Annotated in this window: 45 protein-coding genes (1 of these 45 running past the window's edge); 23 read left to right on the top strand and 22 right to left on the bottom strand. The window is 59.9% G+C overall.

Annotated elements, in window-relative coordinates; translation table 11 throughout:
- The 4 genes from HBN54_RS23710 to rpsF form a co-directional block, all read right to left on the bottom strand.
- Positions 1-854, bottom strand: partial view of a GSCFA domain-containing protein gene (locus HBN54_RS23710; RefSeq protein WP_168675109.1) — the 5' end (the start) only. 2,008 nt of this gene lie to the left of the window's left edge; the window shows 854 of its 2,862 coding nt (coding positions 1-854); the start codon lies at positions 852-854; its stop codon lies beyond the left edge, outside the window.
- Between the two features lie 101 nt (positions 855-955).
- The gene (gene rplI / locus HBN54_RS20555) at positions 956-1,399 is read right to left on the bottom strand and encodes a 50S ribosomal protein L9 (protein ID WP_168675108.1); all 444 of its coding nucleotides are present in this window, start codon (positions 1,397-1,399) and stop codon (positions 956-958) included.
- Positions 1,400-1,491: 92 nt separating this feature from the next.
- Complete coding sequence (gene rpsR / locus HBN54_RS20550; RefSeq protein WP_035561439.1) at positions 1,492-1,725, bottom strand: 30S ribosomal protein S18; 234 nt, start codon at positions 1,723-1,725, stop codon at positions 1,492-1,494.
- Positions 1,726-1,779: 54 nt separating this feature from the next.
- Positions 1,780-2,157: a 30S ribosomal protein S6 gene (rpsF, locus tag HBN54_RS20545; protein WP_168675107.1), complete on the bottom strand. Its 378-nt coding sequence runs from the start codon at positions 2,155-2,157 to the stop codon at positions 1,780-1,782.
- A gap of 525 nt (positions 2,158-2,682) precedes the next feature.
- On the opposite strand from rpsF, the gene HBN54_RS20540 reads away from it, so the two are divergent.
- The 19 genes from HBN54_RS20540 (at position 2,683) to HBN54_RS20450 (ending at position 28,447) form a co-directional block, all read left to right on the top strand.
- Positions 2,683-4,014 (top strand): cytochrome c3 family protein, encoded by a 1,332-nt coding sequence (locus tag HBN54_RS20540; protein WP_168675106.1) that lies wholly within the window; start codon positions 2,683-2,685, stop codon positions 4,012-4,014.
- 146 nt (positions 4,015-4,160) lie between these two features.
- Entirely contained in the window at positions 4,161-7,175 is a 3,015-nt protein-coding gene (locus HBN54_RS20535) for a TAT-variant-translocated molybdopterin oxidoreductase (protein ID WP_168675105.1), read from the top strand.
- Between the two features lie 24 nt (positions 7,176-7,199).
- Positions 7,200-8,654 (top strand): NrfD/PsrC family molybdoenzyme membrane anchor subunit, encoded by a 1,455-nt coding sequence (nrfD, locus tag HBN54_RS20530; RefSeq protein WP_235955633.1) that lies wholly within the window; start codon positions 7,200-7,202, stop codon positions 8,652-8,654.
- Complete coding sequence (locus tag HBN54_RS20525; protein WP_168675104.1) at positions 8,647-9,174, top strand: DUF3341 domain-containing protein; 528 nt, start codon at positions 8,647-8,649, stop codon at positions 9,172-9,174. Before nrfD ends, HBN54_RS20525 begins: the two co-directional genes overlap by 8 nt.
- Positions 9,174-9,923: a c-type cytochrome gene (locus HBN54_RS20520; protein WP_168675103.1), complete on the top strand. Its 750-nt coding sequence runs from the start codon at positions 9,174-9,176 to the stop codon at positions 9,921-9,923. The genes HBN54_RS20525 and HBN54_RS20520 overlap by 1 nt, the downstream gene beginning before the upstream one ends.
- A 6-nt stretch (positions 9,924-9,929) precedes the next feature.
- Positions 9,930-11,240: a quinol:cytochrome C oxidoreductase gene (locus HBN54_RS20515; protein ID WP_235955632.1), complete on the top strand. Its 1,311-nt coding sequence runs from the start codon at positions 9,930-9,932 to the stop codon at positions 11,238-11,240.
- Between the two features lie 84 nt (positions 11,241-11,324).
- Positions 11,325-12,398, top strand: coding sequence for a cytochrome c oxidase subunit II (locus HBN54_RS20510; RefSeq protein ID WP_168675102.1), 1,074 nt, complete (start codon positions 11,325-11,327; stop codon positions 12,396-12,398).
- A gap of 22 nt (positions 12,399-12,420) precedes the next feature.
- Entirely contained in the window at positions 12,421-14,316 is a 1,896-nt protein-coding gene (locus HBN54_RS20505; protein ID WP_235955631.1) for a cytochrome c oxidase subunit I, read from the top strand.
- Positions 14,317-14,479: 163 nt separating this feature from the next.
- Positions 14,480-15,622: a COX15/CtaA family protein gene (locus HBN54_RS20500; protein ID WP_168675101.1), complete on the top strand. Its 1,143-nt coding sequence runs from the start codon at positions 14,480-14,482 to the stop codon at positions 15,620-15,622.
- A 66-nt stretch (positions 15,623-15,688) separates the two neighbouring features.
- A complete protein-coding gene (cyoE, locus tag HBN54_RS20495; protein WP_168675100.1) occupies positions 15,689-16,540 on the top strand; it encodes a heme o synthase in 852 nt (283 codons plus the stop codon).
- Between the two features lie 94 nt (positions 16,541-16,634).
- A complete protein-coding gene (locus tag HBN54_RS20490) occupies positions 16,635-17,222 on the top strand; it encodes a cytochrome c oxidase subunit 3 (RefSeq protein WP_168675099.1) in 588 nt (195 codons plus the stop codon).
- A 21-nt stretch (positions 17,223-17,243) separates the two neighbouring features.
- Complete coding sequence (locus HBN54_RS20485; RefSeq protein ID WP_168675098.1) at positions 17,244-18,017, top strand: cytochrome c oxidase subunit 3; 774 nt, start codon at positions 17,244-17,246, stop codon at positions 18,015-18,017.
- A gap of 96 nt (positions 18,018-18,113) precedes the next feature.
- Positions 18,114-18,458 (top strand): cytochrome C oxidase subunit IV family protein, encoded by a 345-nt coding sequence (locus HBN54_RS20480; protein WP_168675097.1) that lies wholly within the window; start codon positions 18,114-18,116, stop codon positions 18,456-18,458.
- 24 nt (positions 18,459-18,482) lie between these two features.
- Positions 18,483-19,136, top strand: coding sequence for a thioredoxin domain-containing protein (locus tag HBN54_RS20475; RefSeq protein ID WP_168675096.1), 654 nt, complete (start codon positions 18,483-18,485; stop codon positions 19,134-19,136).
- Entirely contained in the window at positions 19,120-19,695 is a 576-nt protein-coding gene (locus HBN54_RS20470) for a DUF420 domain-containing protein (protein WP_168675095.1), read from the top strand. Before HBN54_RS20475 ends, HBN54_RS20470 begins: the two co-directional genes overlap by 17 nt.
- 39 nt (positions 19,696-19,734) lie before the next feature.
- Positions 19,735-19,989 (top strand): hypothetical protein, encoded by a 255-nt coding sequence (locus HBN54_RS20465; RefSeq protein ID WP_210428132.1) that lies wholly within the window; start codon positions 19,735-19,737, stop codon positions 19,987-19,989.
- A 113-nt stretch (positions 19,990-20,102) separates the two neighbouring features.
- Positions 20,103-20,387 carry a DUF983 domain-containing protein gene (locus tag HBN54_RS20460; RefSeq protein WP_317170258.1) on the top strand — a complete coding sequence of 95 codons (285 nt, stop codon included), beginning with the start codon at positions 20,103-20,105 and terminating at the stop codon, positions 20,385-20,387.
- 305 nt (positions 20,388-20,692) lie between these two features.
- Positions 20,693-24,511 (top strand): sensor histidine kinase, encoded by a 3,819-nt coding sequence (locus HBN54_RS20455; protein WP_235955630.1) that lies wholly within the window; start codon positions 20,693-20,695, stop codon positions 24,509-24,511.
- A 75-nt stretch (positions 24,512-24,586) separates the two neighbouring features.
- On the top strand, positions 24,587-28,447 hold the full coding sequence (locus HBN54_RS20450; RefSeq protein ID WP_168675094.1) for a hypothetical protein: 3,861 nt from the start codon (positions 24,587-24,589) through the stop codon (positions 28,445-28,447).
- On the opposite strand, the gene HBN54_RS20445 is transcribed toward HBN54_RS20450, so the two are convergent.
- Complete coding sequence (locus HBN54_RS20445) at positions 28,444-28,623, bottom strand: type II toxin-antitoxin system VapC family toxin (protein WP_168675093.1); 180 nt, start codon at positions 28,621-28,623, stop codon at positions 28,444-28,446. The two genes, HBN54_RS20450 and HBN54_RS20445, sit on opposite strands and share 4 nt — an antisense overlap.
- A gap of 227 nt (positions 28,624-28,850) precedes the next feature.
- Between HBN54_RS20445 and HBN54_RS20440 the strand changes: the two genes are divergently transcribed.
- Positions 28,851-29,069: a hypothetical protein gene (locus tag HBN54_RS20440; RefSeq protein WP_168675092.1), complete on the top strand. Its 219-nt coding sequence runs from the start codon at positions 28,851-28,853 to the stop codon at positions 29,067-29,069.
- Positions 29,070-29,120: 51 nt separating this feature from the next.
- Here HBN54_RS20440 and HBN54_RS20435 read toward each other — a convergent pair whose 3' ends face one another.
- Genes HBN54_RS20435 through HBN54_RS20425 form a run of 3 tightly spaced genes read right to left on the bottom strand, consistent with a single transcriptional unit; the run spans position 29,121 to position 33,374 of the window.
- Positions 29,121-29,744 carry a 3'-5' exonuclease gene (locus HBN54_RS20435; protein ID WP_168675091.1) on the bottom strand — a complete coding sequence of 208 codons (624 nt, stop codon included), beginning with the start codon at positions 29,742-29,744 and terminating at the stop codon, positions 29,121-29,123.
- Between the two features lie 43 nt (positions 29,745-29,787).
- Positions 29,788-31,275, bottom strand: a complete 1,488-nt coding sequence (locus HBN54_RS20430; protein ID WP_168675090.1) for a hypothetical protein — start codon at positions 31,273-31,275, stop codon at positions 29,788-29,790.
- Between the two features lie 59 nt (positions 31,276-31,334).
- Positions 31,335-33,374: a beta-N-acetylhexosaminidase gene (locus HBN54_RS20425; RefSeq protein ID WP_168675089.1), complete on the bottom strand. Its 2,040-nt coding sequence runs from the start codon at positions 33,372-33,374 to the stop codon at positions 31,335-31,337.
- 81 nt (positions 33,375-33,455) lie between these two features.
- Between HBN54_RS20425 and HBN54_RS20420 the strand changes: the two genes are divergently transcribed.
- Positions 33,456-35,258 (top strand): hypothetical protein, encoded by a 1,803-nt coding sequence (locus HBN54_RS20420; RefSeq protein WP_168675088.1) that lies wholly within the window; start codon positions 33,456-33,458, stop codon positions 35,256-35,258.
- A gap of 9 nt (positions 35,259-35,267) precedes the next feature.
- Here the strand turns inward: HBN54_RS20420 and HBN54_RS20415 are convergent, their stop codons facing one another.
- The 9 genes from HBN54_RS20415 to HBN54_RS20375 all read right to left on the bottom strand — a co-directional run bounded on the left by HBN54_RS20415 (position 35,268) and on the right by HBN54_RS20375 (position 43,972).
- Positions 35,268-36,617 (bottom strand): DUF58 domain-containing protein, encoded by a 1,350-nt coding sequence (locus HBN54_RS20415; protein WP_235955629.1) that lies wholly within the window; start codon positions 36,615-36,617, stop codon positions 35,268-35,270.
- Positions 36,618-36,762: 145 nt separating this feature from the next.
- On the bottom strand, positions 36,763-37,554 hold the full coding sequence (locus HBN54_RS20410) for an SDR family NAD(P)-dependent oxidoreductase (RefSeq protein ID WP_168675087.1): 792 nt from the start codon (positions 37,552-37,554) through the stop codon (positions 36,763-36,765).
- Between the two features lie 78 nt (positions 37,555-37,632).
- Positions 37,633-38,184 (bottom strand): NADAR family protein, encoded by a 552-nt coding sequence (locus tag HBN54_RS20405; protein WP_168675086.1) that lies wholly within the window; start codon positions 38,182-38,184, stop codon positions 37,633-37,635.
- A gap of 96 nt (positions 38,185-38,280) precedes the next feature.
- Positions 38,281-39,330 (bottom strand): AAA family ATPase, encoded by a 1,050-nt coding sequence (locus tag HBN54_RS20400; RefSeq protein ID WP_168675085.1) that lies wholly within the window; start codon positions 39,328-39,330, stop codon positions 38,281-38,283.
- On the bottom strand, positions 39,331-39,594 hold the full coding sequence (locus HBN54_RS20395) for a hypothetical protein (protein ID WP_168675084.1): 264 nt from the start codon (positions 39,592-39,594) through the stop codon (positions 39,331-39,333).
- Positions 39,595-39,606: 12 nt separating this feature from the next.
- Positions 39,607-41,145, bottom strand: a complete 1,539-nt coding sequence (locus HBN54_RS20390) for a DUF4350 domain-containing protein (RefSeq protein ID WP_168675083.1) — start codon at positions 41,143-41,145, stop codon at positions 39,607-39,609.
- 17 nt (positions 41,146-41,162) lie between these two features.
- Positions 41,163-41,942, bottom strand: coding sequence for a DUF4129 domain-containing protein (locus HBN54_RS24065; RefSeq protein WP_168675082.1), 780 nt, complete (start codon positions 41,940-41,942; stop codon positions 41,163-41,165).
- A gap of 73 nt (positions 41,943-42,015) precedes the next feature.
- Positions 42,016-42,981 (bottom strand): hypothetical protein, encoded by a 966-nt coding sequence (locus HBN54_RS20380; protein ID WP_168675081.1) that lies wholly within the window; start codon positions 42,979-42,981, stop codon positions 42,016-42,018.
- 25 nt (positions 42,982-43,006) lie between these two features.
- Positions 43,007-43,972 carry a stage II sporulation protein M gene (locus HBN54_RS20375; RefSeq protein WP_168675080.1) on the bottom strand — a complete coding sequence of 322 codons (966 nt, stop codon included), beginning with the start codon at positions 43,970-43,972 and terminating at the stop codon, positions 43,007-43,009.
- 177 nt (positions 43,973-44,149) lie between these two features.
- On the opposite strand from HBN54_RS20375, the gene HBN54_RS20370 reads away from it, so the two are divergent.
- Positions 44,150-44,869, top strand: a complete 720-nt coding sequence (locus HBN54_RS20370; RefSeq protein WP_168675079.1) for an RDD family protein — start codon at positions 44,150-44,152, stop codon at positions 44,867-44,869.
- Positions 44,870-45,063: 194 nt separating this feature from the next.
- On the opposite strand, the gene HBN54_RS20365 is transcribed toward HBN54_RS20370, so the two are convergent.
- The 5 genes from HBN54_RS20365 to HBN54_RS20345 all read right to left on the bottom strand — a co-directional run bounded on the left by HBN54_RS20365 (position 45,064) and on the right by HBN54_RS20345 (position 56,838).
- Complete coding sequence (locus HBN54_RS20365; protein ID WP_168675078.1) at positions 45,064-48,618, bottom strand: M36 family metallopeptidase; 3,555 nt, start codon at positions 48,616-48,618, stop codon at positions 45,064-45,066.
- Positions 48,619-48,845: 227 nt separating this feature from the next.
- Positions 48,846-50,822 carry a DUF4394 domain-containing protein gene (locus HBN54_RS20360; RefSeq protein ID WP_168675077.1) on the bottom strand — a complete coding sequence of 659 codons (1,977 nt, stop codon included), beginning with the start codon at positions 50,820-50,822 and terminating at the stop codon, positions 48,846-48,848.
- 280 nt (positions 50,823-51,102) lie between these two features.
- Positions 51,103-52,611, bottom strand: coding sequence for a RagB/SusD family nutrient uptake outer membrane protein (locus tag HBN54_RS20355; RefSeq protein WP_168675076.1), 1,509 nt, complete (start codon positions 52,609-52,611; stop codon positions 51,103-51,105).
- Between the two features lie 12 nt (positions 52,612-52,623).
- Positions 52,624-55,818, bottom strand: a complete 3,195-nt coding sequence (locus tag HBN54_RS20350; RefSeq protein WP_168675075.1) for a SusC/RagA family TonB-linked outer membrane protein — start codon at positions 55,816-55,818, stop codon at positions 52,624-52,626.
- A gap of 306 nt (positions 55,819-56,124) precedes the next feature.
- Positions 56,125-56,838, bottom strand: coding sequence for an SDR family oxidoreductase (locus tag HBN54_RS20345; protein ID WP_168675074.1), 714 nt, complete (start codon positions 56,836-56,838; stop codon positions 56,125-56,127).
- A gap of 131 nt (positions 56,839-56,969) precedes the next feature.
- Between HBN54_RS20345 and HBN54_RS20340 the strand changes: the two genes are divergently transcribed.
- Positions 56,970-57,518, top strand: a complete 549-nt coding sequence (locus tag HBN54_RS20340) for a GNAT family N-acetyltransferase (protein ID WP_168675073.1) — start codon at positions 56,970-56,972, stop codon at positions 57,516-57,518.
- The last annotated feature ends 153 nt before the right edge of the window (positions 57,519-57,671 follow it).

The raw sequence follows: 57,671 nt of genomic DNA, 5'->3' as shown, positions 1-57,671 counted from the left end.
TGCAGCGGCCGGTGGCCCAGCGACTGCCGAACAGCCGCCCACTCCTTGCGGAAACGCCCAAAATCAGCGTCGAAATACGTGCGGGTAAACTTCTCCCAGATGTAGTCCTCCGCCACTTCCGACGGATGCAGCATATCCGCCGCGTAAAAGCGGTAGTCACGCAAATCATCCACTAGCAGCTCGTAAGCCGGAAAGTAAGCCACGCCCGGCAGCAGGTCGCTCACAATGTGCGTAGCCAGCCGCAGTACCGACTTGCTCACCGAGTTCAGCGGCAGCGTATCTTTTAAATGCCGCACAGGGCTCACCGTCAGTACAAAGCGTAGCTCCGGGTTTATGCGGCGCAGGTAAGCGTGCGTTTCTGCCAAGGCGTTGATGATTTCATCCGGCGTCAGCAGCTCGCGCACAAACAGGTCGCTCGACTGCTTGTGGCAGTTGCTCACCAGCTCGCCGGTTTCGCGCAGGCGGTAGGCCCAGGCCGTGCCCAGCGTCAGCAGCACCACATCGGTATTGCGCAGAAACTCGCCCGTTTGCCGCACCAACTCCTGGATGTGCTGCAGCAGCTCCACCGGCGAATCGGCCCCAATGCTGCCGTGCAGGTCGTAGCTCTGCCAGCGGCCGCGGGCCTGCACTAGGTGCCGCTGCCAATCCACGTCTTCGCCAGCGGCGGCCCGTAGCAGCCGGGCCAGCGCCAGCGGCTGAAACACGGTGCCAAACGGGTTCACCCGCGCCTCTATCTTGTTGGAAACCAGCCGCTCCCCAATGCTGTCGGCGAAGCACGAGCCCATGGTGAGCACCCGCGCCGTGCGCGTCAGCTGGCCGGTGGCCGGGGCAATTGTCAATTCAGTTCTAAACATTAAAGCAAAAATAGCCCGTAACCGGGCTATGGCCCGAGAACCGGAATAAAAAAAGCCCCACCGGCAGGCAGGGCTTTTTCAAACTAGCAAAGAAACCGAGACTACTCGGCTACTACGCGGAAGTTAATCGTGTGCTTCACTTCCTTGTGCAGGTTAGCCGTAGCGGTATAGTCGCCAGCCGAAGCAGGCTCCTGGTCGAACGACAAACGCTTGCGGTCGATGTCCACACCTTTAGCTTTCAGCGCTTCGGCCAATTGCAAAGTGGTTACGCGACCAAAGATTTTGCCGCTTTCACCCACCTTAGCGAGGATGTCCAATACCATGTTACCAACCTGGTCGGCAATGGCTTGGGCGTCACCTTTGATTTTGTCGGCTTTGTGAGCGGCTTGACGCACGTTCTCGGCCGTGATTTTTTTGTTCGTCTTGTCGGCCAGCATGGCCAGACCCTGCGGCAACAGGAAGTTGCGACCGTAGCCCGATTTCACGGTCACGATGTCGTTCTTGTACCCGAGGCCCTTAACGTCGTCTTTGAGGATGATTTCCATTTGAAGAGAAATTATAAATTACAAATTCTGAATCATAAATGAGCGACTTACGTGCCCAGTCAATTCAAAATGTATAATTCAAAATTTATAATTTATTTCAACGCGTCGGCTACGTACGGCATCAGGGCCAAGTGGCGGGCCTTAGCGATGGCCTGAGTCACTTTGCGCTGGAATTTCAGGCTGGTGCCGGTGAGGCGACGGGGCAGCACGCGGCCCTGCTCGTTCACAAACTTCAGCAGGAAGTTCGGGTCTTTGTAGTCCACGTACTTGATGCCGTTCTTCTTGAAGCGGCAATATTTCTTACGAGTGTCCTGCGGCTTGTTCATAGCCGACCGGTCGTTGTTGCGGTTGAATGCGGGAGATGCCATGTCGTTGCTAAATTATTGGGCTACGGCTTCGGTTTCTTTGGCAGCCTTCTGCTGGTTCATTTCGCCGTTGCGGCGGCGGGCGTTGTACTCCACGGCGTGCTTATCGAGCACAGTCGTGAGGAAACGGATAACACGCTCGTCGCGGCGGAAAGCCAGTTCGAGCACGTCTACGATGTTGCCTTCGCCAGTGTACGACAGGCAGAAATAGTAGCCTGTGTTCTTCTTTTGAATCGGGTAAGCCAGCTTGCGCAGGCCCCAGGCTTCGTTTGACAAAAGGGCGGCGCTATTTTCCTTAAGCACCTGAGTGAACTTCTCGACCGTTTCTTGCACCTGGCTCTCGTTCAATACGGGAGTTACGATGAAGACCGTCTCGTAATTTCTTTGTTCCATTACGATGGGGGTGAATTGTGGGTGAAAAAAATTGATTGGGGCGCAAAGGTACTGACTTTCCGGCACATTGCCAAGGGTATAGCATTCATACCCGTTAATTCCTCTCCCATGCTCGGGGCTTACTCCTCAGGCAGCAACTTCGTTAGCCGCAGCATGGGCTGGTGTAACCTATATATATAAGGAGTAGGAGGGTGGTAAAATCTAGCTCTTGAATTCGTCCGCCACAGGAAAAATATCCGGCTGAATCCTCGGCGCGAGCTAACAAATCACACGGTCAGTAGTTGCGATTTAGTACTTTAGAAATCACCGCCTAACCTATGGCTGTCAGCTGCTTCTTGTCGCTGTTAAGCCCCCGTTATCCGATGCCATTTATCGTCTGCCTGGCCGCTAAAAGCCCGCAAAAGGGCCAATGTAAACGGCTGCCAATGCCCGGAAATTGTATTTCAGTTTTTGCCGCCTACGATTCCTGACCTACATTTGTGGCCTTGAAATGCCCTAGCGTTTCGTTTTACCGTCTATTTTCTTATGAATAGCATTCGACTTCGTTCCTTACCTCATCTGTTGCTGGCGCTAGTGCTCACGTTTGCCGGCATCCAGCAGGCTTCGGCCCAGGAAGCTGCCACCGTGAAAAAAGAGGGGGTAACCCCCGGTGCCACGGCTGCCGCTACGCCCGCAACCGTTGCTGCCCCGGCTGCCGGTGGCGGTGACGCCGCCGCTATCGCCGCCGGCGATGCCCTCTTCAAAGGCAATTGCGCCCAGTGCCATGCCATTAACGAGCAGGTAGTTGGTCCCGCCCTCGGGGGCATCACTAAGCGTCGCCCCATCTCCTGGCTTTTGCCCTGGATTAAGAACTCCAGCAAAGTAGTAGCCAGCGGCGATGAGTATGCCGTAGCGCTCTACAACAAATTCAATAAGCAGCAGATGCCCTCCTTTGCTCTGTCGGACAAGGAAATTACTTCCATCGTTGCTTACATCACTTCGGAAGAAGGTAAAACCGCCGCTGTAGCCGGTGTTACCGCCGGAAACGCTCCTGCTGCTGACGGGGCCGCTGCTGGCAGTGGTGCCGAAGCCGGCGCTGGCAAATACATGGACATCCTCCTCATTGTCCTTGTAGTTGTGCTGATTGTGCTGGTGGTAACGCTCGTTATCATTGGTAATCTGATGAAAGACGTGCTGCGTGGTCGCAAAGACCTCGACGGCCGCGACATCGAAATTCTGGAGCAGCGCTTCGACTGGGGTAAGTTTTACCGCTCGCCCGTGCTGCGTGGTATTGTAGGTGTCGTTTTCGCGCTGGTTTTACTTTACGAAGGCGTACAAAGCGTGATGGCCGTTGGCCTGAACCAAGGTTACCAGCCCACGCAGCCCATTGCTTTCTCGCACAAGCTGCACGCCGGTACCAACCAGATTAACTGCGCCTACTGCCACACGTCGGTGTACAAGAGCAAGTCGGCCAACATTCCTTCGGCCAACATCTGTATGAACTGCCACTCGCAGATTAAGACGGAGTCGCCCGAAATCAAGAAAATTTACCGCGCCATCGAGCGTAAACAGCCGATTCAGTGGGTTCGTATTCACAACCTGCCTGACCTGGCGTACTTCAACCACTCGCAGCACACGCAGGTGGCTGGCCTCCAGTGCCAGACCTGCCACGGCCCAATCCAGAACATGGAAGTGGTTTACCAATATTCGGCCCTCACCATGGGCTGGTGCATCAACTGCCACCGCGAGATGCCCCTCAACACGAAAGACAACAAGTACTACGACAACCTCGTGAAGCTGCACGACACCAAGAATGCCGGCGCTCCCTTCACCGTATCGTCGAACGGCGGCACCGAGTGCTCGAAGTGCCACTACTAATTGGCTAACGGGTAGAGTCGTGGAAACTTGATTTCCTTGGATTCTACCCGTTATCCTACCCCAATAAAAACGACTTCGCTTATAAATTCAAGTACCTCGCGGCTGTGGGCCAAGTCCCAAGCTGCCGAGTCCCTAAGTCCCCAAAAATGAAGTACTGGAAAGGAATTGAGGAACTGGAAAGCGCCCCGGAGTTCATGCAATCGGCCTTTGCCGAGTTCATGCCGGTAAAGGAGAGCCATGAGAGCAAGGATGATACCTCGGCTCCCCGCCGCGACTTCCTCAAGCTAATGGGTTTCGGCGTAGGTGCCGCCGTACTTGCTTCGTGCGAGACGCCGGTTATCAAAGCCATTCCGTATCTGAACAAGCCCGAGGAAATTGACCCGCTCATTTCCAACTTCTACGCTTCTACATACTTCACTGGCTCGGACTACAACGCCGTATTGGTAAAAGCCCGCGAAGGCCGGCCGATTAAGCTGGAGGGTAACCCCGAGTCGCCCATCACCAAAGGTGGTCTGTCGGCCCGCGCTCAAGCCGCCGTGCTGAGCCTGTACGACGGTGGCCGTCTGCAGCACTTCGCCATCAAAGGCCAGAAGGCTGAGATGAAGCAGGTAGACCAGGAAATCCGCACGAAGCTGGCGGGTACCACGGGCCGCATTGCCATCGTGTCGCACACGATTATCAGCCCCAGCACGAAGAAGGCAATTGCCGAATTCGCTGCCCGCTACCCCAACACTACCCACGTTATGTATGACGCGCAGTCGGCCACCGGCCTGCTGCAAGCCAACGGTGGTGTGGTGCCCGGCTACGATTTCAGCAAAGCCAACGTCATCGTGAGCCTCGGGGCCGATTTTCTTGGCACCTGGATTTCGCCGGTTGAGTATGCCAAGCAGTACGTGGTAAACCGCAAGGTGAGCACGAATAAGCGCACCATGTCGCGCCACTTCCAGTTCGAGACTGCCATGTCGCTCACCGGCTCCAACGCCGACGTGCGTGTGCCGGTGAAGCCTTCGCAGCAGGGCGCCATCGCGCTGGCGCTGTATAACGCTGTAGTAAGCGGCGGCAGTGTTTCAACCTCCACGCCCTATGGCAAGCAGCTGGCTACCGCCGCCGCTGAGCTGAAGGCAAGCGGCAGCGCTGGTTTAGTGGTTTCGGGTTCGAACGACCCGGCTGTGCAGTCGTTGGTTACCGCCATCAACCAAGCCCTCGGCAATGGAGGCACTACCATCGGTACGGCTTCGAGCAACGTGCGCCAAGGCGACGACGCCCGCATGGCCGCGCTGGTGAACGATATGAATAATGGCAGCGTAGGCGCCGTGATTTTCTACAATGCCAACCCGGTGTTCAACCACCCGATGGGCGATAAGGTGAAGGCAGGCATTGCCAAAGTGCCGCTGACCATTTCGTTCAACGACCGTCTGGACGAAACCGGCAGCCTCTGCCAATACTCTGCTCCCGACAACCACTGGCTGGAGTCGTGGAACGACTTTGAGCCCAAGACGGGTTTCCTCAGCTTGTCGCAGCCCGTTATTACGCCGCTGTTCACAACCCGCCAGGCGCAGGAGAGCCTGTTGCATTGGGCTGGCAACAACACGACTTATTACCGTTTCCTGCGCGCCAACTGGCGCGGCATTACTCCCACCGATGCGGCTTGGGATAAAGTAGTGCATGACGGCGTGGCCATGGGCACCGCTCTGCCCGCCGCTCCCGCCATGACAGCGATGAGCGCTGCCGCTGCTGCCTCGCAGCTAAGCGGTGCTGCCAAGCAGAACGGCGTTGAGCTGGCTCTCTACGAGAAAGTAGGCTTGAGCGCCACCGGCTGCGAAGCCAATAACCCCTTCCTGCAAGAGTTGCCCGACCCGATTTCGAAAGCAACCTGGGGTAACTATGTAGCTATACCCCGCGCCATGGCTATTACCAACAAGTGGGAGCAGGGCGACGTAGTAAAAGTGACGGCTAACGGCCACAGCATTGAGCTGCCCGTGTTGATTCAGCCCGGCCAAACCAACGGTACCGTGAGCATTGCTCTCGGCTACGGCCGTACAATGGCTGGCAAAGCCGGTGATAAAGTAGGCGAAAATGCTGCTCCGCTGGCATTGATGGCCAATGGTATTCAGTATATGAACGTGGTGACGCTGGAGAAGACCAGCGCAACCTCGCCCATCGCGCAGACCCAGACGCACCAAACGCTGATGGACCGCCGCCCGGTAGTGCAGGAGAATACGCTGGCCAACTACAAGAAGAACCCGAAAGAAGTAACTGAGTACGAAAAAGTTTCTACGCCCGATGGCATGGAAGCCCCCAGCAAAGTATCGCTGTGGCAGGACTATCAGTATAACAACCACCACTGGGGCATGGCCGTGGACCTCAACTCGTGCATTGGCTGCGGCTCGTGTGTGATTGGTTGCCAGACCGAAAACAATACCGCCGTAGTGGGCAAGCAGCAGGTTATCAACCGCCGCGAGATGCACTGGATGCGTATCGACCGCTACTATAGCTCGGATACGCACAAGAGCGACTTCGATACCAAAGGCAAAGTGGCTACTTACGCCGCCATGGAAGACCCTTCGGAGAACCCGCAGGTTATTTTCCAGCCGATGATGTGCCAGCAGTGCAACCACGCACCCTGCGAAACGGTGTGCCCGGTACTGGCTACCACACACAGCTCGGAAGGTCTCAACCAGATGACCTACAACCGTTGCATCGGTACGCGCTACTGCGCCAACAACTGCCCGTATAAAGTGCGTCGCTTCAACTGGTTCTCGTACTACTCGAATGAGAAGTTTGAAATCGTGAACGGCCATATGTTCACCGACCTTGGCCGCATGGTGCTGAACCCGGACGTGACGGTTCGTGCCCGTGGTGTGATGGAAAAATGCTCGTTCTGTGTGCAGCGCATTCAGCTCGGTAAGCTCGAAGCTAAAAAGCAGAAGCGCCGCCCGGTTGATGGCGAGATTGTAACCGCCTGCGCCCAGTCGTGCCCCACCGACGCCATCGTGTTCGGTGATATGAAAGACCCGAAGAGCCGCATCAGCCAGCTTCTCCGTCGTGAAGATGGTGAGCGCGCTTTCCACTCGCTCGACTCCATCAACGTGCAGCCGAACGTGACGTACCTGACGAAGATTCGGAACTCTGAGTCGGAGTTCTTCGGCCAAGAAGCTTAAGAAAACGCTTAATCTATATCAACTATGCAGCACGTATCAGCCGTACGCGAGCCGCTCGTAACTGGCGGTAAGACGTTACACGACGTAACGCAAGACATCTGCTATCAGGTCGAAGCCAAGCCCAACCTCCGTTGGATGGCCGCTCTGAGCGTGGCGCTGTTCTTCCTGGGAGTGTTCTTCTACTCCGTATACCGCACCGTATGGTACGGCATCGGCGAGTGGGGCCTGAACAAAACCGTGAACTGGGCCTGGGACATCACCAACTTCGTGTGGTGGGTAGGTATCGGCCACGCCGGTACGCTGATTTCGGCCGTACTGCTGTTGTTCCGTCAGAAATGGCGGAGCTCCATCAACCGCGCCGCCGAAGCCATGACCATCTTCGCCGTAATCTGCGCCGCCATGTTCCCGGTGTTGCACATGGGCCGTCCGTGGTTGGCATTCTACGTATTCCCATTGCAAAACACGCTGGGTTCGCTGTGGGCCAACTTCAACTCGCCCCTGCTCTGGGACGTATTCGCCATCTCGACCTACTTCACCGTGTCGCTGGTGTTCTGGTACATCGGTCTGATTCCCGACTTCGCTTCGATTCGTGACCGTGCCAAGGGCCCAATCGCCAAGTTCAGCTACTCCATGCTGAGCTTTGGCTGGAAAGGCTCGGCCAAAGCCTGGTCGCGTTACGAAACGGTTTCGCTGATTCTGGCCGGTGTTTCGACCCCGCTGGTACTTTCGGTACACACCATTGTATCGATGGACTTTGCTACCTCGGTAGTACCGGGCTGGCACACCACCATCTTCCCGCCCTACTTCGTTGCGGGTGCAATCTTCTCGGGTTTCGCCATGGTGCTTACCCTGATGCTGATTACCCGCGTGGTTTTCCGCCTCGAAGATTACATCACGCTGGAGCATATCGCCCTCATGAACAAAATCATGATGGTAACCGGCTCCATCGTGGGTGTGGCTTATATCACGGAGTTCTTCATTGCCTGGTACTCGCAGGTTGAATTTGAGCAATATGCTTTCATCAACCGCGCTACCGGTCCTTACTGGTGGGCTTACGCTTCGATGATGACCTGCAACGTGATTACGCCGCAGCTGGTGTGGTTCCGTCGCGTGCGCTACAGCATTCCGCTCACGTTCGCACTGTCGATTGTGGTTAACATCGGCATGTGGTTCGAGCGCTTTGTAATCATCGTGACCTCGCTGCACCGTGATTACCTGCCATCGAGCTGGGCAATGTTCTCGCCTACGATTATCGACATCGGCCTGTACGTTGGTACGCTCGGCCTGTTCTTCACGCTGTTCCTGCTCTTCGCCAAGTTCTTCCCCGTTATTAACATGGCCGAGGTGAAAACCATCCTGAAGTACACCGTTGATAACGGTCCGACTTACAATCCCTCAAAGGCGCACCACGCCCCCGTTCAAACTTCTACGCCAGGTGTGCCTGCTTCGGCTCCCGTAACTTATAACCAGCATGACTAAGCGCTTCGCCCTTGGCATCTTCGAAGACGAGGATGTACTGCTGCACGCCGTTGAGAACGTGCGCGCCGCCGGTGTGAAAATCCACGACGTGTTTTCGCCTTACCCGGTCCACGGCATCGACGATGCGCTTGGCATCGAACGTTCGCGCCTGCCTATTGCTGCCTTCTTCTTTGGCATGACGGGCCTTGCCTTTGCACTGTGGATGCAGATTTACATGCTCGGTTTCGACTGGCCGATGATTATCGGCGGCAAGCCGCACATCTCACTGCCCGCTTTTGTGCCGGTGGCTTTCGAATTGACGGTGTTCTTTACCTGCCACGGCATGGCCATCACCTTCTTCACGATTACGGGTTTGTATCCGCGCTTTAAAGTGCCGGTGATGGACGTACGCGCCACCGACGACAAGTTCGTAATGGCCATCGAACTGGATGAAACCAGCTCGCAATTTCCCCGGCTGACCCAGCTGCTGCGCGAGAACGGCGCTTCGGAAGTCAACCAAAAAGAAATGACCAACAACTAATGACGCATCCGCTGACCCTGAGCCTGCGCGTTTCGGCGCTGCTGCTGTCCCTGGGACTGGCCACCACGGCCTGCACCCACGACGGAAACGACCCCGGCGTAGAATATGCCCCGGAGATGTACGAATCCATCCCCTACGAGCCCTTGCGCCAGACCACGTTTAACACCGTGAATTCGTTTGGTATCAATGAGCGCACTCCTGCAAATGGAACTGTGCCCCGTGGCAAGCTCAACTATTTCGACCACATCCCGAAGGATAGTGTACGGATTGCGGAGCGGGTGCTTCACAATCCTTATGCCTACACCAAGGCTAACCTGGAAGAAGGCAAAGTGCTTTACACGCGCATTTGCTCGCACTGCCACGGTGAGCAAGGCAATGGCCAGGGCCCGGTTGGTATCATCTTCAAAGGTGTGCCAAACTACTCGGCTGGTGCTTACAAGACGATGAATGATGGCCACATTTATCACGTCATCCAGTGGGGCCGCAACCGCATGATGCCCCACGGCTCGCAGGTGAACCCCGAAGAGCGTTGGAAGATTGCGATGTACGTGCGCGTTCTGCAGCGTGGTGAAGGTCCTGATGCACTCAGCAAGCTAGTTGCCAAAGGCCCGACCAACACGACTACCAGCGACTCGACTGAAACGAAAGATGCCACCAATACTGCCCCCGTAGGGCAGGCACAGGCTGGCACCGGGTCCGAAACCCCCGGCGAAGGCAAAACCCAAGCAACTAACGGCACCGCCAACTAACGCACTATGGCAACTCTGACGCACCACGAAAGCGCCACGGCTGAACAGCTCGTCGTTACGGATGGCGCCCGTAAAACATTTATTGCCATCATCGTCACCGGTGTGGTATTACTCATTATTGGTATCTTGGCTCAGGTAATGGGCTGGGGGGCGGCCGAGCATAGCGAAGCTGCAGGTCATGCAGCCGCTGCGCACGGTGCTGCCCACGAAGAGGGTAGTTCCGTGCTGGTTAAGCGCGTACTCGTAAGCCTCTGGCACAGCAACCTGTTTTTCCTAGGCGTGTCTACCGTTGGTACGGTGTTCATGGCCATCAACTACGTAGCTTACGCTGGCTGGTCGGTAATGGTAAAGCGTATCTCCGAAGCTCTCAGCGCCTGGGTTATTCCGGGTGGTGTGATTATGCTCATTGTTTTTCTGGTTGGTCGTCACGACATTTTCCACTGGACCCACGAGGGTATCATGGATAAGGGCAGCCCGAATTACGATGCCATCATCGCCGGCAAAAGCGGTTTTCTGAACCTGCCTTTCTACCTCATCCGCACTATCATCTACATCGGCATCTGGGCTTACTTCAGCTGGAAGCTGCGTCAGCTGTCGCTGCAAGAGGACCTGAATGGTGGTACCGTTTGGTTTCACAAAAGCATCAATGCTTCAGCGCTGTTCTTGGTACTGTACGCGGTGACTTCGTCGATGTCGGCCTGGGACTGGGTGATGTCAGTTGACACCCACTGGTTCAGCACCATGTTCGGCTGGTATGTTTTCGCTTCGTGGTGGGTATCGGGCATTGCAGCTATTGCACTGACTGCGATTTTCCTCAAGCAAGCTGGTTACCTGCGCGCTTTGAACGCCAGCCACATCCACGACCTGGGTAAGCTGATGTTCGGTTTCAGCATTTTCTGGACCTATGTATGGTTCTCGCAGTTTATGTTGATTTGGTATGCAAACCTTCCTGAGGAAGCCGTTTATTTTAATCAGCGCCTCGGTGGCTTTGAAGGCCGCTACACTTTCCTGTTCTTTTTCAATATCGCAATCAACTTCGTTTTCCCCTTCCTGGGGTTGATGACCCGCGATGCGAAGCGCCAGATGATTATCATGAAAATCGTTGCCATCGCCATTTTGTGTGGCCACTGGTCCGACTTTTATTTGATGCTGATGCCGGGCACTTTGCGTGGTGATAATGGGTTCCTGATTGAGATTGGCATTGCTGCAATCTTCCTTGGGGCGTTCCTCATCTTGTTTACGCGTCGTCTGGCTTCGGCTTCTTTGGTACCGGTTAACCACCCGTTCCTCGACGAGAGCATTCACCACACTACCTAGAATTTAGATTGAAGAACTGAGCGCAGGTTGATAACAAAATCTGCGCTCAGTTCTTAATACTTAGTACTCAATACTAAAAACTCAATGACTGCTCTTACCATTTTGCTGGTGTTGGTGCTGCTGTTGGTCGTATTCGGCCTGCTGTTTCGCCTGCAGATTTTTACCTCTATTTTCTCGGGTACTTTCACCCGCGATATTGGCACTAGCAATAGCGTTAACGCTATTCTAATGCTGGTTTTCATGATTGGCGGGGGCGCGTGGTTTGCTTATTCGTTTGTTGAAAATTTCAGCAAGATGAATCCTCCCATTGCTTCCGTACACGGCCATCAGATGGAGCGTATGTTCTGGATTACGATGGCAGTGATTGGGGTAGCATTTGCTATCACTCAGGCGTTACTTTTCTGGTATGCTTATAAGTACCAGCACAAGGAAGGCCGTCGGGCTTATTTCTTTGCGCACAACAACACGATTGAGGTTATCTGGACGATTATCCCGGCCATTGTAATGGCTTCGCTGATTTTCGCTGGTTGGAAAGCATGGACCCGTATTACTGGTCCAGCTCCCAAAAACTCGGTAGTTGTGGAAGTAATGGGCAAGCAGTTTAACTGGTTGGTACGTTACCCCGGCCGCGACATGAAGCTGGGTGTTATCAATTACCGCATGATTGATGCCGTGAATGAGTGGGGCTTTGACCTGAGCGATAAGTCTTCGCTTGACGACTTCACCACCAACGAAATACACGTTCCTAAAGGCGTTCCGGTTTTGATTAAGATTCGCTCGCGCGACGTGCTGCACGCTGTTTATATGCCGCACTTCCGCGTGCAGATGTACGCAGTGCCCGGCATGCCGACCCGCTTCTGGTTCACGCCAACCACCACCACCGATGAGATGCGCGCTAAGCTGGGAAACCCCAAGTTCAACTATGAGCTGGCTTGCAACCAGGTGTGCGGCGGTAGCCACTTCGCCATGAAAGCCACTGTGATTGTAGATGAGCCGGACGATTACCAGAACTGGTACGCCGCTCAGCAATCATTTGCTCAAAAAAACCCAGATGTGTTGGCTGCTTTCAAACAGAAGGCCAAATCGATGGTTACTCCCGTAGCCACCGCGCCTCAGGAAAAAGAAGCTGCTCCCGTGCCTTTGGCTGCTTCTTACTAATAACTACTAACGGTATTCTGCTATGTCAGACATGACACCCAAACCAAATCTTTCTCCAGGCGTGCAAACGCAGGGCGGTATTGGTTCCGCTCCGGTGCCGGCTACCGAGCACGGCGACCACATTCATCACCATGAGCATGATGAGCACGAGCACCACGACCAGCACTGGATGTGGAAGTATGTATTCAGCCAGGACCACAAGCAGATTGCCAAGCAGTTCCTGATTACGGGTATGCTGTGGGCCATCATTGGTGGTACTCTCTCCAGCTTGTTCCGTTTGCAGCTTGGCTGGCCCGAAGGCACGATGGAGTGGCTGAAGCCCGTTCTTGGTGGCTGGATTCAGGCTGGTAAGTTGAACCCTGAGTTTTATCTTGCACTGGTAACGATGCACGGTACCATCATGGTATTCTTCGTGCTGACTGCAGGTTTGAGCGGTACTTTCTCAAACTTCCTGATTCCGCTGCAAGTGGGTGCCCGCGACATGGCTTCGGGCTTCATGAACATGCTCTCGTACTGGTTCTTCTTCCTGTCGAGCATTATCATGTTCTCCTCGCTGTTCATTGAAACTGGTCCGGCTGCTGCTGGCTGGACAATCTACCCGCCGCTGAGTGCTTTGCCACAGGCCATTCCTGGCTCCGGCGCTGGCATGACGCTGTGGTTGGTGAGCATGGTGTTCTTCATCGTGTCGCAGCTGCTGGGTGGTGTAAACTACGTGACCACGGTTATCAACATGCGTACCCGTGGCATGAGCATGAGCAAGCTGCCGCTTACCATTTGGGCTTTCTTCCTGACTGCTATTCTGGGTATCCTATCGTTCCCGGTTCTGTTCTCGGCTGCTTTGCTGCTGGTGTTCGACCGTTCCTTCGGTACCTCTTTCTTCCTGTCGGACATTTACATTGCCGGTCAGGCATTGAGCAACCAGGGCGGTTCGCCGGTATTGTTCCAGCACTTGTTCTGGTTCCTGGGTCACCCCGAGGTATATATCGTAATCATGCCTGCTATGGGTATGGTATCGGAAGTTTTGGCTACGAACGCTCGTAAGCCCATCTTCGGATACCGCGCCATGATTGGTTCGCTGATTGGCATCTCGCTGCTGTCGTTCGTTGTGTGGGCTCACCACATGTTCGTGACTGGCATGAATCCCTTCCTTGGTTCGGTCTTCATGTTCCTGACGCTGATTATCGCCGTGCCTTCAGGTGTGAAGGTGTTTAACTGGCTGGCAACGTTGTGGCGCGGTAATATCCGTTTCACGGCCGCCATGCTGTTTGCCATCGGCTTTGTGTCGCTGTTTATCTCGGGTGGTCTGACGGGTATCATCCTTGGCAACGCTACGCTCGATATCCAAATGCACAATACTTACTTCGTGGTAGCTCACTTCCACTTGGTGATGGGTAGCTCGGCTTTCTTCGGCCTGTTTGCCGGGGTTTACCACTGGTTCCCGAAGATGTTTGGCCGTATGATGGATGAGAAGCTGGGTTATATCCACTTCTGGCTGACCTTCTGCGGTGTATATCTGGTATTCATGCCGATGCACTACGTTGGTATCGCCGGTTTCCCCCGTCGCTACTATGCCTGGACTGGCTTCGATGCTTTCTCGCAGTTCGCTGACATGAACAAGTTCATCTCGATTGCGGCTATCATCGCCTTCCTTGGTCAGTTCATCTTCATCTTCAACTTCTTCTACAGCATTTTCCGCGGCCGTCGTGCTACTGAGAATCCCTGGAACTCAACCACGCTGGAGTGGACTACCCCGGTTGAGCCCGGCCACGGTAACTGGCCCGGCGAGATTCCAGCGGTGTATCGCTGGCCCTACGACTACAGCAAGCCCGGCTCGGATGTGGACTTTATTCCCCAGAACGTGCCGTACTCGCAAACGCAGTCGTCTAACTTGCCATACGAGCAGGAGTTGGCTGATTAGTTAGCAAAAGCCTGATTAAACCAAGCTACTTGGTAAAGTCCCGAAGCGGGCCGCCTAACCGGCGGCCCGTTTTTGGTTCATGGGATTTAATCAATCCCTTCAATAGTCTGTTTTACCTGTGTCCCGCGGTTGCGCAGGGCTATGGCAGTCTCGCCTTTTCACTATGGAGAAATTTCATTTGAGCCCTGCCGTACGGCGTTTCCGTTTTGTGGGTATTCTCACCGTTGTGAGCGTTTACCTGTTGATTCTGGTGGGTGGAGTAGTTCGCAGTACCGGTAGTGGCATGGGATGCCCCGATTGGCCTAAATGCTTTGGCCAATGGGTGCCTCCAACCGAAGCCAGCCAGCTACCGGCCAATTACAAAGAGATATACACGGCGCAACGGGTGGCCAAAAACCAGAAGCTGGCCCGAACGCTACAGCGAATGGGCTTTGCCCAGGTTGCGGGCAGCATATTTGCCCATCCCACGCAATACATTGAAACAGATTTCAACCCGGTGAAAACCTGGATTGAGTACGTAAATCGATTGCTGGGCGCGCTGATTGGAGTATTTGTTTTCCTCACAGTTGCGTTTGCCCTGCCTTACTGGCGGCGCGACCGCACTATTTTCTGGCTGGCATTCGCTTCGTTTATTCTGACGGGGGTGCAAGGCTACTTGGGTTCATTGGTGGTTTCCACCAATTTGCTGCCCGTGATGGTGACAGTGCACATGGCGCTGGCGCTGGTGATAGTAGCGCTACTACTGTACGCTGTTGACCGGGCGCGGTGGGGGCAAGGCGATGTTGCATCGCGATTGCCGGAAGCGGACCTGATTGATGCGAGTGCCGGGATAAAGCGTCCAGCGGCCGCTTTGCAAATGTGGCTCTGGGCCGCGCTGCTGCTCACGTTCTGGCAGATTGTGCTGGGGACGCAGGTGCGCGAACAAGTAGACATTGTATCGGCCGCAGTGGACTACGTTGGGCGCGAAAACTGGGTGAGCAAGCTGGGTAGCGTGTTCAGCCTGCATCGTACGGTGTCGGCTGCGGTTTTGCTGCTGAACGTTTACGTGGGCTACGAGATTTGGCAGCTTGCCCAAAAACGTCTGCGCAATCTGGTTACGGCCACGCTCAGCCTGATTGGCTTGGAAATTCTGGCCGGAATCGTGCTGGCGTCGTTTGCACTGCCGGCCGTGGTGCAGCCAGTGCATCTCACGCTGGCTACTGTATTGTTTGGCGTACAGTTTCTGACGTTGCTGGCCGTGGCCCGGTCGCGCAAAAGCACGGAAACTATTGCACCCACGGATGCACCCCGGCGGGTTGTTGCGTAACTTTGCGGCCCCGTTGGGTGCATCTTCGACAAGCTGGACCTCACAACGAAATTATAAGTACAATTGATGGTTAAGGCCCGCGCCTATTTTCAGCTGCTCAAATTCCGGCTTTCGCTCACAGTAGCGTTTTCCAGCGCCATCGGGTATATGCTGGGAGCACACGATTTCAGTTGGAGCCGGGCCTTGCTGGTGATGCTGGGTGGCCTGCTCGTAACTGGCTCGGCCAACATTATCAACCAGGTTCACGAGCGGGAACTGGATAAGCTAATGACCCGCACGGCCAAGCGCCCGCTTCCAATGGGCATTTTATCGCCGAACGAAGCCTGGGTCTTCTGCGTGTTGCTGGGGGTAGCCGGGCTGGGGCTGCTGTGGTATCTGTTCAACCCGCTCACCGCAGGGCTGTCGCTTCTGTCGCTTATCCTGTACGGATTCATCTACACGCCGCTTAAAACGATATCGCCTATCTGTGTTGCCGTAGGCGCCGTGCCGGGTGGTTTGCCGCCGCTTATCGGCTGGGTGGCCGCCACTGGCTACATTGGGGTAGAGGCCTGGGTGCTGTTCGGGATTCAGTTCATGTGGCAGTTTCCGCACTTCTGGGCCATTGCCTGGGTGGCCGACGACGATTATAAGCGGGCCGGCTTCAAAATGCTGCCCTCGCCCGGCAACCGCGACTTGCGCACGGCGTTTCAGATAATGACCTACACGCTGCTGCTGATTCCGCTTAGCCTGTTGCCACTGGAATTCAATATTTCCGGTCGTATCTCGGCGTTGGTAGCGGTAGTGGCGGGCGTGCTGTTTCTGTTGCTCACGGTGCAGTTGATGCGTACGCAGTCGCGCAAGGCGGCACTGCGCATCATGTTTGCTTCTTTTTTGTACCTGCCTATCGTACAAATTGCTTTGGTACTGGACAAAATATAGCTGTTGGTTGTTAATAGCTAGTTGCCTGCCTGGAATAAAAAATGGGCTGCCAGCAACTAAAAAAACGTCAACCAATTCCCCTAATATCTAGATTATGAATCCTTCTGAAACGTTATCCGAAAAGGAAGTTGGACTAGGCTGGCACCCCAAGCGCGTGCTGCTTATTCTGCTTATTTTCAGCATTGTGATGATGTTCGCGGCTTTCACCAGCGGCTACATCGTGCGCCGCGATGAAGGCAACTGGCGCGAGTTTGACCTGCCGGCTTCACTTCTCATCAACTCCATTCTGATTGCGCTGAGCAGTGCGAGCATGCAATGGGCCTACTTCTCAGCACGTAAGGACGAAATCAACCGGGTGAAAATCGGTATGATTGTCACGCTGGTACTTGGGCTGGCTTTCCTGGTGGGACAGTACCATAGTTTCGGCGACCTAGTGGCCGGCAACACATACTTTGGCGGAGCCGATGCCAATCCTTCCGGTTCGTTCGTATACGTTTTGATGGGTGTGCACGCTTTTCACCTGGTTACGGGGCTTATTTTTCTGGCCGTAGTACTCAGGCGGACGCTTAATTATCAGGTGCATTCGCGCGCCTTGCTCTCCATCGGCAATGCTACCTTATACTGGCACTTCCTGGGCGGGCTTTGGCTGTACCTGTATTTGTTCTTACTTTTGAACCACTAAAACGACGTTACGCTGTCTGCTATGGCCCAACCGACCACTTTGCCGCATCCTGCGGCTTCCGCTACTCACGACGCCCCGCGCACCGGCAACTGGGATGGCGGCAACGAACCCTTCAAAGCGAGCTACGGCAAGCTGATGATGTGGTTCTTCCTGCTTTCTGACGCATTTACCTTTGCCGCCTTCCTCACCACCTATGGCATGATTCGCCATAAGCACGAGGTTTTTACGGGCGAAGCCAAAGATTTCGTGTTCAGCACGCGCTGGTGGCCCATCCCTGACCACGTATTCAATGCCTTCCCCGGCATGGGCGAGGCCAACGTTCCGCTCGGTTTCGTGGCCCTGATGACCATGATTCTGATTCTGAGCTCCGTGACGATGGTACTGGCCGTAGAAGCCGGCCACCGCATGGATAAAGCCGATGTGCAAAAGTGGCTGCTCTGGACCATCCTGTTTGGCTCTACCTTTTTGGCTAGTCAGGCCTGGGAGTGGGGTCACTTCATCCACGGCCACACCGAAGGCACGGTAATGGCCGACGGTACCGTGTTCCACGGAGCTAATCTGGCCATGAACCAGTACGGACCCGTGCTGTTCGCCGACTTGTTCTTCTTCATCACCGGTTTCCACGGTACGCACGTATTCTCGGGTGTCTGCCTGCTGGTGTGGTGCTTTATCGCTACCACCAACGGTACCTTCGAAAAGCGCGGGCACTACGAGATGATTGAGAAAATCGGCCTCTACTGGCACTTTGTAGACTTGGTGTGGGTGTTCGTATTCACCTTCTTCTACCTCGTTTAATTTTAATTATAAATTTTTAATTATAAATTATGAATGTGAGTGGGGCGATTTGCCTAACTCATAATTCGTAATTTGTAGTTTATAATTCTCCCACAAATGGCTTCTCACGCAACTACTGAACACACCCTTGCCCCGGGTGAAATCGCCAAGCCAAACACCGCCTGGATTTGGCGGGTATTCGGCATCTTGGTTGGTATCACGGCCGTCGAATTCGTTTTCGTATTCCTGATGCACCCGAGCACGCTGCGCAACAGCATTTTCATTGTGCTCACCATCATGAAAGCCTTCTTTATCGTGGCTGAGTTCATGCACCTGAAGCATGAAACCAAAGGACTGATTTGGACCATTCTGGTGCCGGTATCCTTGCTGATATGGCTGTTGGTGGCACTGATTACCGAAGGCTCGTTCATGGGCGAAGTACTGCAAAGCATGTTTAAATAGCAGATGCGGCCCCGCCAAACCATTTTGCTGGGGCTGCTGCTATTGGTGCCAGTACTGGCCTTCCTGTTCCTGTTCCGCTTCGGCTCCAACCGTTACGCGCTGCCAACTTACCTGCCCGACCGTGTGGATTCCACGCAGGTTGGCGGGGAGTGGCAGCGCGATACTGTTTTCCACCAAATCGCGCCGTTTCAGCTATCGGCTTCAACGAGCCGGTTGGTGAGTAGCCAAGAATTGGGACGTGGTCTATACATCGCTCAGTTTTACGGCGATGATGCGGCCAGTATCAAGACGGCCCGTGCACTGTTGCGAGTCCAGGAGAAGTTTCGAAAGGAACCCAAAGTGCGTTTGGTGACAATTATATTAGATGGTGGCAAACGCGAAGATGCTCTTTTAGACAGTTTGGCTGAACGGTACGGAACAATTGCCGGCAAATGGTTTTTCCTGACCGGTGCGGCCGATACCCTCAAAAAACTCACGCAGCAGGAGTTTCGCCTCACCGCCGACCCCAAGCGACTGCCGGGGGCCGTGTACACGGCCAACATCCCCGCCGGCCGGCTGTTGTTGGTTGACAATCAGCGCCGGGTGCGTGGCATTTACGATGGCACCGACGGACGCGAAATAGACCGCTTACTCACGGAAGTAACCGTGCAGCTCTACGATTATGAACACCCCCACTGAACAACTGCATCCCCCGGTAATGGCCCCCGGGGACTATACGCGCTATAAAATCATCCTTGGTGGCCTAGGCATCGTGGTGCCGCTGCTGGTAGCAATACTGTTCTATTTCAAGGGCATTTTCAAGATTGATGGGGCTGATGCGTACCTGCGCATGCTGCCAGCCGTGAATGCCGGCCTGAACTCACTGACGGCCGTGGCCCTACTGATTGGGTATTACTTTATCCGCCGGAAGAATGTGCTGGCCCACCGGGCTGCCATGGGCACGGCCTTCGCCCTGGGGGGGCTGTTTCTGCTGTCGTACGTGGCGTATCATTCGCAGGTAGAAAGCACGCACTTTGGTGGGGTAGGGGCTGCCCGGCTGATTTATTTCGTCTTGCTGCTTACCCATATCAGCCTCGCGGTGGTGACGGTAGGACTCGTGCTGTTTACGCTCTATTTCGCGCTCACGGGACAGTACACCAAGCACAAAGCCATTGCGCGCTGGACCTTTCCGGTCTGGCTGTACGTATCAGTCACGGGCGTTATCGTGTATTTCATGATTTCGCCGTATTATGTCTGATAATAAGAAACTTTGCTTTAATCTCCGTGTTGATTTATTATGAAAAAGACCTTTTTTGCCGCTGCTTTTACCCTGTTCCTGGGTGTGATGCTAAGCTTGGCGCCGCTGGCTGCCCAGGCGCAATGCTCGATGTGTAAGTCGCAAGTAGAAGCGGCCCGGCAGGAGCGTGATGATTACGATGTGGCCGGTCTCAACAAGGGCATCCTGTACATAATGACGGTTCCCTATATTTTGATGGGAGCGGTAGGTTATTTCTGGTATCGTCGCACGCACCCCAAGGCGGCCAAAGCATAGTGCAGCAGCCCACTAAGGCTGTTGCATCTACAGTCCGGGCGCTGCTGGAACTGCGCTGTCCGCGTTGCCATACGGGTAAGCTCTTTACGCATGCGGCGTTCAGCACCAGTTTTATGGAGATGCCCGAAGCCTGTCCGGTCTGTCATCAGACTTATGAGCCGGAGCCAGGATTTTACTACGGAGCGATGTACATCAGTTCGGGTTTCTCGACGGCAGTGCTGCTGGGAATTGGGTTTTTGCTCTATTATCTCGCCAACGACCCGCCCTTGTGGGTGTATGTGACCACGGTGGCCGTAGCCGTATTGGCCGTAACGCCGCTACTATTCCGCTATGCGCGGGCCGTGATGCTCTACGGGGTTGGTGGGGCTAGCTTCGACCCTCGCTATCTAAGCCGCTAGAAACAAGTGTTTTGAAGATTGTAAAAAGGCTGCCCATGGGCAGCCTTTTTTATTAGGCTTGGATTTTGCGGTTCACTTGAATGAATGCTCCTTTACGGGAGGCATCTCATTCGAATGCTGGCACTGCTTCGAAAAGTAAGGCCTCATGACCCGGTAACGTGCTTACTTTGGGTGGGCTGCCTTTACTGCGCCGGATTAACGACTTCACAGCTCCTTTTTTGCACCCGCTTTCTTCTCCCGGCTCATTCCTGAAACCAGCTTACTCACAGCGGCGGCTACCCTGGCTGCTACTGCTGGGAGCGGTTTTGTGCTTTGTAGGTGGTTACCTGGCCAGCCGCTACGCGCAAGCCCCGGGCATGGTGCAGCGTACCGATGTGGCGCGCCTGCAACAGCTGGTGCGGAATGCCGAAACCACGGCCCGCCGCGAAGCCGATACGGTGGCGGCCGAGTTGTCGCGCGGTAACTATAGCTTCCAAAAGCTTATTGCCCAGACTACGTACCCTACCTGCGTATTGGAAAATGGTGCCCTGCGCTACTGGTCCGATGCGACGTTGCGGCCGCAGGAGGATGCAGCCCGCACAACTGCCGAGCGCCTTGTGGAAACGTCGATGGGCCAGTTCCTGCAGTTGCGTCGACTGGCGGGGCGGCACCTGATTCTCGTTTACCTGCCTCTGGAACGGCACTACGACATCAGCAACCGCTACCTGCGGGAGGGCGGCGAGCAGGCGCTGTTTCGCGGGTTGGAACTGAAGGTGGTGGCGGACAGCACGGTCCACGGCCCGGCCCGGTTTGAGACACCCGACGGCCATTACCTGTTTTCTATCAAGCGTTTGCAGCCCAATCCGCTCACCGGGCAGTACGTGCCGCTGGCGTTGCTGGCGTTGGGCAGCCTGCTATATGCCATGGGGTGGCTGCTGCTGGCATGGCGCTGGTGGCAGGCCGGGCGGCCGCTGGCCGCTGTGGCTGCATTGGTCGTGCCTTTGGTGGCGCTGCGGGCGCTACTGCTGTACTTGGGGCTGCCGTATTCTTTTATCGAACTGCCCTTATTTGACCCCCGGGTGTATGCGGCCGCGTGGTGGGCGCCCTCGCTGGGCGACTTACTGCTCGATTCCCTGCTGGCTTTGCTGTTAGCCGTGGGCGGCGTGGCTTTGTGGCGGTATTTCCGGGTGCCGCAGCGGGTGCGGGCCCCGCGTGCGCTAAGCCGACAGGTCATGGCTGCAGTAGCGGTGGGGGCGGCTTTTTGTGGTTGGCTGGGACTGCTGTTTAGCTATTATAACACGGTTTTTGGCGGTTCCCAGCTGAGCCTCGATGTGAGCCGAAGCGTGCAGGTGACGGGATTCTGGGCGGTGCTGGCACTGGCGGTGCTGCTGCACACCGCCGCGTGGCTGGCCGGACTGTTCGGCCTGACGCAGCTGGCAGGCGCGTTGTTGCAGCATGTACCGCGCCGGCTGCTGCTGCTGGCTCCCGCGCTGGCTACGCTGCCGGTGCTGGGGGCGGGGCTGGTACTGGGTGAGCCGTGGGTGCTGCTGGTAGGGGTTTTGCTTTTGTTCGCCGCGCTGGTGCGGGCCATAAACCTACGGGCCGCGCCCACTACCAGTAATTACCAATCGTCGGTGTTGCTGGTGTTGCTGCTGGCCCTCACGGCGGCTACCGGGGCACTGGCGCTGTATTCCCGATTCGAAAAGCAGGTGCTGGTTGATAAGCAGCGACTGGCGGGTAATCTATTGGTTGATAACGATTTTCAGGGAGAGTTTCTGCTGAGTGAGAAGATGCACAAAATTGCGCACGACCCGTTTGTCCGGCGGGCGCTCACGGCCGCTTTTGGGCGTCCCGAAGTAGTGCGCGAGCGCATTGCCCGGCAATACCTGAGCGACTATTTCGATAAATACGAAAGCAACATCACGCTATATGATGCGGCGGGCGACCCGTTGGGCGCCCCAACAGGAACTCCCAGCCTACGCGAAGCCCGCGCAACTACTGAGCGACTGGCCAAGCCCACGGGGCAGGCCGGCGTGTTTCTGGTGCAGTCTGATAATCCGTTTGGCTCGCGGCGCTACGTGGCCCACATCACCGTGCCGGGGCAGCGGGTGAACGGAATTGGCTTACCGCTGGGGGCCGTGCGGGTAGAATTGACGCTCAAGAAGCTCACTTCCTACAGCGTGCTGCCGGAACTGCTGGTGGACCAGAAATTCTTTGAGCCCGGCCTAGCCACCGAGCTGAGCTATGCCGGCTACAACCACGGCCGGCTGGTGTACAGCGAAGGCGATTTTGACTACGCCAACCGCCTGCCCACGGCCCTGCTGACCGAGCCCCGCCTATACACCACGGGCCTCACGCGCAAGGGCTTCCATCAGTTTGCCGTGCGGGGCTCGCTGGACCGGACCGTGGTGGTGACCACGGCCACATATTCGCTGGGGGACTGGCTGGCCAATTTTTCGTTTCAATTCTTGCTATCGACGTTTTTCTGGCTGCTGCTGGGCGGCGTGGCCCTGCTGGTGCGCGGCCGGGCGCTGCCCCGGCTCAATTTCAGCACGCGCATTCAGCTGCTGCTGAACGTGGGTATTGTGGTGCCGCTGCTGGTGGTGAGCGTGGCCACGGCCAGCCAGCTTATCGACTCGTATAAGCGCGACCTGGCCCGCACGTATGAGCGGCGCGGCCAGCTGGCCTTGGAAAGCCTGCGCCGGCAGCGCCACCTGCTTTCCGACAGCACGGCCCGCCCCACGCTGGCTGTGCTGGCCAAAAACGTGGCTGCCCTCACCGAAACCGACCTCAACCTTTATGATGCCCACGGCGAGCTGCTGGCCAGCAGCCAGCCCCTCATTTTCGATGCCGGGCTGCTGGGGCCGCTGGTGAACCCGCAGGCCATGGTGGCATTGGGCGAGCGCAACCGGCCCCGCGTCCTGCTCACGGAGCGGGCCGGGTCGTTGTCGTTCAATTCGCTGTACCTGCCGGTGCGGGCCGGGGCAGGCGAGGCCGTGGTGACCGATTTGGCTGGGCACGCACTAGGGCACGGCAGCGCCGATGGCCCTGCGAAGAAAGGGCCGGTTTACGCGGTGCATTCGGTGTTTGATGATGACGACGGGTCGTCGTTCGACGAAACCGCGTTGCCCACCGGCCCAATTCTGGGCTACGTGGGCATTCCGTTCTTCGATTCGGAGAAAGCGCTGAATACCAAGCTCACAGAGCTGTTTACTACGATTCTCAACATCTTCACGCTGATGTTTCTGCTGTTTTTGGGGCTGGCATTTGTGGCGGCGCGGCAGCTCACGGCGCCCCTTAAGCTCATCACCGAAAAGCTTACGAAAACCACGCTCACCGGCGAAAATGAGTTGCTGGACTACCGCAGCTCCGACGACGAGATTGGCCTGCTGGTGCGCGAGTACAATACCATGCTCACCAAGCTGGAGGCTAGCAAGCGCGAGCTGGCCGCCCAGGAAAAGGAGGCGGCCTGGCGCGAAATGGCCCGGCAGGTGGCGCACGAAATCAAAAATCCACTCACGCCCATGAAGCTGAGCCTGCAGTTTTTGCAGAAAGCCATTGCTGAGCGCCGCCCCAATGCCGAGGAGCTTATCGGCCGCATCAGCCAGACGCTCATCACCCAGATTGACGTGCTGAGCGACATTGCCACCAGCTTCAGCACCTTCACCAACCTGCCCACCATGCGCCCCGAGCGGCTGGATATCGCCGCCGTGCTGCGCCGCTGCGCCGGCCTGCACCAGCCCGATACCGACGATGGTGCCCTGGCCCTGCACCTGCCGCCGGATGCCGAAACCGGCCGCTACGTGGTGTTTGCCGATGAAAACCTGCTGGTCCGTACCTTCAACAACCTGCTGATAAACGCCCGCCAAGCCGTGCCCGAAGGCCGCGCCCCGTACATCGACGTGTCGTTGGAAGCGGCTGGCGCGGGCAGCGTTCGCGTGGCCATCCGCGACAACGGCGCGGGCATTCCCGAGGAGGTGCGCGAGAAAATCTTCGTGCCGAATTTTACTACCAAGGCCAGTGGCTCGGGCATTGGGCTGGCGGTGGCCCGGCGCGGCATCGAGAGCGCCGGGGGCAAAATCTGGTTCGAAACCAAAGTGGGGGAGGGCACGGACTTTTTTATCGAGCTGCCGCTGGCGGGATAAAACGGCCCAAAAGCCCCCGCCACGGCACGAAACCCCCGGTTCGTGTCGTTACCTGCCAAACCCGACCTTTACCGCATGATTCGTCGCTTACGCCTGTGCTTCCCCTTGGTGGGCCTGCTCGTTGCGGCGCTTTTTTTTGTTGGTTGGGAGGCGCAGGCCCAGATTCGGCCTGTTTCAAAGGGTGAGGCGCCGCCGCCCAGCACCCGGCGCTGCCGCTGGGTGCGCCTAGCGCCGGGCCGCGACACCATCAGTTTCGCGCTTCTGGATTCGCTGACGGTGGTGCCTTCGTCGGTACTCATCAGTGGGCGCGGGGCCGACTACGATGGCCGCACCGACCGCTACCGCTGGGTGCGGCCCGCGCCGCGTGATAGCAGCGGCACCGGCCTGGCCGATTCTATTCTGGTGTGCTACCGGGTGTTGCCGTTGCGGCTCACGGCGGCGCGCTTCCGGCGGCCCCGCAGCCTGATGGACAGCCTGGGGTTTCGGCAGGTGGTTTCGCGGTTCGAGGATTTTTCGGTGAAAGAGCAGATTCTGAACACGCCGGGCGTGAGCAAAACCGGTAATCTGAGCCGGGGGCTGAGCTTTGGCAATACCCAGAATGTGTTTGTGAACTCGGCCCTGAACCTGCAGCTGGAAGGCCAGCTGGCGGAGAATATCCACCTCACGGCCGCCATTTCGGACCAGAACGTGCCTTTCCAGCCCGAGGGCAATACCCAGCAGCTCCAGCAGTTCGATAAAATCTACATCACCCTCACCAACCCCAACTGGAACCTGACGGCCGGCGACGTGGTGCTGCGCAACAAGCCCGACTACTTCCTGCGCTACTACAAAAACATTCAGGGTGCGGCCGTAGAGGCCAATTTCGGCCCGCCTATTGTGGGGCTGAGCAGTTTTGGGGCGACGCAGGGCGTGGCCAACGCGGTATTTTTGAACGGGGTGGCCGGGCAAGTGCCGGGCGGTGGCGTGGCTGGCCCGTCGCCGGCCACGCTCAACCCGCCGGCCATCAGCCAGCCCCAGCTCACGGACCCCAACCGGCTGCCGGGAGCGGGAAGCGGGGAGCGGGGAGTGGGCGACCGGGCCGGCGTGACCGGCACCACGGTGAGCAGCGCCGGGGTGCGCAAGGGGCTGGCTTGGCGCTCGTCGACCTCGATAGCGGGCGGGACGGCCAAGGGCAAATTTGCCAGTATCGATGTGCCGCCCATCGAAAACGTGCAGGGGCCGTACCGCCTCAGTGGACCGAACGGCGAGCAGTTCATCATCGTGCTGGCCAATTCGGAGAAGGTATACCTCGACGGCCGCCTACAAAGCCGGGGCTTCGATGCCGACTACACCATTGATTACAACCTGGCCGAAGTCACGTTCACGCCGCGCCACCTCATCACCCGCAACTCGCGGATTAAGATTGATTTCGAGTATTCCGACCTCAACTATTCCCGCTCGCTGGTGGCCGCCAGCCACTACCAGCAGCTGGGCCGCCTGAGCGTGCACGCCAACCTTTACCAGGAAGCCGATAACCCCGACAACGCCCCCAACCTCAACCTCAACGACACCTTGCGCGCCGCCCTGCGCCGCGCCGGCAACGTGGCCGTGGCCACCGCCACCGGCGGCGATTCGGTGACTTACGACCGCCGCATTGTGCAGTACCACCGCGAGCTGCGGCTGGTGGGCAGCCAGCGCGTGCCGGTGTTCACCTACGTGGGGGCCGATACGCCGATTGACTCGCTGCGCGGCTCCTACACCGTGCGTTTCACCGATGTGGGCCAGGGCAATGGCGACTACGTGCGCAGCACCAACCCGCGCTTCCTCACCACCAACGGCACCGTGTACGAGTACCTGGGGCCGGGCCTGGGCCGCTACCGCCCGGTGCGCCTCATCCCCACGCCGCTGCTGAAGCAGCTGGTGACGGCCGGCCTCAGCTACCAGCTGGACAGCAGCACAACGGTGTTCGCGGACGTGGCCCGCTCGCGCCTCGACCGCAACCGCTTCTCGACGGAAAGCGACCAGGATGGGGCCATGCACGTCGGCTACGTGGTGCAGAACCGACGGTTGCCCGCCGCGCTGGCCAATGGCATTCTGAAGGATTACCGCCTGCGCTCGTCGCTCGACTACGAGTACACCGGCAAGCGCTTCGCGCCAATTGACCGCTACCGCGACATTGAATTCGACCGGAACTGGAGCAACGTGAGCACCACACCGGCTACCGGCACCACGCCCGTGGCGCGGGAGGACAATATCTTCAACTTCAGTGTGGGGGCTAATAAGGATGCGAACAATGGCGTTAATTATCGCCTGAGCCGCCGCTTCCGGCCTGGCGAGGTGAACGGGCTCCAGCATTGGCTGGACGCGGCCCAGAAGGTGGGCAACCTGGAGATGCGCGGCTCGCTGTTTTTGCTGAATTCGGATGCCGGGCGCTTCCATTCCAGCTGGGCGCGGGGCGAGGCCACTGGGCGCTTCGTGGGCGGCCGAATCGTGCCCGGCTACACCTATCGGTTCGATAAAAACCGCGTAAGCTCCGCGACTACTGACACCATTCGCTCGGCCAACTACTTCGATGAGCACGACGTGTTTATCCAGAGCCGCGACTCGGCCCGCACCCAGTTTCGGCTCGACTACGCCTACCGCCGCGACCAGACCCCCAACCGCGAGCAAAACGCCCTGCAACGGCGCGGCACCGCTCAAACCTGGCAGGCCACGCTGGCCTCGCGCCTGGGCAAAACCCAGGATATCAGGGTGCTGGGTACTTTCCGCGACCTCGACTCCTTGGGCCTGGCGAGCAACCGCACGGTGCTGGGCCAAGTGTTTTACAACGCCGGCCTGCTGCAAAACCAAATCCGCTCCGAGCTGAACTACAGCGTGGCCACCGGCCGCGAGCTGAAGCGTGACTATTCGTTTCTGGCTGTGCCGGCGGGGCAGGGCACGCACTATTATGCCGGCGACCTCAACGGCAACGGCCGCGAGGACAAAGACGAGTTTTTTGAGGCCCAAACGCCGGACGCGCAGTACCGCACCTATATCAAAGTATACCTGCCCACCACCGATTACATCACCGCCTTCACCAACCGGCTGGCCTACCGCCTCACCACCAGCGCCCCGCGCGGCTGGCGCGAAGCCGGCGGCTGGCGGGCGGCGGCGGCGCGCTTCGCCACGCTCACCAGCATCACTGTAGACCGCCGCACCACCGACCCGGCCGTGCTCAAGCGCCTCAGCCCGTTCAGCTTTGATAAGGAGGATGCCCAGCTGCTGGCTTTCAATCAGCTGTTTCGCAACACGCTGTATTTCAACCGGTCGAACCCCATTTTTGGGGCAGAATTCACGGTGCAGCAGACCCAGCAGAAAACCTTGCTCGCCCAGGGCTCCGATTTGCGCAACCTTACCACGCAGAGCGTGCTGCTGCGCCGCACGCTGGCTGCCTCGTTCACGGGCCGCCTCACGGGCTCGCGTGACATCCGCGAAGCCACCAGCAGCTACTTGCTGGCCCGCAACTACCGCCTGCTGATTTACACCGTTCAGCCCGAAATCAGCTACCAGCCCACGCCCGTGCTACGCCTGACGGGCACCTATGCGCACACCTTCAAGCAAAATACCCTCGATGCGCCCCTGCCCACGCTGCCCACGCCCACCCCGGCCGAAACCCACCCCGGCTTTTTTGATGATTTGGGCCTTGAAGCCCGCCTGAGCCAGGTAAGCAAGCGCACCATTTCGGCCGCCACGCACTTCACCCGCGTGCAGTTCGACGTGGACCCCGCCGCCCTTAATTCCGTGGTGGCCATCGAAATCCTCAACGCCCTGCGCCCCGGCAGCAACTTCACCTGGAACCTAAACGTGGAGCAGCGCCTCAGCAACGGCCTCAACATCACGCTGGCCTACGACGGCCGCAAAGCCAGCAACCTCAACACCGTGCATACCGGCCGCATGCAGGTGGCGGTGCTGTTTTAGGGCGTTGAGGGCCGCACCACTTTCAGTCCCAGCGGAGTGAGGTGGTCGAAATCCTTATCAGCGGTATGTAGCTCCAACTCGAAGAAGAGCGCCGTGGCAGCAATCCACAAATCATTTTTGCCCATGTTGCGGGCCGACATGCCGGTGGGCAGCGGTTCTAATTCGGCTGTAAGCATCGATGCGGGCATAAGCCGGCAGTAGCCGCTCCGTTATGTCGATTATGCCAAATCTTTCCAGGATGGCACGCATTACGCTGACTTTCTGATAGCCCCAATCGGCTTTCAGCGCGAAGGCTTCGAGTTCGCCTGCCACAATCACCGACAAAATAGTTCGGGCGGGCAGCGTTATACCGCGCCGGATGTGTTCGACAACCAAATCTGTATCAAAGACCATTGGCGGAGGCTTGGCGTTCCTGTTCCAATATCTCGTCCATGCGCCGGTTTTCCTCGTCTGTAAAGTGAATGGCCGGCATTGGGAACGGACCCGCCTGGGCTTGGTGGTCAAGAAACCGTTCTACACCCCAACGCTTGATGTCCTCGGGGCGGTACGAATTGATACCCGGCTTTTTAGGCGGGATGGGTTCGAGGTTGATGGTTGGATTTATGAGCAGATAGTTGATTAGAAGCCGAAAGTTAATCGTCCGAGGTGCTAACGCTGCCCCGCCGCTTCTAGTTTAATGGCGCCATACCTCTGCTTTCGCCGCCTGCTTGGCCGCCCGGGCTGCCAGCCCGGCCGTGAGCTCGCGCTGCTTGAAGCACAGCGGCAAGGCCGTGCCCGAGCGGAAGGCGCGCACCGTGATTTCGGCGCAGGCGCGGGCGTCACTCAGCGCATCGTGGTGGTTGAGGGCGATGCCGAATTGCCCGGCTACGTGGTCGAGCTTGTGGCGCTCGAAATGGGGCCAGCACAGTTTGGCCAGCTTCACCGAGCATAGGGCGTGGAAGGCGGGAATGGGCAGGCCGAAATCGCGGCAGCTGTATTCGAGCACGCTCACGTCGAAGGCCGAGTTGTGGGCCGCTACGGGCTGCTGGTGCAGATAGGGCAGGAGCTGGGGCCACACGTCGGCCAGGCTGGGGGCGTGGTGCAGCTCGGCTTCCGAAATGCCGTGCACCTGCTGGTTGCGCCAGTCCATGCGCAGCACGCGGGGGCGCAGCAGGGTGGCGTAGGTTTCCACAATCTGGCCGCCGCGCACCCGCACCACGCCCACGGCGCAGGCACTGTCGCGGCGCTCATTGGCGGTTTCAAAGTCAATGGCCGTGAAGTCGAGGTTGGCCAGAGCCCGGGTAATGTCAGCTTGCATAATAAGCAAGTTAGCCGTTGCAGGGCTAATCTGCGCTATCGCATCAGGGCGATTGAGGGGCGGGCAGGGGCGGGGCGGCCGCGTCGCAGCACACGTCGGGCACCTCGAAGTAGCGCTCCATCACGCCGTTAATTGTGCCCGCGCAGCCCGGCGTGAGGTCAATATCAAACTCAATATCCGAGCTGAATTGATGCAGGGGCGCCAGTATCCGGCCATAGGCCAGCCGCAATGGAGGCAGCGTAACCTGAACCTTCTCGGCGCTGTGCGCCGCCCGCAACGCGGCAAAGCGGGCCTGCATCTGGGCATCGAACGGGGCAGCGCTGGTGGCTAGCTCCCGCCAGGCTTCGGGTACATGGCCCGCCCCAAATGCGCCCATGAACAACAGCACAAGCAACAGCCGAAGCTGCCATTGCCGCGCCTTGCCCCCGCCACCAGAATGCAGCGGCTGCTGCCCCACCAGCCACCCCAGCCCGGCCGTGGAAAGCAGGAGTACAAGCAGAATCTCGTTCTGCGCGCGGGGCAATGGCGCACCTACTACTAAGTGCCGGAAGAGCAGGAACCCAATGAAATTCAGCAGCCCAAACGCTAATGCCACCGCCCACCATTGCCGATGCGAAAGAGCACTAGCGGGTTGGTCTTTAGTTAATTGTTGGCGCCCAATTAGAAGCCCCGCTACTCCGGCCGCCAGCACGCTCAGCGCAACCAGCGGCTTACCTAGAAACAGCACCATCGAATACAAGGCGCGGGGGGCGAGTACCAGCCAGCGGTAGGCGTGGTAGGGGTCGGAGGGCGGGGCCATGGCGGCCACGCGGGCCCAGTTGCCAGGAGCCGCCGCTGCCAGCGCGACAGCCGCTGCGCCGATGGCTAGCCACAGCAGCAATTTGGGGCGGGCATTTTTGGGCAGCGCGAAGCCCAGCAGCGCGAGTACGGGCACAGCCTGCACCAGCGTCAGCTCGTTGCCGGTGAGGGCCAGCACCAAGGGCAGGCAGGCCAGTCCCGCGTTGCGCCACTGCGCCGGGGCAGGCCCCCAGCCAGCCCGCAGGGTCAGGGCCGTGAAATTCAACAGCCCCATCAGCGGCAGCTGATAGGCCACAATGCCGCTGAACCAGTACAGGAACGAAAACGGTGAGGGCGCGGCATTGCAGAACAGCGCCAGCAGCAACCCCGCCGCCCACAGGGCCTGGCCCCAGGAACAGGCCCGCCGCAAAGCCGTGTGCCCCAGCACTCGCAGCAAATGCGCCAGACTGGCCCACTGCGCAACAAATGCGGTGGCAGCCACCAATTTCACCCCAGCCAGCCAGTCGTAGGCCACGGGGTTGAGCACCGTCATAATGAAGGTGGTGGTGAAGCGGCCGGTCCAGGTTTGAAACAGCCACAGCTGCACGCCCCAGGTGCCGTGCTCCCGCATCCAGTAGGCGTTGCGGAAGTCGTCGAAAAACGGCTGGTTGAAGGCGGTGAGCAGTAGAAAGGGCAGTAGCGCCAGCAGCAAAGCCAGGCGGAGCAGATACAGGCGTAGCTTAGAAATAGGCAAAGTCGGGGGAGCTACTGAAAATTGACGGCGCTCTGCATGATGTTCGGCCGCAAATAAAATTAAAGCCCGGCCAGCTTGCGGGCGGCCTTCACCACGGCCAATTCGGCCTGGCCGGCGGGGGCCTGCGCGGCATCCAGGGTGGCGCGGGTGGCGGCCAGCCAGGCCAGCGAGGGCGACTTGCCGGTTTGTAGCTGCGTGAGGCGCTCCAGCACCACCGTGGCCACGGCAGCGAGGCGGGTGGAGAGCGGGCCGTATTCGGTCAGGCTCGGGTTAGCGGCCAGCAGGGGTTGGAGCATGATGTCATTGGCCTGCCAGCGGATGGCCTGGGCCCGCAACGCCGCCAACTGGCGCAGCGAGGCGGGCAGCCAGTTGGGGGAAGTGGGCTTGAAAGCCACCACGCTATCTACCAGCACGGCAAACCGGCGGGCTACTTCCGACTCGGATGGCGCGGCATCGGCCAGGCGGTTCAGTACGCTGGCGGTGGTGTAGTCATAGCCCTGAAAATGGCGCTTGTATTCCTTCACCGGCTCAACTACCTCGGCCAGGGTGCGCAGCGGTAATACGCTGGCAGTACCGGCCATTTGCCTGAGCAGCAGCTCGGGCGCGCGGCGGTGGCGCAGGCCCAGCGTTTCAAGCTGCGGCGAAAGCAGGTTGAGCCGGCGGTACATATCGGCTACGTCCTGGGTGGCTGCCTGGGCCGACCATAGCCGCTCGGCCACGGCCGCTGCCCGGGGCCAGATGCGCGAGTCGAGCACCGTTGAGTCGGCGAATTCGGCCCACATGGCGGCCTCGCCGCCCAGCACCAGCTTCTGCTCGGCGGGCGTGAGGGACGTGTCGGCCGGCAATGGGTCGGTGAGGTAGGAGCTGGCCGCGCTGTAGTTCAGGTCGAGATAATAGCCGTTTGAAAGCAGTACCGGATGGCCCAGCTTGGCGGCATCGCTCAGTCCTTTTTTGCCGCGCCAGCTCTGGATGACTACTTCCTTGGGCAAGTCGGGCCCCAGGATTTCATCCCAGCCAATCATGGTTTTGCCGCGCTGCTGCAGCAGGGCCAATACCCGGCGGTTGAAATAGGTTTGCAACTGGTGCTTGTCCACGGTTTTGCCGTCGGCCTTCACCATTTTGTTCGCCTTCATGTACGCCACGATGCGCGGGGTGCGCCGCCAGTTGCGGCCGTCGTTCTCGTCGCCGCCGGCGTGGAAGTAGGGGTCTGGGAACAGGCCCGTCATCTCGGTCAGCAGCGAATCGAGGAAGGTGTAAGTGGTTTCGCGGGTGGGGTCGATGGCCACGTTGGTGGTGCGCCACTTCTGGTAAGGCGCGTACACCGAGTCGTTGGAGGCCAGGCGCGGGTAAGCCACAATCCAGCTGGTGGTGTGGCTGGGCATGTCGAGCTCCGGCACCACCCGGATGCCGCGCGCCGCCGCATAGGCCACCACTTCGCGCACCTCGGCCTGGGTGTAAAAAAGCCCGTCGGTGCTGCCCACGGTCTGCAGGCGCGGAAAAACCTTGCTCTCGATGCGAAAGCCCTGGTCGTCGGTGAGATGCCAGTGCAGCACGTTCAGCTTCACGGCGGCCATGCCGTCGAGGTTGCGCTTGATGACGGCCACCGGCATGAAGTGCCGCGCCGCGTCAATCAGTAGCCCGCGCCAGGCAAAGCGCGGCTGGTCCTGAATATCTACTTCGGGCAGGTAGCGCTGCTTTTTCTCGATAATGGGCAGCTGCTCCAGCGTGGCCAGGGCCCGCAGCACGCCCAGGCTGGTGGGGGCGTCGATGCTCACGCCCATCGGCGTCACGCGCAACGAGTACCGTTCCTCGTCAAGCTTCTCGGGCTGGCCCGCGCGGCCGTAGCGGATTTGCAGCACCGGCCCTTTGGCTGGTTCGGCCGGGCCTTGCAGCCGGGCCAGCATGCGGCGAGCTGCCGCCGCTACCGCCGGGTCGGGCGGGGTATCGAACTGCAATTTTAGCGGCGTTCTCAGGTTCAGGCGGCCCTGGCCCCAGTGCATCTCGGCCGGTAGGGGCAGGAGGCCGTGGCGGGACTGGGCCCACGAAATATGACTAAAAAGTGCCAGCAAGGCACCAAGACAACTCCAGAATCTCATCATTTCGACAAAGTACGGGGTTCGCCCATTCCAGAACGGCCATTTCTTCCCAATTTGCCGAAGTTTAGAACAATTTGCCCTTTTATGAAATCACCTTCCTGGCTGGCGTGGCTGTTTTGCAGCCTTTTCATTGTGAGCGTGGGGCTAGTGGGAAACCACCTCGTGCCCGGCTCCAGTGACCGGGGCCCCGTCCGGGTAATCGCGTGGGACGTGTCGGGCTACTACCTCTATCTACCCGCCATCTTCATTCACCACGACCTGAAAGAGCTGCGTTTTCACGAGCAAATGCTGCACGACTACGCGCCCACGCCCGACTTTCAGCAGGCCTTTCAGCACCCGGGCAGCGGGCACTACGTGATGAAGTATTCGGCGGGCATGGCTGTGCAATACCTGCCTTTTTTTCTGGTGGCGCACGCGCTGGCCGCGCCGCTGGGCTACCCCGCCGATGGATTTTCGCCGCCTTATCAAATTGCCCTGCTGGTGGCCAGCCTGCTGGTGGCGGTGCTGGGGCTGGCATTGGTGCGGCGGGCGCTGCTGCCGCGCTTTGGCGAGTGGCCCACGGCCCTCACGCTGCTGGCCATCGTGCTGGGAACCAACTATTTTAACTACACGGCGCTGGGCGGGGCCATGACGCATAACTGGCTGTTTACCTGGTACGTGGTGCTGCTGCTGCTCACACCGGCTTTCTACGAGCGGCCCACCCTGGGGCGGGCCCTGGCCATTGGGGCCACGGTGGGCCTCATGGTCCTCACGCGCCCCAGCGAAATCCTGGCGGCCCTTATTCCGCTGCTGTGGGGCCTGCGCCTCGCCTGGCCGGTGGTGCGCGAGCGGCTGGCGTTCTGGCGGCAGCACGCGGGGCTGCTGCTGGCAGCGGGGCTGGTGGGCGGGGCCGTGCTCGGCATTCAGCCGCTGTACTGGCACTACGTGAGCGGCGATTGGGTGGTGTATAGCTACCAGGGCCAGGGGTTTAGCTGGTTTCATCCGCACTTGATAGTCGGTATTTTTAGCTTCAAGAGCGGCTGGCTGCTGTATTCGCCCATACTGGTGGTGGCCTTGGTGGGGTTTTGGGCGCTGCGACGGCAGCAGGCGGCCGCGTTCTGGCCCATGCTGGTGTTTATCGGGCTGTTTATATACGTCACCTTCGCTTGGGACGAATGGCTGTATGGCGGCTCGCTGGGCCAGCGGGCCATGGTGCAGAGCTATGCCGTGCTGGCCTGGCCCTTTGCGGCGGCCCATGCCTGGCTGCTGACGCGGCGGCCGTGGCTGCTGGCCTACATCGGGTTTGCCGCCTTAACCTGCTACTACAATCTCTGGCTGACTTACCAGGCTCATGGCGGCATGCTGGTGGTGGGGCAAATGTCCCGCGCGTACTGGTGGCGCATACTGGGGCACAACTCCGTGCCGGCCGAGGCCCGGCTGCTGCTCGATACGGACTATGATTTCACGGGCACGCCGCGCAACTCCCGGCTGCTATGGCAGCAGGACTTTGAAACCAGCGACAGTGGCGCCTGCGGCCAGCCGGCACTGAAAGACAAATGCTCGCTGCTGCTCGACAATGACCACCCCCACAGTCCCGAATACACGATTGCGGCCCGGTCCGGGCAGTTTAAGTGGGTGCAGGGCAGCGCCCTTGCCAGCAGCACCGAGGGTGAACAGCCGGAAGGAAAAATGACACAGTTTGTGGTGCGGTTTTGCCAAGGCTCGCGCATTGTGCGCGAGCGCACGGTGCAGTTCCAGCGCGCCCTGCAACCCAACTGGCCACAGGAGCTGCATTTCTACATCAAAGCCCCGCACGAGGAGTTCGACCACATCACGGTGGTGTTTCTGCATTATGGGCAGGCCACCGTGCGGTTCGATGATGCCCAGCTTACCGGTTTCGATGATTAAGCCACGGGTCTATATCAGCCCCCGGGCTTTGAATTCGAGGTATTTGTTGATGGTGTTCGCCGTCAAATCCTTGGGCGCGGTGAGCAGCGAATAGATGCCATAGCGCTGCAATTCGAGCACAATCTGGCGCTTTTCCTGGGCAAATTTCTCGGCGATGGTCTGGTTGTACACGTCCTCCGTGGTGGCGGCCGGGGCCTCGAGGAAGGCGCGCAGCTCGGTGTTTTCGAAGAACACCACCAGCAGCAAATGGTCTTTGGCCAGCCGGCGCAGGTAGGGCAGCTGGCGTTGCATGCCGTGCAGCGTTTCGAAATTGGTGAACAGAATGAGCAGGCTGCGCTGCTTGATGCGCGCCCGCACCGTGGCGTACAGCAGCTCGAAATCGGTTTCGAGGTACTTGGTTTTCTGGCGGTAGAGGATTTCGAGCAGCTTCAGCAGGTGGCCGGGGCGGCGGTCGGCGGCCAGCATGGCCCCGGGCCGGTTCGAGAAGGTGAGCAGGCCGGCCTTGTCGTGCTTGAGCAGGGCAATGTTGCTGACTACCAGTGTGGCATTGATAGCGTAGTCGAGCAGGCTCAGGCCGTCGAACGGCATCCGCATCACGCGGCCCTTATCAATGAGGCAGTATACCTGCTGGGCGCGCTCGTCCTGGAAGTGGTTTACTACCAGCGCATCAGCGGCGCCGGTGCCGGCGCGGCGGGCGGTGGCTTTCCAGTTCATGCTGCGCGGGTCGTCGCCGGGCACGTAGGGCCGGATTTGCTCAAACTCCATGCTGTGGCCCACGCGCCGGATGCGCTTCACGCCCACCTCCGTGAGGCGGTTGTGGATGGCCAGCAGCTCGTACTGCCGCATTTGCAGGAACGACGGGTACACGGGCACTACCTTGCCCTGCGCGTAGCGAAACCGCCGCCGCACCAGTCCCAGCGGCGAAGCGGCGTAAATATTCAACGCCCCAAATGCGTATTCGCCGCGCTTGGTGGGCCGTAGCTGGTAGTCGATAATCTGGGTTTCGCCGGGCTGGATGGCGGTTTTGAACAATACATCACGCCGCTGAAACTGGTGCGGAATCTCATCAATCGTCTCGGTCCGAATGGCAAAGCGGTAGCGGTTTTCGAGGTAAATCCGCACGTCGTTGTCCGAGCCGTTGGCCAGCTTATCGCCCAGCACCCGCCGCCCAAACACTGGCGCGGTCTGGCCCCTGGCGGGCGCGTAGAGCAGCAGCGCATCAAGCAGCGCCAGCAACACGAAGAGGCCTAGGGCGATTTTCATCGGCCCCAGCAGCCAGGGCAGAAAAAAGGCCACCACGAAGCCAGCCGCAATGGCCGCCAGCACCTGGAAAAAACGGGAGGTAAGAAATAACGTCAAGGGTAGCCGGCGTGAAGGGAAAGGCAATATTCGGTAATTTCATCCCAACCTGCTGCGCACCGTAGCGCGAACTTCGTAGTTCGCGTCCCCGCGCCGGCTGTCCGGTTGCGAAATGTGCAGGAACGCGAACTACAAATTCCGCACGCTACACCGCGTTGCGCACAATGCCGCCATCCACGCGCAGGGCCGCGCCGTTGATGGCCCCGGCCAGCGGGCTGGCCACAAACACAGCAAAATCAGCAATTTCCTTGGGCTGAATGAGGCGGCCGATGAGCGAAGTGGGCCGGTTCTCGGCCATGAAGCGGCGCTCGGCGGCGGCATAATCAGCTTCGTCGGGGAATACCTGGCGGATGAATTCTTCCACGCCGGGCGTGTGCGTCGAGCCGGGCATCAGGGTGTTCACCGTCACGGCCGTGCCTTTGGTGAGTTCGGCCAGGCTGCGCGAAATGGAGAGCTGCATGAGCTTGGTAGCACTGTAGTGGGCCATTTCGGGGGCCGGGTTCAGCGCCGATTCGCTGCTGATGAACAGGATGCGGCCGGTGTTGCGGGCCAGCATGCCGCGCAGGTAGTGACGGCTCAGGCGCACGCCGCTCATCATGTTCACCTCGAACAGCCGCTGCCAGGCCTCATCGGTGGTGTCGAAGAAATCGGAGACTTCATAAATGCCCAGGTTATTGATGAGCACGTCTACCTCAGGGTAGTGCGCAATGGTGTGTGCGGTGCCTTCCGCCGTGCCGTTGTCGGCGGCCAGGGGCAGCAGCTGGGCCTTTGGAAACTCCTGTTGCAGCTCGGCAATGGCCTGCGTCACACTAGCTTCGGAGCGGCCGTTGATGATGACTTTAGCGCCTTCGCGGGCAAAGGCGCGGGCCATTTCCAAGCCAATGCCGCCGGTTGAGGCGGTAATGAGCACGGTCTTATCGGTGAGTTGAACGTCCATGATGCGGGGGATTGAGGATGAAAGCAGCCGGCCGAAACGCAGGCTGAATAATGGGTAACCCGCCACGGCGGCTCCCGGTTATGGTTTCCGCAAGGCGTCGCGCACTGCCATTAGCGCAAAGCCCAGCAGATTTGGCCCCAGCCAGCGACTAGGATTGGCGGCATCCGGGGCATCAGCAGCCAGCCCAATGCCCCAGATGGTATCCACCGGACTGGCTTCGACCAGTACCCGGTCGTTCGTGGAGAGTAAGAATTTTGCCAGATTCGGATGCTGCCCAAACTTGTGCAGGTTGCCGGCCAGCACGATTTCAACCTTGCGCGCTTCCCAGATTTCGGGCTCGAAACCCTGAATTTCGCGGCCCAGCTTTTTGGCTTCGGCCGGACTTTTGGCGGCCAGAATTTCGGCCAGTATGTTGTCATCATTAAACAGCCGCGCTTTTTCGGCCATCATCCAATGCTCGGTTGAGCGATAAGTGATGCCGGCCACTACAAAATCGGCCAGCCACCACTGGCTCAGGCAGGATTTGGTGATGGCACCATCCCTGCTAGGCTGGTCGCCCCAGAAGAACAGGTACTTGACGCGTGCATCCTGCGCCAACTGGGTGAGCAGCCACTCGGTGGAATAAGTCATCGCAAAGGATATTTTAAGCGTTTGGTCACATCTCAGGGTTGGTCGCATCAAGAGCAAGGATTGCCACGGCCTGCGGCCCCGCAATGACAGATGCACCTATCGGGGCACTTCCACGCTCTGGATAATCTGCTTCACCACCTCATCGGGCGTACCGCCTTCCATCTCGCGCTCGGGCGTGAGCATGATGCGGTGGCGCAGCACGCTGGGGGCCAGAAACTGCACGTCTTCGGGCGTCACAAAGTCGCGGCCGCGCAGGGCGGCTAAGGCTTTCGCGCCGTTGAGCAGGGCCAGTGAGGCACGGGGCGAGGCTCCGAGGTACAAGGACTTATGCGCCCGCGTCTGGCCCACCAGCTTGGCGATGTACTCTAGAATATTGGCCTCTACGCGCTGCTGGCGCACTTGCTGGCGCAGCTGGGCCAGGTCGGCGGCCGAGAGGATGGGCTGCACGGCCTCCAGGTTGGTGCTGCCCTGGCCGCCGTGGTGGCCGGTCAGAATCTGCACTTCTTCGGCCAGGGTGGGGTAGCCCACGTGCAGCTTAAACAGGAAGCGGTCGAGCTGGGCTTCGGGCAGGCGGTAAGTGCCTTCCTGCTCAATGGGGTTTTGGGTGGCCAGCACCAGGAAGGGCTCCTGCATGGCGTAGGTGGTGCCGTCCTGGGTCACGGTGCGCTCCTCCATCACCTCAAACAGCGCAGATTGCGTCTTGGCCGGCGCGCGGTTGATTTCGTCAATCAGCACCACGCTGGCGAAAATAGGGCCGGGCCGAAACTCGAAATCAGCCTTGTTCTGCCGGAAAACCGAGGTGCCGAGCACGTCGGAAGGCATCAAATCGGGGGTGAACTGGATGCGGCTGAACGGCACGGCCAGCGTGCGGGCCAGCAGCTTGGCCATGAGGGTTTTGGCCACGCCGGGCACGCCTTCGAGCAAGACGTGGCCATCGGCCAGCACGGCGGTGAGCAGCAGTTCCAGCAAGTCGGTCTGGCCGACGATTATTTTGCCGATTTCATCCCGAATGGCGACCGTCTGGGCCGTGAGGCGGGCGAAGTCGGTGCGCGGGGCAAAGGCGTTTTCCGGCTCGGGAGCCGGAGTCAGTTCGAAGGGTGCCGGGGCGGGCAACAGGGGCGTCAGGTCGAGGTTTTCGGGTTCCATCTACAAAGTGCTGGCGTAGCCAAGTAAGGTCTGAGCGGTTTCGTCATCGGCGCACAAGGTGCGCAGGGTGGCGTGAATTTTAACGGCGTACTCGTCGGAAACGAGTTTTTTGTGATAAAGCGTGAGGTCCTGCAGAAGCTCGGCCAGGGCGTGCAGGTCGAGGTCAGCCAGCAGTGCTTTCTCTTCGGGCAGGCCGTTCTTGTTGAACCGGCGATAATCCCAGCGGTATTTGATGAGGACGGCGAGCTTGGCGACGGTGAGCATGGCGAACAGGGGTTAGCGGCGGGCTTCGCGCTTAAAGTCAGTCAGTGCCCGGCTCAATTGTAGCAGCTGCTGGTCGTTCATCTGCGGGGCGGTGCGGGCGAAGTTCACCAGCCGCAGCAACTCATCGACGCGGGGCCGGGTGAGGCCCGATTTCTGGCTGAGCCGCTCCCGAAAATCCTCATCGCCAAAATCCGGGCTCGGTTCCTGGAAGCGGGTGCGGAGGTAATCCATAAACAGCCCCACTTTCTTTTCCGCAATCAGCGCGTGGCTGCTGCCCTGGCGGTAGAGGCTGGCCACCGTGCGCGTAAACAGCAAAGTGGTATTGGGCAAAGGCTTGATGGTGGGAATAATGCGCTGCCGCCGCCGCGCCTCCACCAGCACAAACAATAGCCCGCCAATAATGAGCAGGTACCAGGCCGTATTCAGCGCTTCGTGGCTGCTCACGAGGCGCAGCAGCGACTGGTTACCCAGGCGGCCCTGCTTCTGGTATTCATCCCACCACGTGGGGCGGGCGGGCAGGTAGGAGAGGGCCGTGGCCGCGAACTGGCTGGTGGCCGGCCGCAGCACAAACTGGTTGGTGAAGGCAATGGGCACCGTGCACAGGTACACATGGCCCCGGCCGTAGTCGAGGCGCACGAACACGGGGCGGCCCTGTGCATCGGTGGCCAGAGCGCGGCCCACGCGGCCCGAATCCACCACGAAGCGCACGTTGGCATCGCCGCCCGGCAGGCGGTAGCGCGGCCCGGCCAGGGCAGGGTTGGTAAAGCGCACCGTCACCGAGTCGGGCACGGGCAGGCCATGCGGGCCGGCGTGGGTGGGCAGCTTCACCACCCGCGTGCGGATGCCCAGCGTATCGAGCAGCGCGCTGGTGGAATCGCCAAAGTTCTCGGCCACGATGAACAAGTCGTTGCCGTTGGCGATGAAGCGCAGCAGGGCGTGCGCGTCGGCCTTGTCCGCCGCGAATTCAGTGTTCACAAACAGGTAGTTGGCGCGGACGTGGCGCAGGTGGCTGGCTACCAAATCGTGTTGCGGTATATCCTCCTCCTCCTCATCGGCTGAGTTCTCGGTTTGGGCGGTGCTGTCCGGCGTTGTGGTTTCGTCAGCATCCGCGCCTTCCTCCGAAGTAGCCGGCGTGTTGGTCGAGGCCGTTGCCGTAGCGCCGGAATCAGTTTCAGAAGTTGAATCTGATGTAGAAGAATCTGATTCGGAAGTGGTTGAATCGGATTCAGTAGTTGTGGTTGCGTCTGCCGTGGGCTCCGGGCGGGCTTCGGTGGTGATGGTGCGCGACTGTGCTTCGGCCAGCGCATCGGTCACTTCCAGGGCCACGCCGGTGAGTTGATTGTAGATAGGCAGGCGCGTGGTCTGCACGGAATCAGTGCCGAGCAGGCGCGGCAGCTGGTCGTATAGCACGTAGGTGCCGTAGGGAATTTTATCCTTGTTGACGAGCGTGGGGCGCCAGTCCACCGGCTTGGGGCGGTAGTATTCCAGCGCCACGTAGGCACCAAACAGGGCCAGCAAACCCAGCAGATACCAGCGGAAATTCGAGGTCATGAGACAGGAAAATTAACTCAGGCGGCGCGCCGGGCGGTACTGCCGCCGGCCACCAGCGTTTGAAAAGCGCGGTGCCCGGCCCGCACCCGCTCGTATAGGGGTGCCGACAGGGCCAGCTCGCCGTACCACACAAACTCAAATTGCCGGGTTATCTCCCGGAAATCGGCCCTGATTGTGCCCGTGGGCGGCAATTCGGCTAGGTAGGCGTGGTTGGTTTTGTCGGGCTGCCAGTTGATGAGGCCACGGTCCGACAGGCTTTTCAGCAGCTGCAGGTAGCCCAGGCGCACGGCCAGCCGCCAGTTGCCGGCCGCTTCGGCCTCGGCCAGCCGGGTGGTAAAGTCCACTTCGTGAATGTTTTCGGCGGCGGTGTCATAGGCCAGCGGCACGCGGCGGGGCGAGCGGCCCAACATGGCCGTGAAGTCGATTTGCAAAAGTTTGAGCACCACAAACACGCCCGCTCCCAAAAACAGCGCATAAAACACCCAGCGCCAGAAGTGGCCGTAGCTGCGGCTGTTCAGCCACTCGATAATCGTCTGCCACACCCGCGCCCAAAACAGGCTCCAGGCGCTTTGCTCGGCGCGGGTGGCGGGCTCAAGGTACTGAAACTCGCGCTGCCCGCGCAGCTCCTGCAGGCGGGCGGCATCGGGGCGGCGCAGGCGCGGGGCCGGGCCGGTATCGGGCGGCAGGAGCTGGGCGGCAGCGGGCCGTTCCGGAGCATCGGGCAGGGCGGCCCGGGCCGGCGCAGCCAGCACCAACACCAACAGCAAGGCCCGAAACCAGGATGAGAAAGCAGACACGAATAAAGCGGGGGGAAGGAAAAAAGGTCGGTTTTCAGCAAGTTAGCCGGTACGGCCACTGCCGAAAGTAATGCTAGTATTCGCCTTCGTCGTCGGGGCGGTAGTCGGCGTTGTGCACGGCGGCCGGGGCCTGGCCCAGTTGGTTCACCATATTGCGCAGGCCCACCCCATCGCGGCGCTCTACCAGGTTAAAATATTGGAAGGCAAGGGCCAGCAGTAGGGGCGGGTAGATGAGCAGGTTTATCAGGCCGGTAAGAGCCGACGTGATAACGGTGAACAAACCCAATGAGCTGCTGGGGTCAGTGGTCTGAAGAAAGCCAACCTGCTTGGCCGCGAAATACGACACGCCGCCCACTACGCCGCCTACCACGGCTATCACAATGCCCAGCGCAAATGACATCACCATTATCAGCCCGAACGTGGACCACCATTTGCCCCGCACCAGCTGCAGGCAGCGCTGGCAAGTGCCCATAAAGCCCGTGCCCTCCACCACTTTCGTAATATAAAACAAGCTGAAGGCCACCGAAAGGTAGATGCCGGGGAAACCAAGTAGAAAAAAGCCAATAACTATCACTATCAGCAAGCCGAAATACGAAAGGTAGGAGCCGATAAATTCGCGTTTCACCACCTCCCACACTTCTCCCACACCGATGGGCGAGGGCGAGGGCACGGGCCGCAGGCAGCAGCGCACGTAGCCGTACACGGTGAGCACTAGGAACATAATGAAAATGCCGCTGATGGCCACGTTTACCCAGTAAATGGGCGATTGGTACATGCCGTTGAGCATCGTCATCTGTTGCAGCTTGCTCACGCCGGTGCCCGCTACGTGCAGGGCCTGGGTTAATACCTGGTTTTGGAGCAGGGCCGTCAATATGCCCTGCAAGATGGCCGTTGGCAGCACCAGGTAGAGCATGACCTGGCCCAGCCCCCGCCAATGCGCGCCGATAAATTCGAAGGTGGCCGAAAACTTCTGGCCGAAATCCCGCAGCTGGCGAAAATCCGACTCTTGGGTGAAGCGCGTGGTAGTACGTGGAATCATAACCGAAAAAAGGAAGGCAAAAAAATCAGGATTTGGGTGCGGCCAGCGCCGCGCCCTGCCGCCGCAGCCGCCACGGATACCACCCGAAGTACCACACAATGAACGCTGCCGAGCCGCCGATGATGGCCACGCTGGCCGCCACCGGCATCTCGGTGTGGCGCGTTACGAAGCTCTCCAGAAAGCCGGCCAGGATGAAAATGGGCACCAGCCCAAGCGCCAGCTTGCCGCCCTCGCGGGCTGCGTGCCGGAACGACTCGGCCCGGCCGTGGGTGCCCGGAAACAGGATGCCTTTCGCCATCACAAACCCCGCGCCGCCGGCCAGCACAATGGCCGAAATCTCCAGCGTGCCGTGAATCCAGATGGTGAGCACCGAGGCGGCCAATACATGCTGCTTGTAGAAAAAATACTGGAACGAGCCCAGCATAAGGCCGTTGTAGAACAGCGCCGCGCCCGTGCCCAGCCCCGCCGTGATGCCCATGGCAAAGGCCGTGAGCGCCACCTTGATGTTGTTGAAGGTGATGAAGAGGAACATCGACGTTTCCTCGTCGCTCTTGTAAATGGCCATCGGGTCGCCCTTTTGGATGTTTTCCAGCGTCTGGTTCACGTAGCCATCGCCGAGAATGCTGCGCACGAAGGTATCGTCATACGCCGCCGAAAGGGCTCCCAGGGCCGTGCACAGCACAAAAAACAGCAGCGTCCAGGCCAGCACAGCCTGGTGGCGGCTCACCACAAGCGGCAGCTCGCGCACCCAGAAGTGCCCGAAACGGCCCCGGGCCTCGGCTTTATTCTTGTAAATGGCCTGGTGCAGCTTGCCGGTGAGGCCGTTGAGGTAGGCCGTGGTGGGCGATTCCGGGTAGAAGGTTTGGGCGTAGGCCAGGTCATCGGTCAGGGCTACGAAGCGGGCGGCCAGCTCGTCGGGATTGACGGCGGGCTGGGTTTCGTATTGCTGCCACCGGGCCTGGTTTTGCCGCAGAAAAAGGGCTTCGCGCATGGGGCGTGGGATAGGACCTTAAAGGTAGCACAAGCGGTGATAGCAGCACAAGTTGGCGCGCGTCTGCGACGCGCGCCAACACCGCGCCGCCCGGTGGGTTATATACCCGGCGCTGCCGTACTTTTCGCGGCCGAATCTTGGCCACCACATTACCCCGCCGCTGCCGCCGGCCCGCTCATGAGCACCATCCGCATTCAGACCACTCAAAACGTTTCCCTCGAATATGAGATTGCCAGCGTTGGCGACCGCATTGTGGCGTCAATTATCGACTACGGCCTGTATTTCGTGTGGTTCATTGCCTGGAGCGTGCTCAACGGCCAGTACCACCTGAGCCCCGGTGGGAGGGCCGGCCAGGTAATTCCCTTGCTGCCCACCACCTTCTACATGCTGGCCTGCGAGGTATTTCTCAATGGCCAGACGCTGGGCAAAAAAGCCCTCAGCCTGCGCGTGGTGCGGATGGATGGCACGCGGGCCGGCCTCGGCGACTACCTGCTGCGCTGGCTGCTGCGGCCCATCGAAATCGTGGCCACGTCGGGCGTGGTGGCTCTGGTCGCCATCCTGCTCAACGGCCGGGGCCAGCGCCTGGGCGACCTCGCGGCCGGTACCACCGTCATCAGCCTCAAAAAGCGGTCCGGCTACGCCACGCCGTTGGCGGCCGAGGTAACGGCCATTGCGGGCTACCAGCCGGTATTTGCCCAGGCCGCCGCCCTGTCCGACCATGATGTGGCGCTCATTCGCAAGCTGCTTCACCACGGCAGCAAGCAGGAAAACTATTTGCTGCTGAATGAGGTGGCCAACAAGGTGAAGTCCATTACCGGCATCCAGACCACCTTGCAGGATGCCCCATTTCTAAAAACCATTCTGCGCGACCACGCGCACCTGGCCGTGCACGGCTAAGGGCTGAGCGGACCGTCAAAATCAATCGTATGCAAATCTTGCCTGCCGGTCTGACCGGTTGAAGTGCAAACGAAATCGAAGGTACTTCAACCGGTCAGACCGCCTAGAGCGGTCAGACCGGCAGGTGATTTACTTTCCACGAAAAAGGCCCGCTGAAACTCAGCGGGCCTTTTCTGTAACTGGTTAATCAGCGGTTATTCCCGCTCTACGCGCAGCATGGTGCTGCTGCCATCGGGCAGCTGCAGGCGCACCAGGTAGAGGCCGGCGCGCAGGCTGGCGGCTTCGTTCCAGGTGAGGTTGCTGGTGCCACCGGCTACGCGCTCCACGGTGCGGTGCAGCAGCTGGCGGCCGGCCACGTCGTAGAGGGTGAGTTCCATTTGGGGCTGGGCCGAAGGCAGGTTCAGGCGCAGCTGCAGGCCCTGCGAGCCGAAGGGGTTGGGCTGGGCCGTGAACTCGCTGGCCTGTGCCAAGCCGGCTTTCTGGGCCGTTACCGAGGCGGGCAGCAGGTAGGTGGTTACCGTTTGCGTGCTTTGCAGGGTGTTGGCACCGTTGCGCAGCTCCACAATCTGGTTGCCGCCGCAGCCATTGATAACCTGGATGTCATCGATAAACCAGCCCTCAAACGTGCCGGGGCTGCCGTCGTCGGTGCGGGTGCGGAAACGGACGAGCATGGGCATGCCGGCGAAGGAGCGCAGGTCGAGCGCCGAGCGGATGAAGCCGGCGGTGCCCGTTACGCTCCGGCCCGAGAAGCATTTCTGGCCGGGGGCGGTGGTGCTGGCGTCGAAAGTGCTGTTGTAGCCATTCTGCAGCCAGAGGGTGGCCGGGTTCTGCCAGGTGGTGCCGTTGTTGGTGGAAATTTCCACGGTGCCGCCATCGTAGCTGCCCTCAAAGTCGAAGTAGTGATAGATGGAGAGCACCGACAGGCCCGTGGGTGTGAACGGGGCCGACGTCAGCACGAAATCGGTGGGCGTGGCCGGGGCCGTGGCCCACCACGAGGTGGTGCCGCTATTGGCGTAGGCCGTGCTGGTGGCCCAGGTAGCCGTGCCGGTGATGGGCGTAGCCGCAAAGCCGCCTGCCGTGTTGGCCTCGCGGTTGTCGTTCACGGGCGTAACCGGCGCGCAGGCCCCGGCCGTCGTGGCCTGGCTCTGGAAGCGCAGCGTGCGCGTCTGGCCCAGTGCCGTGAAGTTGAGGTTGCTGAACGTCACCTTATTGCCTACCAGCGTGCCGCCGGTGGTGCTGCTCACAAACTGCATGCCCGTGGGCAGCTCGGTGGTGAGGGTGTAGGGGGCGGTGGGCAGGCTGCAGTTGCAGGTCAGCTTATACTCGTTGCTGAACGTGTTGCCGGAAACCAGCGGCGTTACCTTCTGCAGCGTGACGGGCGGCGGCATGTCGAAAGCCGCCGTTTGGTCGGTGGCACTGCCCGAAGAGCCCTGCACGGCACTGTAGCCCATGCCCCGGCGCGCAAAGGCGTTCCAGATGGTGCAGTGGTACTGGCCCTGGTAGAGCAGGGAGTCGGCGGCCAGAATAGCGTCGCGCGAATCGAGGAAGCCGGGCTGGCAGGGCTGCAGCTTCAGGCCTTGCATTACGAGCTGCATGGCAACGTTGTTGCCGCCGTTGGCAGCGCCGTTATACAGGTTGGGCTCGATGCGGCCGCGCTGCTGAATCACGTTCCAGGTCATGTCCCACAGCACCGCGCACCAGATTTCGCCAATGGCGTGCACCTCGGGGTTGGTGGCCACGTTGGCGTAGGTCAGTGGGTTCACCGTGAGGCTGGTGGAGTAGGGGTAGCGGCGGATGCCCCTGGCCGTAGCGGCCTGGCCGCTGGCGTAGGTGCCCACGGGGCGGGCGTTGGGGCCGTCGGCGAGGGCAGCAGTGGCCCAGTCGGTGGTCATCATCAGGGCCAGGTAGTCGCTCCAGCCTTCGCCGCCTTGCTCGGCGTTGTTGAGGCAGCTGCTGTTGGTAGGGCCGCCCGTGAGGCGGGTCGATACGCCGTGGCCGTACTCGTGCACCACAATGCCGTTGTCGAGGTCGCCGTCCAGCATCGGGCCGGGGGGCGTTGCGCGGGGCAGGGTCACCTGCACGTTGTTGGCAATCTGGGCGTCCAGGACTGCGCCGTCGGCCTGCGAAATCATCACCGACGGAATGGTAACGGTATTGTCGGTGCCGCCCATTACCGTAGGGGCGCCGGCCACGTTGTTCACCACAATAGCGGCAATGGCACCGGCCAGCTGGGCGTTTTTCACCTTGGGCGCAAAGCTGCAGGTACCCCGGTAAATCAGCGCGATTTTGCCGGTGAGCGCGGTACCGGTAGCGGCCACGCAGCCCAGGTTGCCCGCGTCGCCATACAGTGCCAGCTGCCCCGCGATGGGGCCCAGCGTGGCCAGGCTGTTGGCGGTGCTGAAGCCGCCTTCCACGGCCATGTAGCTGCCGGCCACGGTGCTGGGGGCCGTCACGGTCAGGGCGTAAGCCTGCGCCGGGGCGGTCCAGAGGTACATCTGCATGCGGCCGCTGCTGCCATCGGCCGGCGTGCTGAAGTTGGCGTTGTTGGTGCCGGCGCCGTCCTGGGCTTCGGCCTTCACGTAGTCGTTGCCGGTACCGCCCCGGCCCAGGTTATCGGCTTGGAAGTTGCCGGCGGCCTCCGTGAAGCCGTACTGGTAGGTGATGTCGTGAATGATGTTGTTCCAGTAGAACAGGTTCACCACGGCCGCGTTGCGGTTGGTAACACCGCCGGGTGCGGTGGTGAAATCGGGCGTGTAGTTGAAGCTGAGGCTCGGGGCAGCCGTTTGCGAGTTGGCGTAGTTGCCGGGCGCGTTCACGTTGGCTGCATCGTCGTAAGCCGCCACGTTGTTGCCCCGCGTGAAGGCATAATTGGTGGTGCCGTCGAAGTTCCAGCCGTGGGTGGTGGCGTTGTTGGTGGCGCCGGCCTTCAGCCATGGGTCAGTTTCGGTCTGAAGACCCGTAGCTGCAGGCCGCTCCCGGGGGAAGGGCACCACCAGGTACGATGACGAGGTAGTAGTGGGCGGCGGGGGCGGGGGCAAAAACTGCGCGGCGGCACTCATCGTGCCTTTGGCAGTCGTGGCGGCTGGCTGGGCGCGCTGGGCAGCGGCTTCGCTCACCGTCCAGTTGTCCTGGCTCACGAAGGCACCCGTGGCGGCATCAATCCGCACGTTCCACCAATCGGGCGAGCCCAGCAGGTCGATGTTCACGTTCCAGGTCAGGTGGGGCTTGCCGGCCTCATCAAACGCCCAGGTCAGGCTGGCCACAATGTCGTGCCGGGCCACGCCGCTGGCGGCAAAAGTCTGGCGGGCTTCAGGCCCATTCGCTTCCGTGAGGCGCATCGGGGTAGCGGCAAAGGGCTGGTCTAGGTGCTGCAGGGCGCGGCTCACGGCCACAGCGGCCGTAATGGCCGGCGTGGCGGGCACGGCGGCCAGCTGCTTGGCCGGCACAAACGCCCCGGTGTGCGAGGCCAGCCGCCCGCCCATAAAGGCCAGCGACTGCACTTTGTTAAATACCGGAATGCCCTGGTAAAGCTGCTGCACATACATGTGCTCCAGGCCGTTGGCATCGGCGTAGGCGCTGCTCAGGCGCAAGTCGGCGGGCGCGAAGCCGGGGCCGGCCCACTGGCTGCGCACAGCCAGCACTTTTTCCATAGCCTGCTGGGAGGGGATGGACTGCGCGTGCAGCGCAGACAGCGGCAGCAGGCCGAGCAAGGCCAGGCTCAGCTTTTGAAAGGTAAAAGGTTTACTCACGGGCTGTTAATGAGGTGTAATGAAAGGGTTTGAAGCTAGGAAAACTAAAAGTACAACATTCAGCGGAGTTGCCCGATAACGGCAGGCAGACCATTGTCTGGGAACTGATTAAATTGTTGGTATTGAGAAATATACGAATGTTTGCAATATAGAAAAAGCCCCGCCGGATGAGTCCGACGGGGCTTGCTTTTGCATAGCCGCTAGCGTGGCTAAACGGCTGAGTAGAACTATTCTACTACCACCTGGCGGGTGGCGGTGGGCTGGCCATCTACCACGAGGCGCACCAGGTACAAGCCGGGCTTGGCGGTGCCGGCTTCCCAGCGCAGCTCCTGCGGCCCGGCGGGCAGCACGGCCGAAGTCACGGTTTCAACGCGACGACCCACAGCATCAAACACGTTCAGCTCGACGCGGGCGGCGCGGGTGAGGCTGAAGGCCAGGGTGGTGCGGCCGCTGGTGGGGTTGGGGTACAGGCTCACGCCGGCAGCCAGGTCGGCGCGGTCGCGCGCGGCCGTCACTACGCCAGCCGGGCCGGCTACGGCAATATCGCGGGCCGCGATGCCGTTGCCGATGGCTCCTACCAGCGTGGTCGCGCCCGTGGTCAGGTTCACGGTGTAGAAGTTCGTGTTGGTGGTGGTGCCGGGATTAGCTACCAAGTAAGCCGTGTTAGTGCCGGCCACCGACGAGTAGATATCCATATCCAGGTTGGAGGTTGTAGCATTGGCCGTGATGCCCGAAGCACCCACCGTATTCAGTGTGCCGGCATTCGGCGGGTTTTGGGTGGTGATGATGTTCAGGCTCAGGTCGTAGTTGTAAAGAGCGGTAGTCGTGGCGAGGGGGCCGGCCACGCTGTTGGTATAGGCCACAGCCCCAATATTGGGCGTGGCGGCGGCGTTGGCATCGGTGGTGGCGTAGGCCAGGGTGCCATCGGTGGCGGCAATGGTGCCATCGATGGGGTTGAGGCGGTAGTTGGCGCGGTTAGACGACGACGTGACGCGAATGCGGTCCACCGTGGGGTTAAAGTCGAAGCCAACCTTGCCCGTGCCCAGCTCCAGGCGAATAGCCGCGCCGATGGGCGTAGCCACACCCGTCACGGCGCTCACCGAGTAAACCTGAGCATTGGCGCCGGGGGCTGCCAGGGCCGCATCGTAGCCCAGCGCGAAAAGCGTGTTGGTGAAGGGCCGCACGTCCAGGCCCACCAGGGTTTGGGTGGCGGCCATACCCGTCACGCCCAGCGAGGTGCGAATGGTGCCCGGCAGGGCCGTGTCAAACGTCAGCAGGTTGGTGCCCGCCAGGGCATAAGCCAGGTTACCGGTCACGCTAGCCGGCACCGTGCGCGTGATTTGCACCGCAATATCCGTCACCGGGGCCGCGAGGCTGCCGCCAATGGCACCCACCAGCGTAGGCGCGCCGGTAGTGAGGTTGAGGGTGTACAGGTTGCTGTTGGTAGCACCCGGCGACACCGTGGGCACGGCCGTGAGGTAGGCCACGTTGGTGCCGGTGGTGGGGTTGAAATAGATATCCAGGTCGGAATTGCCGAAGGCCGCAAGGCCCAATGGACCCACCGTGTTCAGCACGCCGTTGTTGGGCGGGTTCTGGGTGGTGAGGCGGGTATTGGCCTCGTCGATGTCGTAGAGCGTGGTGGCCGTGGTGCCGATGTAGCTGTTGGTGTAGGCCACGGCCCCTACGCCAGCCGTCTGGGCGGCATTGGCATCGGTGGCGGCGTAGGCCAGGTTGCCGTCGGTGGCGGCCAGCGCACCGTTGTTGGGGTTGAGGCGGAAGTTGCTGTTGTTGCTGCCCGTGAGGCGGATGCGGTCTACGGTCGGGTTAAAATCGAAGCCGATGCGGGCCGTGTTGGTGCCCAGGTTCAGGGTGAGGGCCGTGCCTACGGTAGTAAGCGCGCCAGTAGTGGCGTTCAGAATGTAGAGCTGCACCTGCGTGGTAGCCGCAACGTAGCCCAGGGCAAACAGTTGGCCGGTGTTGGGGCGGCTGTCGAGCCCTACCAGCGTTTGGCCGGCCCCCAGGCCGGTGATGGCCGTCGTGGCCGTGAGCGTGCCCGGAGCCGTGGCCTGAAACGTGACCAGGCTGGTGGCCGTGGCGGAAGTTTGGAGGCCGTAAACCGTTTGGGCGTGGCCCGGCGCGGCATTCAGTAGGAACAGTCCGGCCGTTACAGCGGCCAGCTTTAGCGAAGTGGAAAGGTGTTGCATGACAATAAGGTATTTTGTGAAGTGATGGTGATGTGAAGAGATGGTGAAGAGTATTTAGCTACGAGGGCCGCGCCAAAGTAGATTTACTTTAATCTGGTTTTAATTCAAATAATCGGCGAGGCATAAAAGTGGCTACTGCCATGTTGGTCAGGTCAGTAGCCGCCCTAAAACCAAAGCACCCCTTACGGCCCGCCAGGCGGACAATAAGGGGTGCGAAAAAACACCGCATACGGCTGGACAAGTCCGGCTTTGCGCAGTAGGCTAACCTAGCGAATAATGGCTAGTTGCGGGTCATGAGCGTGTTCACCGCCAATTCGGTGGAAGGGATGGGCCACACGTAGTTGGAGCTGGTATTGGGAATGGCCGGCACCGAACCTTTGCCCGGAATGGTGGCATTCAGGCGCATGATGTCGAAGTTGCGCAGGCCTTCGCCCAGAAACTCGATGCGCCGCTCCAGCAGCAAAGCATCAATCATCGCGCTGGCCGAGGCGAAGCTGGCCGCCGTGTACACGCCGGTCGGGTTCGAGCGGCCACGTACGGCGTTGAGCAGGGCCAGGGCTTGCGGGTCAACCGTGTTGGTGGTGCGCACGCGGGCTTCGGCCAGGTTCAGCAGCACTTCGGCATAGCGGATAACGGGCGCTTTGTCGGTGTAGGGCGTGCCGGTAGGGTACTTTTTCAGAAACGACTCCGTGCCCGAAGTCGTTACCAGGGCCGTGCGCCGGGCATCGGTGGCCGTAAAGCCGGGGTCGGTGAGGATACCGCCGGCAGAGGAGTTCAGGCTGTATTCGCCGTTGCCACCCTGCGAGGCGGGCAGGTAGTAATACGCCAGCTGGTTTTGGGTGCCGGGCGCATCCTGGGCGGTGAAGGGAAAGGCCAGAATGGTTTCGGCCGTTTCCTGCGGGGGCGCAAATACGGCGGCAATAGACGGATTCAGCGCGTTGGCCACGCCGGTAGAAGCCACAAACGGAGCCACGGCGGGCACCAGCTTATTGGCCTCCGTAATCACATCGGCGTAACGGCCCATGCTCAGGTACACCCGGGTTTTCAGGGCGATGGCGGTGTTGCGCTGGGCCCGCGTCGTGTTCAGCGTGGCCGCTGTCGAGCCCGTGTAAGACAGAGGCAGGTTTTGCTCGGCAAAGGTGAGGTCCTGCAGAATCTGGTCATACACCTGCGCCACGGTGCTGCGAGCCAGGTTGTTGTTGGCGTCGTTGGTTTCGCCTTTCAGCCGCAGGGGCAGGCCGGGCTTGCTGCCGTTGCCATCGGCATAAGGGCGGGCGTAGAACTGGAGCAGCGAGTAGTAGCTCAGGGCGCGCAGCAGGCGGGCCTCGCCGCGGTAGTTATTGGCCGTCGTGATGTAGTTGGCCGGAAAAGCCGGAGCTACCAAACTCCCTGCATTGGCGTCGAGGCCATCCAGAAAAACGTTGATTTGGTTGATGGCCGCGTAGCCAAAGCCCCAGGTATTGATAACGTCGTTCTGCGAAGCTTCCGTGAGGGTATGGTTCCACACGCCCACGCCCGTAACGCCGTTGGACGTGCGGTTGATGAAGTCGTTGGCCCGGATATCGCTGAAAATCTGAAAGCGGCCGCCGAGAAAACCGCCGGTTTTAACGTAGCTATACAGGTTGTTGACCTGCGCGGTAATGCGCGAGGGAGTGGTGAATACCGCCTGGTCAGATACCGTTGTTTCGGGAATGGGATTGAGGCGGTGGTCCTGGCAGGAAACCGAACCGAAGGCCAGCAGGGCCGCGCAGGCAGCCAGGGCGAGGGGATGATGCAAATATCGTTTCATCAGAAGAATCAATTAAAAGCCAATGTTGAAGCCCACGGTGTAGGTGCGGGCCTGCCCCACGGAGTTGCGGTCGACGCCAGCTCCGGTGTTGCTACCACCATTGGTCGAGATTTCCGGGTCGATGCCCGAGTATTTGGTGAGCAGGAAGGCATTCTGCACCTGCACATAAAGGCGGGCGTTGGCCACGTTGATGCGGGTAAGGAATTCGGGGGTGAAGGTATAGCCCAGCGATACCTGCCGCAGGCGGGCAAAGTCGCCTTTTTCCACGTTCGACGACATCACCAGCGCCGAGCCGTTCGACACGTTGTCGCCGTAGACCACGCGCGGCCACTCGGCGTTGGTGTTCTCCGTGGTCCAGTGGTTTTTGATGTCGGTCTGGTTGTTCCAGAAGCGCTGGTCGTGCAGGCCGGCCTTGGTGCCGTTGTAGATGTAGTTGCCGCCCGAAAACTGCACAAATACGCCCAAATCGAGGAAGCGGTAGCGGAACGTGTTGTCGAGGCCGCCATACCAGGTCGGCAGCACGGGGCCGTAATAGATGCCATCCACCAGCTGGCTGGGGGCCGTGGCGGGCTTGCCGTCGAGGGTGGTCCAGCCCGTGCCCAGGTGCTCGTACTGCACCACGGTGCCGTCGGCCTTTTGCAGCATGCGGCGGCCGTTGGCCGGGTTCACGCCCAGCGAAGGCACGGCCAGGATTTCGCCCACCGACTGGCCTACTTTGGTGTAGTTCGCGGTTTCGAGGTTCGAGGTGGCCGTGCCAATGCGCTGGCCTTCAAAGGCCAGGGCCTGCACGCGGTTTTTGAGCGTAGTCAGGTTGCCGTTAACGGACCAGGTGAATTTGCCACCCTGCAGCACGTTGTAGCGCAGGTTGAGCTCAACGCCCGTGTTCTCCATCGAGCCCACGTTCAGCAGGTAGGAGTTGCCCAGGTTGCCCTGGCCCGCGCTGTTCGGAATGCCTTTGGAAGGTGCCTGGGGCACGTCCAGAATCAGGCCGTCCACCAGGTTGCGGTAGTAGGAGAAATCGCCCGTCAGGCGGTCCTGCAAAAAGCCGAACGACACGCCCAGGTCCGTTTTCTTGCTGGTTTCCCAGGTCAGGTTCGGGTTGCCGGCGTTGCCGAAAAACAGCGTTGCGTTCGAGGCGTACAGGCCCGAGCCGTAGGTTTGCTGCGTCACGAAATCGCCGATGCCCTGGTTGTTGCCCACGCTGCCGTAGCTGCCCGTAAACTTCAGGAACGAAAAGGTCTGCGAGAACGAGGAGTTTTTCCAGAAGTCTTCCTCCGATACCACGTAGCCGAGCGAGGCCCCGTAGAAGTTGCCGAATTTCTTGGCGAAGGCCGAGTAGCCGTCGCGGCGCACGTTCAGCGTGGCCAGGTACTTGCGGTTGAAGCTGTAGTTGAGGCGGCCGAAGAACGACACCAGGTAGTTGACGCCCTGGAAGCGGCCCGATTCGGCAATGTTGGTGAAGTTGCCCTGGAAGGTGGTGAAGTACGGGTCGGCTACCGAGGTGCGGGTGGCGCCCCAGCGCTGGATGTCGGTGGCCTGCTGCTCGTTGCCCACCAGCAGCGACAGGTTGTGCTTCTCGCCAAAAGTGTGGTCGTATTGCAGCGTGTTCTGCCAGTTCCAGCGGTTGTTGGTGCGGTAGTAGTTGCTGGCCGAGCCGCCCGTCGACTGGCCATCGCCGGCCAGGGCCGTGTAAAACGACTTGTCTTCGAAAGAAATGCGGTTCAGGCCGTAGGTGGTGCGCAGGTTCAGGCCCTTGGCTACCTCCAGGTTGGCATACACGCTGCCCTGAATTTCGTTGCCGTCGGAGTTGAAGTAGTTGTAAGCCAAATCCACCAGCGGGTTGTAGTAGCCCGGCAGCAGGGGCGCGCCGGTCGTCGAGCTGGGGTTGGTGTTGGGCCCCGGGCCCAGGCCGGCTCCGCTCACGTTGAAGGTGCCGTCGGGGTTATAGGGTGAAACGTTGGGCGGCAGCACCAGCGGCAGCCGGCCCAGCCCGCCCGTGCCAAAGGCCCCGTCGGCCACCGAGCCCGAGTTGGGCGAAGCGTTGTGGGTGTTCGAGTAAGCCACGCGCATGCCTACCGTGACCTGGCTAAAAAGCTTGTGGTCAACGTTCACACGAGCCGAAATGCGCTGGAATTCGTTGCGCTCCAGCATGCCCTTCTGGTTGGTGTAACCCAACGACGAGTAGAAGGTGGTTTTGTCGGTGCCGCCCGAAAAGTTCAGGTTGTGCGACTGCGAGAAGCCCGTGCGGTAGATGTAATCATACCAGCGGGTATCGGCCGTGTTGCCATTGGCATCGGTGGCTTTAAAGCCTTCCACGTTGTTGGGCGTGCCGCCCACCGACGCGCGGTTGGCATTCAGGTTGCGCACGGCCTCATTCTTGATGCTGATGTAGTCGGGGGCGTTGAGCACGTCGTACAGGCGCACCGGTTTTGACCAGCCCACCCAGGTATCGTAGGTGAGATGGCTCTGGCCTTTTTTGCCTTTCTTGGTCGTTACCAGAATAACCCCACCGGCGGCCCGCGAGCCGTAGATGGCCGTAGACGAGGCATCCTTCAGCACTTCCATGCTTTCGATGTCGGCCGGGTTCAGGTTGCTGAGCGGGTTGTTGGGCACGCTGCCCACGGCCGACGTGTTGCCGCTGTAGGCCGGAATACCGTCAATCACCACCAGCGGAGCCGAGCTCAGGTTAATGGAGTTCGTGCCCCGGATACGAATGACGGGCGGGTTGTTCAGCACCCCGTTGGGGGTAGTGATGTTCACGCCCGAAGCACGGCCCTGCAAGGCCTGGTCGAAGCTCTGCACCGGCGACGTGGCAATCTCCTTGCCGCTGATGGAGGCCACGTTGCCCGTCAGGTCGCGCCGGCTCTGGGTGCCGTAGCCCACCACCACCACCTCTTCGAGGCTCTTGGTGTCGGTTGCCAAGGCGATGTTAAAGGACGTTTTGCTGCCGATGGCTACCTCATGCGTGGCATAGCCCACATAGGAAAACACCATGGTGCTAGCCGTGGCGGGGGCTGCCAGGGAAAATTTGCCGTCCGCATCGGTAGAGGTACCGATTTTGGTGCCTTTCACGAGCACCGTTACGCCCGGGATGGAAGCCCCATCCGCGCCCGCTACCGTGCCGGTAATGGTTCGGTCCTGGGCCCTGAGGTCGTGCGCCGCGAAGCCCAGAACCATGAACAGGAATAAGAGTAAGCGTTTTCTCATGTGAGTGATTGATTGGTGAAAAGTTGAGCAAGTGAATTGCCGAATATAATTGCGAATTGTTGATTAATGCACGCTGGTGGCCAAATGAAAATAAAAATTGCCTGTTTCAGGCCAATAAACAGGCAGATGATTTAGAGGAATTACCATTCAAAATATTTTGTAAGTGCTTTATATATACTATTGATATATGCTGATGCCCAGGCAATCAGCCAACTGCTCTGCCCGGAAAATAAAAAGGACCCGTTCCGTTGATTTTTCAACGGAACGGGTCCTTTTTATTGGTGCCTTGTGGCTTTCGCCCGGCTGCTACCACGGTACAGGCTGGCCCTGCCAGGTCACGAAGCTGCCGTTTTCCTCCACGTGCAGCTGCTCGGCCAGGCGGATAATGCCCCGGGCCGAATCGGCCGGCTCCTGAATGGCGTGCTCGCCACCCATTTCGGTCCGCATCCAGCCCGGGTCTACCAGCACCGAAATCAGGCCCATGTTGCCGATTTCGGCCGCCAGGCTGCGCATGTACATATTAAGCGCGGCCTTGCTGGCGCTGTAGTGGTAGGGGTCGCCGGTGGCCTTCCACGTCAGCGAGCCCTGGCCCGAGGAGATGCTGAGAATGCGGCCTTTGTGGCCGGCGCGCAGCAGCGGCAGCAGCGCCTGCGACACTAGCAGCGGCCCAATGGCATTCACCTGCATTGTTTCAATGGCATCGTCGTGGGTGAGCTGGCCCAGGCGCTGGTGCGCATCGCCGGAGCCCGCGTGCGGGTATACGCCGGCATTGTTGATGAGCACATCGAGGCCATCGGTGGCGGCCTGCACGCCTTGCACGGCCGCCGCGATGGAGGCCGCGTCGGTCACGTCGAGGGACAGCAGCACGAGGCGGTCGGCGTATTGCTGCCTCAGGGCTTGCAGCTCGGCGGCCTGGGTGGGCTGCCGGCTGGCAGCGAATACGTGGTCGCCGCGCTCCAGGTACTGGCGGGTAAGTTCGAGGCCCAGGCCCCGGTTGGCTCCGGTGATGAAAGCGCGCATACGTGTTTGGTGTGATGAAAAAATAACGGGAAGTATCGGGGCCGAAGTTTACAAACAAAAGCCCGGCTCGCCGCGCGGGCAAGCCGTTTGTGCAAGCCAATTAGCAGCCGGATGGTTTTCTTGCGCCCCGTATGACTCCTCTCATCACTTCCCTCAGCGCCGCCGAAGCCCGGGCGCTGCTGCCCCAGCTCCATGCGCTGCTGCACGATGCCGTCGACTCCGGTGCGGCCGTCGGTTTCCTGCCTCCCCTAGCCACTGCCGAAGCTCAGGACTACTGGCACAGCGTATTCGGCGCCATGGAGGCCGGCCATCGCCTGCTTCTCATCGCCCGCCAGCCCGGCACCGGTGCGCTACTGGCCACCGTGCAGCTTGACCTGGCCACCCGTCCCAACTCCCTGCTCCGCGCCGAAGTATCGAAGCTGCTGGTGCACCGGCAGGCGCGCCGCCAGGGCCTGGCCCGGCAGTTGCTCCTTGCGCTGGAAGGCCACGCCCGCGCACTGGGCCGCACTACGCTGGTGCTCGATACCCGCCAGGGCGACATTGCCGAGCAGCTGTATCAAAGCCTGGGCTATGTTTTTGTAGGCTCTATTCCGGCGTATTTCATCAACTTCGACGGGCAGCCGCACGCCACGGCGGTTTATTATAAGTTGTTGGTTGCTACAGGCGGGGTAAGCAGATAGTCTGAATAGCTCAACATAAGATTCCTTGTCGGACACTTCTGGAAAAAAGGGCGGTTTTTAGGGCTTCCGCACCAAAAGTAAGCTGGTCGTAGGCTAGTTTCGGGAATGGACCCTTTCGCTTCCTTTGCCCATTTAACGGACCCGCGCGTGCAG

Source organism: Hymenobacter artigasi (assembly GCF_012275535.1).
Taxonomy (GTDB): domain Bacteria; phylum Bacteroidota; class Bacteroidia; order Cytophagales; family Hymenobacteraceae; genus Hymenobacter; species Hymenobacter artigasi.
Note: the sequence above shows the minus strand (reverse complement) of the source record. Positions and strands in the feature narration are given on the sequence as shown.

Coding starts and splice junctions, on each gene's coding strand:
- HBN54_RS20480 (WP_168675097.1), top strand. CDS start 18,114: ATGGCTTCTCACGCAACTACTGAACACACCCTTGCCCCGGGTGAAATC.
- HBN54_RS20420 (WP_168675088.1), top strand. CDS start 33,456: ATGAAATCACCTTCCTGGCTGGCGTGGCTGTTTTGCAGCCTTTTCATT.
- HBN54_RS20460 (WP_317170258.1), top strand. CDS start 20,103: ATGGAGATGCCCGAAGCCTGTCCGGTCTGTCATCAGACTTATGAGCCG.
- HBN54_RS20500 (WP_168675101.1), top strand. CDS start 14,480: ATGGAGAAATTTCATTTGAGCCCTGCCGTACGGCGTTTCCGTTTTGTG.
- HBN54_RS20370 (WP_168675079.1), top strand. CDS start 44,150: ATGAGCACCATCCGCATTCAGACCACTCAAAACGTTTCCCTCGAATAT.
- HBN54_RS20445 (WP_168675093.1), bottom strand. CDS start 28,623: ATGCTTACAGCCGAATTAGAACCGCTGCCCACCGGCATGTCGGCCCGC.
- HBN54_RS20350 (WP_168675075.1), bottom strand. CDS start 55,818: ATGAGAAAACGCTTACTCTTATTCCTGTTCATGGTTCTGGGCTTCGCG.
- HBN54_RS20410 (WP_168675087.1), bottom strand. CDS start 37,554: ATGGACGTTCAACTCACCGATAAGACCGTGCTCATTACCGCCTCAACC.
- cyoE (WP_168675100.1), top strand. CDS start 15,689: ATGGTTAAGGCCCGCGCCTATTTTCAGCTGCTCAAATTCCGGCTTTCG.
- HBN54_RS20490 (WP_168675099.1), top strand. CDS start 16,635: ATGAATCCTTCTGAAACGTTATCCGAAAAGGAAGTTGGACTAGGCTGG.
- HBN54_RS20405 (WP_168675086.1), bottom strand. CDS start 38,184: ATGACTTATTCCACCGAGTGGCTGCTCACCCAGTTGGCGCAGGATGCA.
- HBN54_RS20540 (WP_168675106.1), top strand. CDS start 2,683: ATGAATAGCATTCGACTTCGTTCCTTACCTCATCTGTTGCTGGCGCTA.
- rplI (WP_168675108.1), bottom strand. CDS start 1,399: ATGGAAATCATCCTCAAAGACGACGTTAAGGGCCTCGGGTACAAGAAC.
- HBN54_RS20380 (WP_168675081.1), bottom strand. CDS start 42,981: ATGATTCCACGTACTACCACGCGCTTCACCCAAGAGTCGGATTTTCGC.
- HBN54_RS20450 (WP_168675094.1), top strand. CDS start 24,587: ATGATTCGTCGCTTACGCCTGTGCTTCCCCTTGGTGGGCCTGCTCGTT.
- HBN54_RS20485 (WP_168675098.1), top strand. CDS start 17,244: ATGGCCCAACCGACCACTTTGCCGCATCCTGCGGCTTCCGCTACTCAC.
- HBN54_RS20395 (WP_168675084.1), bottom strand. CDS start 39,594: ATGCTCACCGTCGCCAAGCTCGCCGTCCTCATCAAATACCGCTGGGAT.
- HBN54_RS20535 (WP_168675105.1), top strand. CDS start 4,161: ATGAAGTACTGGAAAGGAATTGAGGAACTGGAAAGCGCCCCGGAGTTC.
- rpsF (WP_168675107.1), bottom strand. CDS start 2,157: ATGGAACAAAGAAATTACGAGACGGTCTTCATCGTAACTCCCGTATTG.
- HBN54_RS20465 (WP_210428132.1), top strand. CDS start 19,735: ATGAAAAAGACCTTTTTTGCCGCTGCTTTTACCCTGTTCCTGGGTGTG.
- HBN54_RS20435 (WP_168675091.1), bottom strand. CDS start 29,744: ATGCAAGCTGACATTACCCGGGCTCTGGCCAACCTCGACTTCACGGCC.
- HBN54_RS20510 (WP_168675102.1), top strand. CDS start 11,325: ATGACTGCTCTTACCATTTTGCTGGTGTTGGTGCTGCTGTTGGTCGTA.
- HBN54_RS20520 (WP_168675103.1), top strand. CDS start 9,174: ATGACGCATCCGCTGACCCTGAGCCTGCGCGTTTCGGCGCTGCTGCTG.
- HBN54_RS20340 (WP_168675073.1), top strand. CDS start 56,970: ATGACTCCTCTCATCACTTCCCTCAGCGCCGCCGAAGCCCGGGCGCTG.
- HBN54_RS20360 (WP_168675077.1), bottom strand. CDS start 50,822: ATGCAACACCTTTCCACTTCGCTAAAGCTGGCCGCTGTAACGGCCGGA.
- HBN54_RS20400 (WP_168675085.1), bottom strand. CDS start 39,330: ATGGAACCCGAAAACCTCGACCTGACGCCCCTGTTGCCCGCCCCGGCA.
- HBN54_RS20345 (WP_168675074.1), bottom strand. CDS start 56,838: ATGCGCGCTTTCATCACCGGAGCCAACCGGGGCCTGGGCCTCGAACTT.
- HBN54_RS20515 (WP_235955632.1), top strand. CDS start 9,930: ATGGCAACTCTGACGCACCACGAAAGCGCCACGGCTGAACAGCTCGTC.
- HBN54_RS20505 (WP_235955631.1), top strand. CDS start 12,421: ATGTCAGACATGACACCCAAACCAAATCTTTCTCCAGGCGTGCAAACG.
- HBN54_RS20390 (WP_168675083.1), bottom strand. CDS start 41,145: ATGACCTCGAATTTCCGCTGGTATCTGCTGGGTTTGCTGGCCCTGTTT.
- HBN54_RS20355 (WP_168675076.1), bottom strand. CDS start 52,611: ATGAAACGATATTTGCATCATCCCCTCGCCCTGGCTGCCTGCGCGGCC.
- HBN54_RS20425 (WP_168675089.1), bottom strand. CDS start 33,374: ATGATGAGATTCTGGAGTTGTCTTGGTGCCTTGCTGGCACTTTTTAGT.
- HBN54_RS20470 (WP_168675095.1), top strand. CDS start 19,120: ATGAACACCCCCACTGAACAACTGCATCCCCCGGTAATGGCCCCCGGG.
- HBN54_RS20525 (WP_168675104.1), top strand. CDS start 8,647: ATGACTAAGCGCTTCGCCCTTGGCATCTTCGAAGACGAGGATGTACTG.
- HBN54_RS20375 (WP_168675080.1), bottom strand. CDS start 43,972: ATGCGCGAAGCCCTTTTTCTGCGGCAAAACCAGGCCCGGTGGCAGCAA.
- rpsR (WP_035561439.1), bottom strand. CDS start 1,725: ATGAACAAGCCGCAGGACACTCGTAAGAAATATTGCCGCTTCAAGAAG.
- nrfD (WP_235955633.1), top strand. CDS start 7,200: ATGCAGCACGTATCAGCCGTACGCGAGCCGCTCGTAACTGGCGGTAAG.